At 71.4% G+C, this 56033-nt stretch carries 49 protein-coding genes, 1 tRNA gene and 1 riboswitch (1 of these 51 running past the window's edge); of the genes, 22 read left to right on the top strand and 28 right to left on the bottom strand.

Features of this window, described 5'->3' with window-relative positions:
- On the bottom strand, positions 1-104 hold the 5' portion of the coding sequence (locus ACT3UL_RS09675; protein WP_444578035.1) for a threonine/serine ThrE exporter family protein. It extends 1342 nt beyond the left edge of the window; the window shows 104 of its 1446 coding nt (coding positions 1-104); its start codon is at positions 102-104; its stop codon lies beyond the left edge, outside the window.
- A 155-nt stretch (positions 105-259) separates the two neighbouring features.
- The gene (locus tag ACT3UL_RS09670; protein ID WP_444578034.1) at positions 260-559 is read right to left on the bottom strand and encodes a DUF3017 domain-containing protein; all 300 of its coding nucleotides are present in this window, start codon (positions 557-559) and stop codon (positions 260-262) included.
- A 79-nt stretch (positions 560-638) separates the two neighbouring features.
- On the opposite strand from ACT3UL_RS09670, the gene ACT3UL_RS09665 reads away from it, so the two are divergent.
- A complete protein-coding gene (locus tag ACT3UL_RS09665) occupies positions 639-2153 on the top strand; it encodes an aspartate ammonia-lyase (protein WP_444578033.1) in 1515 nt (504 codons plus the stop codon).
- A 433-nt stretch (positions 2154-2586) separates the two neighbouring features.
- Here ACT3UL_RS09665 and ppk2 read toward each other — a convergent pair whose 3' ends face one another.
- The 3 genes from ppk2 to purN all read right to left on the bottom strand — a co-directional run bounded on the left by ppk2 (position 2587) and on the right by purN (position 6438).
- The gene (gene ppk2 / locus ACT3UL_RS09660) at positions 2587-3492 is read right to left on the bottom strand and encodes a polyphosphate kinase 2 (protein ID WP_444578032.1); all 906 of its coding nucleotides are present in this window, start codon (positions 3490-3492) and stop codon (positions 2587-2589) included.
- Between the two features lie 444 nt (positions 3493-3936).
- Positions 3937-5610 carry a bifunctional phosphoribosylaminoimidazolecarboxamide formyltransferase/IMP cyclohydrolase gene (purH, locus tag ACT3UL_RS09655; RefSeq protein WP_444578031.1) on the bottom strand — a complete coding sequence of 558 codons (1674 nt, stop codon included), beginning with the start codon at positions 5608-5610 and terminating at the stop codon, positions 3937-3939.
- A gap of 32 nt (positions 5611-5642) precedes the next feature.
- Positions 5643-5719, bottom strand: a riboswitch (ZMP/ZTP riboswitch).
- 122 nt (positions 5720-5841) lie between these two features.
- The gene (gene purN / locus ACT3UL_RS09650; RefSeq protein WP_444578030.1) at positions 5842-6438 is read right to left on the bottom strand and encodes a phosphoribosylglycinamide formyltransferase; all 597 of its coding nucleotides are present in this window, start codon (positions 6436-6438) and stop codon (positions 5842-5844) included.
- Positions 6439-6511: 73 nt separating this feature from the next.
- On the opposite strand from purN, the gene ACT3UL_RS09645 reads away from it, so the two are divergent.
- Entirely contained in the window at positions 6512-6943 is a 432-nt protein-coding gene (locus tag ACT3UL_RS09645; protein WP_444578029.1) for a hypothetical protein, read from the top strand.
- Between the two features lie 135 nt (positions 6944-7078).
- On the opposite strand, the gene ACT3UL_RS09640 is transcribed toward ACT3UL_RS09645, so the two are convergent.
- Positions 7079-8539 (bottom strand): cell division protein PerM, encoded by a 1461-nt coding sequence (locus ACT3UL_RS09640; protein ID WP_444578028.1) that lies wholly within the window; start codon positions 8537-8539, stop codon positions 7079-7081.
- Positions 8540-8710: 171 nt separating this feature from the next.
- On the opposite strand from ACT3UL_RS09640, the gene ACT3UL_RS09635 reads away from it, so the two are divergent.
- Complete coding sequence (locus ACT3UL_RS09635; RefSeq protein WP_444578027.1) at positions 8711-10111, top strand: isochorismate synthase; 1401 nt, start codon at positions 8711-8713, stop codon at positions 10109-10111.
- A gap of 51 nt (positions 10112-10162) precedes the next feature.
- On the opposite strand, the gene ACT3UL_RS09630 is transcribed toward ACT3UL_RS09635, so the two are convergent.
- The 3 genes from ACT3UL_RS09630 to ACT3UL_RS09620 form a co-directional block, all read right to left on the bottom strand.
- Positions 10163-11620, bottom strand: a complete 1458-nt coding sequence (locus ACT3UL_RS09630; protein ID WP_444578026.1) for a S1C family serine protease — start codon at positions 11618-11620, stop codon at positions 10163-10165.
- Positions 11608-13467 carry a 2-succinyl-5-enolpyruvyl-6-hydroxy-3-cyclohexene-1-carboxylic-acid synthase gene (gene menD / locus ACT3UL_RS09625; protein ID WP_444578025.1) on the bottom strand — a complete coding sequence of 620 codons (1860 nt, stop codon included), beginning with the start codon at positions 13465-13467 and terminating at the stop codon, positions 11608-11610. Before menD ends, ACT3UL_RS09630 begins: the two co-directional genes overlap by 13 nt.
- Before the next feature lie 73 nt (positions 13468-13540).
- The gene (locus tag ACT3UL_RS09620) at positions 13541-14518 is read right to left on the bottom strand and encodes an o-succinylbenzoate synthase (RefSeq protein WP_444578024.1); all 978 of its coding nucleotides are present in this window, start codon (positions 14516-14518) and stop codon (positions 13541-13543) included.
- 77 nt (positions 14519-14595) lie between these two features.
- Between ACT3UL_RS09620 and ACT3UL_RS09615 the strand changes: the two genes are divergently transcribed.
- From ACT3UL_RS09615 to ACT3UL_RS09600, 4 genes are all read left to right on the top strand, one after another.
- Positions 14596-15174, top strand: a complete 579-nt coding sequence (locus tag ACT3UL_RS09615) for a GNAT family N-acetyltransferase (RefSeq protein WP_444578023.1) — start codon at positions 14596-14598, stop codon at positions 15172-15174.
- Positions 15175-15226: 52 nt separating this feature from the next.
- Positions 15227-16222: a 1,4-dihydroxy-2-naphthoyl-CoA synthase gene (locus ACT3UL_RS09610; RefSeq protein WP_444578022.1), complete on the top strand. Its 996-nt coding sequence runs from the start codon at positions 15227-15229 to the stop codon at positions 16220-16222.
- A gap of 3 nt (positions 16223-16225) precedes the next feature.
- Positions 16226-17515: an AMP-binding enzyme gene (locus ACT3UL_RS09605; protein ID WP_444578021.1), complete on the top strand. Its 1290-nt coding sequence runs from the start codon at positions 16226-16228 to the stop codon at positions 17513-17515.
- Positions 17516-17644: 129 nt separating this feature from the next.
- Positions 17645-18541: a 1,4-dihydroxy-2-naphthoate polyprenyltransferase gene (locus ACT3UL_RS09600; protein ID WP_444578020.1), complete on the top strand. Its 897-nt coding sequence runs from the start codon at positions 17645-17647 to the stop codon at positions 18539-18541.
- 128 nt (positions 18542-18669) lie between these two features.
- On the opposite strand, the gene ACT3UL_RS09595 is transcribed toward ACT3UL_RS09600, so the two are convergent.
- On the bottom strand, positions 18670-19071 hold the full coding sequence (locus ACT3UL_RS09595; RefSeq protein ID WP_444578019.1) for a DUF4229 domain-containing protein: 402 nt from the start codon (positions 19069-19071) through the stop codon (positions 18670-18672).
- Positions 19072-19222: 151 nt separating this feature from the next.
- Between ACT3UL_RS09595 and ACT3UL_RS09590 the strand changes: the two genes are divergently transcribed.
- Positions 19223-19567 carry a PLD nuclease N-terminal domain-containing protein gene (locus tag ACT3UL_RS09590; protein WP_444578018.1) on the top strand — a complete coding sequence of 115 codons (345 nt, stop codon included), beginning with the start codon at positions 19223-19225 and terminating at the stop codon, positions 19565-19567.
- A 133-nt stretch (positions 19568-19700) separates the two neighbouring features.
- Here the strand turns inward: ACT3UL_RS09590 and ccsB are convergent, their stop codons facing one another.
- The 6 genes from ccsB to ACT3UL_RS09560 form a co-directional block, all read right to left on the bottom strand.
- Positions 19701-20789: a c-type cytochrome biogenesis protein CcsB gene (gene ccsB, locus ACT3UL_RS09585; RefSeq protein WP_444578017.1), complete on the bottom strand. Its 1089-nt coding sequence runs from the start codon at positions 20787-20789 to the stop codon at positions 19701-19703.
- The gene (resB, locus tag ACT3UL_RS09580) at positions 20786-22615 is read right to left on the bottom strand and encodes a cytochrome c biogenesis protein ResB (RefSeq protein WP_444578016.1); all 1830 of its coding nucleotides are present in this window, start codon (positions 22613-22615) and stop codon (positions 20786-20788) included. Before resB ends, ccsB begins: the two co-directional genes overlap by 4 nt.
- Positions 22615-23433 carry a cytochrome c biogenesis CcdA family protein gene (locus ACT3UL_RS09575; protein WP_444578015.1) on the bottom strand — a complete coding sequence of 273 codons (819 nt, stop codon included), beginning with the start codon at positions 23431-23433 and terminating at the stop codon, positions 22615-22617. The genes resB and ACT3UL_RS09575 overlap by 1 nt, the downstream gene beginning before the upstream one ends.
- A gap of 11 nt (positions 23434-23444) precedes the next feature.
- On the bottom strand, positions 23445-24041 hold the full coding sequence (locus ACT3UL_RS09570; RefSeq protein WP_444578014.1) for a TlpA family protein disulfide reductase: 597 nt from the start codon (positions 24039-24041) through the stop codon (positions 23445-23447).
- On the bottom strand, positions 24038-24685 hold the full coding sequence (locus ACT3UL_RS09565; RefSeq protein WP_444578013.1) for a histidine phosphatase family protein: 648 nt from the start codon (positions 24683-24685) through the stop codon (positions 24038-24040). The genes ACT3UL_RS09570 and ACT3UL_RS09565 overlap by 4 nt, the downstream gene beginning before the upstream one ends.
- Before the next feature lie 102 nt (positions 24686-24787).
- Positions 24788-25261, bottom strand: coding sequence for a MarR family winged helix-turn-helix transcriptional regulator (locus ACT3UL_RS09560; RefSeq protein ID WP_444578175.1), 474 nt, complete (start codon positions 25259-25261; stop codon positions 24788-24790).
- A gap of 309 nt (positions 25262-25570) precedes the next feature.
- Between ACT3UL_RS09560 and ACT3UL_RS09555 the strand changes: the two genes are divergently transcribed.
- Both ACT3UL_RS09555 and ACT3UL_RS09550 read left to right on the top strand, forming a co-directional pair.
- Positions 25571-26101 carry a YceI family protein gene (locus ACT3UL_RS09555; protein WP_444578012.1) on the top strand — a complete coding sequence of 177 codons (531 nt, stop codon included), beginning with the start codon at positions 25571-25573 and terminating at the stop codon, positions 26099-26101.
- A gap of 177 nt (positions 26102-26278) precedes the next feature.
- Complete coding sequence (locus tag ACT3UL_RS09550; protein ID WP_444578011.1) at positions 26279-26584, top strand: glutaredoxin family protein; 306 nt, start codon at positions 26279-26281, stop codon at positions 26582-26584.
- 67 nt (positions 26585-26651) lie between these two features.
- Here ACT3UL_RS09550 and ACT3UL_RS09545 read toward each other — a convergent pair whose 3' ends face one another.
- From ACT3UL_RS09545 to ACT3UL_RS09530, 4 genes are all read right to left on the bottom strand, one after another.
- The gene (locus ACT3UL_RS09545) at positions 26652-26750 is read right to left on the bottom strand and encodes a 30S ribosomal protein bS22 (RefSeq protein WP_074712200.1); all 99 of its coding nucleotides are present in this window, start codon (positions 26748-26750) and stop codon (positions 26652-26654) included.
- A 153-nt stretch (positions 26751-26903) separates the two neighbouring features.
- The gene (locus tag ACT3UL_RS09540; RefSeq protein ID WP_444578010.1) at positions 26904-28604 is read right to left on the bottom strand and encodes a dynamin family protein; all 1701 of its coding nucleotides are present in this window, start codon (positions 28602-28604) and stop codon (positions 26904-26906) included.
- On the bottom strand, positions 28601-30355 hold the full coding sequence (locus ACT3UL_RS09535; protein WP_444578009.1) for a dynamin family protein: 1755 nt from the start codon (positions 30353-30355) through the stop codon (positions 28601-28603). Before ACT3UL_RS09535 ends, ACT3UL_RS09540 begins: the two co-directional genes overlap by 4 nt.
- 107 nt (positions 30356-30462) lie before the next feature.
- On the bottom strand, positions 30463-31731 hold the full coding sequence (locus ACT3UL_RS09530; protein WP_444578008.1) for an acetoin utilization protein AcuC: 1269 nt from the start codon (positions 31729-31731) through the stop codon (positions 30463-30465).
- Between the two features lie 198 nt (positions 31732-31929).
- Here ACT3UL_RS09530 and ACT3UL_RS09525 point away from each other — a divergent pair, with 198 nt between their 5' ends.
- Both ACT3UL_RS09525 and ACT3UL_RS09520 read left to right on the top strand, forming a co-directional pair.
- Positions 31930-33297 (top strand): TrkH family potassium uptake protein, encoded by a 1368-nt coding sequence (locus tag ACT3UL_RS09525; protein WP_444578174.1) that lies wholly within the window; start codon positions 31930-31932, stop codon positions 33295-33297.
- Positions 33298-33388: 91 nt separating this feature from the next.
- Positions 33389-34054, top strand: coding sequence for a potassium channel family protein (locus ACT3UL_RS09520; protein WP_444578007.1), 666 nt, complete (start codon positions 33389-33391; stop codon positions 34052-34054).
- A 98-nt stretch (positions 34055-34152) separates the two neighbouring features.
- On the opposite strand, the gene proC is transcribed toward ACT3UL_RS09520, so the two are convergent.
- Together proC and ACT3UL_RS09510 are read right to left on the bottom strand one after the other, a co-directional pair.
- The gene (proC, locus tag ACT3UL_RS09515) at positions 34153-35043 is read right to left on the bottom strand and encodes a pyrroline-5-carboxylate reductase (RefSeq protein ID WP_444578006.1); all 891 of its coding nucleotides are present in this window, start codon (positions 35041-35043) and stop codon (positions 34153-34155) included.
- A 55-nt stretch (positions 35044-35098) separates the two neighbouring features.
- A complete protein-coding gene (locus ACT3UL_RS09510) occupies positions 35099-36127 on the bottom strand; it encodes a DUF368 domain-containing protein (protein WP_343925829.1) in 1029 nt (342 codons plus the stop codon).
- 49 nt (positions 36128-36176) lie between these two features.
- Between ACT3UL_RS09510 and ACT3UL_RS09505 the strand changes: the two genes are divergently transcribed.
- Positions 36177-36656 (top strand): AAA family ATPase, encoded by a 480-nt coding sequence (locus tag ACT3UL_RS09505; RefSeq protein ID WP_444578005.1) that lies wholly within the window; start codon positions 36177-36179, stop codon positions 36654-36656.
- Between the two features lie 35 nt (positions 36657-36691).
- Here ACT3UL_RS09505 and ACT3UL_RS09500 read toward each other — a convergent pair whose 3' ends face one another.
- From ACT3UL_RS09500 to ACT3UL_RS09490, 3 genes are all read right to left on the bottom strand, one after another.
- Positions 36692-37000, bottom strand: a complete 309-nt coding sequence (locus tag ACT3UL_RS09500) for a hypothetical protein (RefSeq protein ID WP_444578004.1) — start codon at positions 36998-37000, stop codon at positions 36692-36694.
- Positions 36997-41913, bottom strand: a complete 4917-nt coding sequence (locus tag ACT3UL_RS09495) for a hypothetical protein (RefSeq protein ID WP_444578003.1) — start codon at positions 41911-41913, stop codon at positions 36997-36999. The genes ACT3UL_RS09500 and ACT3UL_RS09495 overlap by 4 nt, the downstream gene beginning before the upstream one ends.
- A gap of 92 nt (positions 41914-42005) precedes the next feature.
- Positions 42006-42920: a DeoR/GlpR family DNA-binding transcription regulator gene (locus ACT3UL_RS09490; protein ID WP_444578002.1), complete on the bottom strand. Its 915-nt coding sequence runs from the start codon at positions 42918-42920 to the stop codon at positions 42006-42008.
- Between the two features lie 163 nt (positions 42921-43083).
- On the opposite strand from ACT3UL_RS09490, the gene ACT3UL_RS09485 reads away from it, so the two are divergent.
- Entirely contained in the window at positions 43084-43290 is a 207-nt protein-coding gene (locus ACT3UL_RS09485; RefSeq protein ID WP_444578001.1) for an antitoxin, read from the top strand.
- A 78-nt stretch (positions 43291-43368) separates the two neighbouring features.
- On the opposite strand, the gene ACT3UL_RS09480 is transcribed toward ACT3UL_RS09485, so the two are convergent.
- Positions 43369-44061, bottom strand: coding sequence for a copper resistance CopC family protein (locus ACT3UL_RS09480; protein ID WP_444578173.1), 693 nt, complete (start codon positions 44059-44061; stop codon positions 43369-43371).
- Positions 44062-44145: 84 nt separating this feature from the next.
- Positions 44146-45699, bottom strand: a complete 1554-nt coding sequence (locus tag ACT3UL_RS09475) for a nitrilase-related carbon-nitrogen hydrolase (RefSeq protein ID WP_444578000.1) — start codon at positions 45697-45699, stop codon at positions 44146-44148.
- Positions 45700-45773: 74 nt separating this feature from the next.
- Between ACT3UL_RS09475 and ACT3UL_RS09470 the strand changes: the two genes are divergently transcribed.
- Both ACT3UL_RS09470 and ACT3UL_RS09465 read left to right on the top strand, forming a co-directional pair.
- Positions 45774-45846 (top strand) — tRNA-Arg (locus tag ACT3UL_RS09470).
- Between the two features lie 115 nt (positions 45847-45961).
- Entirely contained in the window at positions 45962-48052 is a 2091-nt protein-coding gene (locus ACT3UL_RS09465) for a S9 family peptidase (protein WP_444577999.1), read from the top strand.
- 233 nt (positions 48053-48285) lie between these two features.
- Here the strand turns inward: ACT3UL_RS09465 and ACT3UL_RS09460 are convergent, their stop codons facing one another.
- Complete coding sequence (locus ACT3UL_RS09460; RefSeq protein WP_444577998.1) at positions 48286-49749, bottom strand: SulP family inorganic anion transporter; 1464 nt, start codon at positions 49747-49749, stop codon at positions 48286-48288.
- Positions 49750-49960: 211 nt separating this feature from the next.
- Here ACT3UL_RS09460 and ACT3UL_RS09455 point away from each other — a divergent pair, with 211 nt between their 5' ends.
- The 6 genes from ACT3UL_RS09455 to ACT3UL_RS09430 all read left to right on the top strand — a co-directional run bounded on the left by ACT3UL_RS09455 (position 49961) and on the right by ACT3UL_RS09430 (position 55979).
- Positions 49961-50227, top strand: a complete 267-nt coding sequence (locus ACT3UL_RS09455) for a hypothetical protein (protein WP_444577997.1) — start codon at positions 49961-49963, stop codon at positions 50225-50227.
- A 296-nt stretch (positions 50228-50523) separates the two neighbouring features.
- A complete protein-coding gene (locus tag ACT3UL_RS09450; RefSeq protein ID WP_443351266.1) occupies positions 50524-50715 on the top strand; it encodes a hypothetical protein in 192 nt (63 codons plus the stop codon).
- 452 nt (positions 50716-51167) lie between these two features.
- Complete coding sequence (locus ACT3UL_RS09445) at positions 51168-52529, top strand: calcium:proton antiporter (RefSeq protein WP_444577996.1); 1362 nt, start codon at positions 51168-51170, stop codon at positions 52527-52529.
- 24 nt (positions 52530-52553) lie between these two features.
- Positions 52554-53303, top strand: coding sequence for a dienelactone hydrolase family protein (locus tag ACT3UL_RS09440; protein ID WP_444577995.1), 750 nt, complete (start codon positions 52554-52556; stop codon positions 53301-53303).
- A 442-nt stretch (positions 53304-53745) separates the two neighbouring features.
- Entirely contained in the window at positions 53746-55074 is a 1329-nt protein-coding gene (locus ACT3UL_RS09435; protein ID WP_444577994.1) for a quaternary amine ABC transporter ATP-binding protein, read from the top strand.
- On the top strand, positions 55071-55979 hold the full coding sequence (locus ACT3UL_RS09430) for an ABC transporter permease (RefSeq protein ID WP_444577993.1): 909 nt from the start codon (positions 55071-55073) through the stop codon (positions 55977-55979). The genes ACT3UL_RS09435 and ACT3UL_RS09430 overlap by 4 nt, the downstream gene beginning before the upstream one ends.
- Positions 55980-56033: the final 54 nt, after the last annotated feature.

The following is a 56033-nucleotide window of genomic DNA, read 5'->3' as shown; positions in this document are numbered from 1 at the left end:
GTCGCCGTCACCTCGGAGGCGGCCGCCCCGTTCGTGAGCAGGCCTTCTCCGATCCTCATGGCGAGGTCGAACACGGCATGGAGCCGGATGGAATCGGTGGGCACGGGATGATCGTGCCACACGGGGGATCACGGAAAACAGCACGCGGCGACCTGGTACTCGTCACACTCCTCGGTGTACGGCCGAGGGGGCGGCCGGCGAGGTCGCACGAGGGATGCCCGGGAGGCGAGGAGGGGCGGCTCCGGGGTGCGCGGAGGTCTCAGAGGTTGGGCGAGACAGACAGCACACCGAGGCCTATCGCGAGCAGTGCGAGCACCCCGGCGTCGACGCCCCGCGAGCGGACCGCGAGGGCTCCGACGGCGCGGACCGGCAGCACGGCGCGGACCAGCGCGAGCAGGCCCAGCAGCACCGCGAACAGGAGCCCGGCCAGCGGCGCGCCGACCACGGTCCCCGTAATGATGATGCCCGCGACGGCGGGCAGCGTCAGGACCAGGACGACCTGACGTCGGCAGGCCGCACCCAGAGAGAAGGGCGATCGTTCAACAGGCACAGGGGCCATGCTACGGGTCGCTCCCGGCTACGCTTGCCGTGGTCGGCAACGACGTCGACCATCAGAGCGACCTGGAGGACTCCTTCACATGACCAGCCCCGGTTCGACGCCCGGCACCGCGACCCGTTCCGAGCATGATCTGCTCGGCGACCGCGACGTCCCCGCCGACGCCTATTACGGCATCCAGACCCTGCGAGCGCAGGAGAACTTCCACATCACGGACGTGCCGCTGAGTCACTTCCCGCGACTGATCGAGGCACTCGCCCAGGTCAAGCGGGCCACGGCCCGCGCGAATCACGGACTCGGTGCGCTCGACGACGAGCGGGCTGCGGCCATCGAGCAGGCCTGCACGGAGATCGTCGACGGCGAGCTCCACGAGCACTTCGTCGTGGACATGATCCAGGGTGGTGCCGGGACCAGCACCAACATGAACGCCAACGAGGTGATCGCCAACCGCGGGCTGGAGATCATGGGCCGGGAGAAGGGCGAGTACGAGCATCTCCACCCCAACAACCACGTCAACCTCGCCCAGTCCACGAACGACGTGTACCCCACCTCCTTGCGTCTGGGGATCCTGCTGACCTTCCCCGCGCTGGTGGAGTCGATGGACCACCTGATCACCACCCTCCGCGCCAAGGGTGCGGAGTACTCCCGGGTGCTGAAGATGGGCCGCACGCAGATGCAGGATGCGGTTCCGATGACCGTGGGCCAGGAGTTCAACGCCTGGGCCACCACCATCGAGGAGGACGTCGTGCGCCTCACCCGCACCGCGGCCGCGTTCCAGGAGATCAACCTCGGAGCGACTGCGATCGGCACGGGCATCACCACCGACCCCCGGTACGCGCAGCTCGCCACCCAGGAGCTCGCCGGCCTCACCGGGATCGATTTCGTGCTGTCCGCCGATCTGGTCGAGGCCACGAGCGACACCGGTGCCTTCGTGACCTTCTCGGGGATCCTGCGCCGCATCGCGGTGAAGATCTCGAAGATCTGCAACGACCTCCGTCTGCTCTCCTCCGGTCCCCGGGCCGGCTTCCACGAGATCAACCTGCCCGCGGTGCAGCCGGGCAGTTCGATCATGCCGGGCAAGGTGAACCCGGTGATCCCCGAGGTCGTCAACCAGGTCGCCTTCGAGGTGATCGGCAACGACCTCACGGTGGCCTTCGCCGCCGAGGGCGGGCAGCTGCAGCTGAACGCCTTCGAGCCGGTGATCGCCTTCAACATCCTCGAGTCCACCCGCATCATGACGCGGGCGATGAACACCCTGGCCGATCGCTGCATCGCCGGGATCACCCTGAACGAGGACACCCTCGAGGACAACCTGCGCCGCTCGATCGGCGTGGTCACGGCGCTGGTGCCGGTGATCGGCTACGCCGCTGCCACCGATGTCGCCTCGACGGCCCTGGAGACAGGCCGCCCGGTCGCCGATCTGGTGCTCGAGCGGGGCCTGCTGGACGAGAACCGGCTCAAGTCGCTGCTCTCCCCCGAGTCGATGACCAGCCCGCATCGCGCGACCCCGACCGGGACGATGCCGGATCTGTCGAACGAATGGCTGGACTCCGGAGAGATCACGCGGCTCCCCCTCGAGTCCGACAGCGAAGGCTGAGCGCAGCCCCCATGGCTGAGCGCGGCCGCGAGGTCCGGCCCCAACGCCACGACCTCGCGGCCGGCACCCGAGCTCGGGCGTCCCAGGGCGCTCGGACACGGCAACGACGGCTCGAGTCCCCAGAAACGTCCCACTGACGGGACGAATCAAGGGACTCGGCGGGAGCTCGGGTAACAACGGACTCGGCGGGAGCTCGGGTAACAACGGACCCGGCGGGAGCTCGGGTAACAACGGACCCAGCGGGAGCTCGGGTAACAACGGACCCAGCGGGAGCTCGGGTAACAACGGACCCAGCGGGAGCTCGGGTAACAACGGACCCAGCGGGAGCTCGGCGAACGAGCGACCCGGCGGGAGCTCGGCGAACGAGCGACTCGGCGGCGGATCCCCTCAGTGGTGCTGGGGTGTCCGCGGCCGGGCGCCCTTCAGCGTCAGCTCACTCGTCGGCCTCTTCCATCTTGCCGCGCATGACGAGCTTCGGATCGGGGACGCCGACCACCTCGTGGTCCTTGCCCTCGTATTCGAACTGGGACAGGAAGTAGCGCATCGCGTTCAGCCGCGCCCGCTTCTTGTCGTTGGAGCGGATGATCGTCCACGGCGCGTACTTCTTATCCGTGCGGCGGAACATCTCCTCCTTGGCCTGCGTGTACGCCTCCCAACGGTCGAGGGACTCGAGGTCCATCGGGGAGAGCTTCCAGCGTCGCACCGGGTCCAGCTGACGGATCGCGAAGCGCGTGCGCTGCTCCTTCTGGGACACCGAGAACCAGAACTTGGTGACGAAGATGCCGGAGTCCACGAGCATGCGCTCGAAGTAGGGCACCTGGTTCATGAAGGTCTCGTGCTCCTCCGGGGAGGCGAAGCCCATGACCCGCTCGACCCCGGCGCGGTTGTACCAGGAGCGGTCGAAGAGCACCATCTCGCCCTCGGTGGGCAGATGCTGGATATAGCGCTGGAAGTACCACTGGCCCCGCTCGCGATCGCTGGGCTTGTTCAGCGCGACGACCCGGGCGGTGCGCGGGTTCAGATGCTCCGTGAAGCGCTTGATGGTGCCGCCCTTGCCGGCCGCATCGCGTCCCTCGAAGATGATGATCGACTTCTGATCGTTGTCCTCGAGCCAGTACTGGTACTTCAGCAGCTCGACCTGGAGCTTGTACTTCTCGCGCTCGTACTCGTCACGTTCCATGCGCGTCTCGTACGGGTACCCCTCCTGCCAGGTGTAGACGGGGTTGCCCTGAGGGTCGATCAGATCCGGGTCCGGGGTATGCCCGTCCTTGACCGAGTAGCCCTCCTCGCGCAGATGCTCGATGTACTCGCGCAGGCTCTGGTTGTCGGGGATTCTCACGGCCACTCCTTCGGGCGTCACGCTGGTGTATGGCCCCAACTCTAGGGGTCCGGGGTGTCGAGCCGGTGAACGCCGGCTCGATTGTGTCGTGCTGTGGGTACCTCTCGGCCGACGGTACGGCGACCGCCCCGCGCCTGACGGGGCGACGGGGCGATCGACCGAGGTCTGTGCCCACCTGGCGCCGGGGATGCCCGCCGACCGGATGATCCGTCGGCAGGGTGCTCACCCGGCAGAGCGGCCCGCCGACGGGGAGCTCCTCCGGCTGAGCCACCCGACGACGGGACGATCCGACGGACGTGCGGCCCGGCGGCTGAGCTTCCCGGGCACCGTCGAACGGCGGTCCTGGTCGCCAGCGCGCTCAGTGCGCTCCGAGCGCTCCTCCGTGCGCTGGGCGCGCTGGGTGCGCTGGGTGCGCTGGGTGCGCTCAGTGCCGCGCGGTGCGGCTCAGTGCGCGAAGTGGCGGGTCCCGGTGAGGTAGAGGGTCGCACCGGCGGCGCGGCACGCCTCGATGACCTCGTCGTCGCGGATGGAGCCGCCTGGCTGCACGATCGCCCGCACCCCGGCGTCGAGCAGGATCTGTGCACCGTCGGCGAAGGGGAAGAAGGCGTCCGACGCGGCGACCGCGCCGCGAGCGCGCTCGGGGGCGGTCTCGCCCTCGGCGTGCTCGCCCAGCGAGTTCGCACGGGACACGGCCAGACGGCAGGAGTCCAGGCGGTTGACCTGACCCATCCCGAGGCCCACGGCGGCACCGTCCTTGGCGAGCAGGATCGCGTTGGACTTCACCGCACGCACGGAGCGCCAGGCGAAGGCGAGGTCCGCCAGGGTCGCTTCGTCGGCCGCGTCCCCCGAGGCCAGGGTCCAGTTCGCGGGGTCGTCGCCCTCGGCGTCGACGGCGTCGGTGTCCTGGACGAGCATGCCGCCCCAGATCTCGCGCATCTCGACCTCGCGGGAGTACTCGCCCTCCAGGAGCAGGATCCGCAGGTTCTTCTTGGTGCGCAGCAGCTCGAGCGCCTCGTCCTCGTAGGCCGGCGCCAGGATGACCTCGGTGAAGATCGGCTTGACCTGCTGGGCCATGGCGAGCGTGACGGGACGGTTGGTGGCGATGACGCCGCCGTACGCGGACAGCGGGTCGGTGCCGTGGGCACGCAGGTGGGCGACGGCGATGTCCTCGCCCTCGGCCGCCACGGCGATCCCGCAGGGGTTGTTGTGCTTGACCACCGCGACACAGGGGCGCTCGTGGTCGAAGGCGGCGCGCACGGCGGCGTCGGCGTCCACGTAGTTGTTGTAGCTCATCGCCTTGCCGCCCAGCTGCTCGGCGCCGGCGATGCCGGGCACCTCGGGATCGGTCACGGCCAGGCGGGCGCGCTGGTGGGGGTTCTCGCCGTAGCGGAGCGTGGCAGTGAAGCCGAGCTGGGCGGCGTCCTCGTCGTCGAGATCGAGGATGCTCCGGGGTGCATCCGCATTCTGGGCGTCGTCATCCTGTGCGATGTCGTCCGCCGCCTCGTCGTCCTCGACCTCGGGGAGCTGGTCGAGCATCCAGTCGCTGATCGCGTCGTCGTACTCGGCGGTGCGGGTGAAGGCGATGGTGGCGAGCTCCTGGCGCTCGGCGAGGGTGAAGCCGCCGGCCTCCGCGGCCTCGGCGGCCGTCGGGTAGACCTCGGGATCCACGACCACGGCGACGGAGGCGAAGTTCTTCGCGGCGCCGCGCACCATGGAGGGGCCACCGATGTCGATCTTCTCGATGATCTCGTCGAAGCTGCCGCCGGCCGCGACGGTCTCGCGGAACGGGTAGAGGTTCACCACGACCAGGTCGAAGGGCTCGATGCCGTGCTCGGCGAGCTGTGCACGGTGGGAGTCGAGGCGCTGATCGGCCAGCAGGCCGCCGTGCACGCGAGGGTGGAGGGTCTTGACGCGGCCGTCGAGCATCTCGGGGAAGCCGGTCACGGAGGCGACGTCGGTGACGTCGATGCCGGCGTCGCGGATGGTCGAGCCGGTGGAACCGGTCGAGACGATCTCGACGCCGTTCTCGGAGAGGGTGCGGGCGAGGTCGACGATCCCCGTCTTGTCGAAGACGGAGATGAGGGCGCGGCGGATCGGGCGGCGCTGAGTGGTGGTCACGAGGCGTGCTCCTGTTCGGATCGGGTCCTTGCGACGAGCACCCAGGCGGTCGATGCTCGTAGTGTCACTCCCCGGTGGTCGCCCACCTTCGCCAGTCGTGTGGGGCCATTCTAGCCAGCACCCCCTGACAGCGGGAGCCTGCTCCGCCCAGTGATCAGCGCGCGACCGCGGGGCGGCCCGCCGGCGAACAGGACAGCGCACGGAACCACGACCGTCCCACCGGTGAACGGCTCAGAGAGTGGCCGCAGGCCCGTCCTGCCGTCCAGCGGTCAGACCGCGGACCACCTCGACGAGCAGGGGCTGCTCCGCGGCCTTGATCCGCTCATGGAGGTCGTGCTCGGTGTCCTCGGCCCGGACCTCGACGGGTACCTGGGCGAGGATGCGCCCGGTGTCGACGCCCGCATCGACCTCGATGACGGTGGCGCCGCTGACCTTCACCCCGTGGGCGAGGGCGTCGCGCACTCCGTGGGCGCCGGGGAAGGAGGGCAGCAGGGCGGGGTGCGTGTTGACGATGCGCCCGCCGAAGGCGTCCAGCAGCGGCGGACCCACGAGCTTCATGAACCCGGCGAGCACGACCAGCTGAGGCTCCAGGCGGGTCACCGAGGCGGCGAGCGCCCGGTCCCAGGCGGCGCGGTCCGCATGGTCTGCGAGACGGATCACCTCGGTGGGGATACCGGCGGAGCGGGCATGCTCGAGGCCGGAGGCGTCACGGTCGGCGATCACCCCGACCACGACGAAGGGGCACGAGGGTTCCGCGCTCACACGCAGGAGTGCGGCGAGGTTCGAACCGGTACCGGAGATGAGGACGGCGATGGGGGTGCGGGTCACCGTGCCAGCGTAGTCGGAGCGCCGTGGGCGTCGAGCGGCACGACGTCCAGGCGGACCAGGCACACTAGGAACAATGAGCAGCGACCGTGACACCGAAGGGACCGAGGCGACCGCCTCTGGATCCGATGCAGCCTCCCGCCACCGGCGACTGGTGCGCGCCCTGCTCCTGACGATGCTCGCCTCCTGGCTGCTGCTCCTGACCCCGCTGCCGTTCTCCCTGGCCGCCGGGGTCGGCGCCCTCGTGGCCCTGGTGCTGCTGGTGCTGCTCGCGGTGCAGTCGTTCCGTCAGGGCCGTCCGGGCATCGCCGTGATATCGCTGGTCATCGGGGTGCCGGCCACGCTGATGATCACCGCCGGCTCCCTGCTGAGCCTGCTGTTCTACGGCCCGATGTCAGAGATCGAGGAATGCCGGGCCACGGCGCTCACCGAGCAGGCGCGCGTGGCGTGCGACGCAGAGGCCCAGGACTCGATGGCGACCTGGATCAGCGACCTGCTGGGCGGCTGACGCCCCCGTCGACCTGTCGTACCGGTCTGTCCCGTCGGTGCAGTCTGTCCCGTCGGAGCTGTCGGAGCTGTCGGAGCTGTCGGAGCTGTCGGAGCTGTCGGAGCTGTCGGAGCTGTCGGAGCTGTCTGCCCCGTCCTACCTGTCTGTCCCGTCGGAGCCGCGTGGCTCGGCGTCGACATCGACATCGGCGTCGGCGTCGGCGTCGGCGTCGGCGTCGGCGTCGTGATCGTCGCCATCGTCGTCGGACCCCGGCGCGCCTCCCGTGCCGGACCGGCCCGAGATCCCGGACCCTTTTGATCTCTCCGAGCTCTCCGAGATCCCCGACTTCTCCGAGTTCTCTGCGCTCTCGACCTTCGCCCGCAGTGCAGCGATCTGTCCGCGCACCCAGGGCACCGCCGGAGTGGCGAGCACCATGATCACCAGGCCGGTGCTGACCACGACCATCCCCAGCAGCGGGAGGATGAGGGATCCCATCTGCGGGCCGAGGTGCACCAGTCGCCCCTCCCCGATGCCTCCGGTCGCCAGTCCTGCGAGCAGCAGCACGCCCACCGTCACCGCCACGGGATAGGCGATCCAGGCAGTGATGCGGTCGCGCCGCTCGAGGTCCTCGACATCCCGGACCAGGCGCAGCGCGCCGACGACGACCGGCACCGCCGGCACCACCAGGAGCAGCCAGAACCACCCGGAGAAGTCTCCGGGACCGGGGAAAGCGCCCAGCAGCGGGAGCGCGGGCAGCACACCCGTCGCGGAGCCGTCGAGCGAGATCGACGCGGACGCCCCCACCCCGACCGTGCCGCCGAGGAGGATCACGAGCGCCCAGACCGCGAGCAGCGGCAGCAGCGCCAGCTGGACGAGCGTGAGGACGATCGCGCCGATGATCCCGGGGTCGAGCGCGTCGAACAGGGAGGACTGCTCGCGCACGGAGACGACCATCATCACGACGCTCAGGAGCATCCCCACCCCCAGCAGGCCGATCAGCGCGATGAGCGCAGAGCGGGCGACGTCGCCGAAGGGTGCGGGGAGCAGCTCGAGCACGCGCACTCCGGGGATCGTGGAGGTCGCCTCACGGCGCAGGGACCACAGGATCCCCAGCACCCCGCCGAGCACCGCCACCATCGCCCCGGACACGATCGCCGAGGTCACCACCGGGCTGGTGTCGGCGCTGCGGCCGATCCCGGCGAGCACCGCCATGCCGACCGCGTAGACCGCTGCGTAGGCGCCGAGCGCACCGCCGGCGTCGCGGAGCGCGCGCACCCGCAGCACGCCGTCGTCCCGGACGAGCTGCAGCGCCCGCCCCACGCGACGCATGCCGAGGGTGGAGATGAGCAGCAGCAGCCCCAGCAGACCGAACGGGGTGAGGGTGACGGCACCGTCGATGACCCCGGTGCTCAGCACGATGCCGCCGCCGTGGCCGAGGACCAGGACGTTGAGCGCGATGATGATCGCGTCCAGGGCGGTCGCGGTCGACCGCGTTCCGGCGACCTGGGCGGCCAGCGCGGGCACGACCACCAGAGCGACCGCGGTGCCCAGCGAGATCACCGCGGCGATCGTGCCGCGGACCAGAGGCGTCGCGATGCTGTCGCCGGTGCTGTTCACGAACTGCTCCTTGAGCGGGTCACTGCGGGGAAGCGGGCCCGAATTCTGGCCCGGCGCTCCCACGGATGGGGGCGCCGGTCCATGGTCGCACCTCAGCAGCGTCTGCTCGTGCATCCCGGGAGGGGACGCGGGTCACGGCGCGAGCCGCTCCGGTGTCGCATAATGACACGGATGTCCGACCCGATCCTGCCCCCTGAGACTGCCGAGCCCGCTGAGCTTGCCGAGCCCGCAGTGGCTGCCGAGACCCCGAGCTCCGCCGGGACTGCCGCTGCCGTGCCGTCGCTGATCGTGCGCACGCTGCGCCTCGAGGAGACCGTCGACCTGCTGGGCCATATCCCGCTCGACGTGAGCGGTGCCTGGCTGCGCCACGGCCAGGGCATGGTCGCGCTCGGGACCGCCTGGAGCGTGCAGACGTCGGGCCCCCATCGCTTCGCGGCGGCGAGCGCCGCCTTCCAGGCCATCGCCGCGGCCGCCCGGATCGACGACGAGGTGCGCACCCGCACCAGCGGCCTGATCGCATTGGGCAGCTTCTCCTACGCCGACACCTCGCAGCGTGCCTCCCGCCTGATGGTGCCCAGCGCCCTGCTCGGCGTCCATGACGGCGAGTCGTTCCTGACCGTCGTGGGGGTGGACGAGGAGCCGGTGATCCCGTCGTCCTGGCGCGATCTGTTCCCGTCCACGCCCGTCCCGCCCGTCCGGTCGGACGAGCTGGAGGTCGAGGCGGACCACACGCCCGACGAGTACCAGGCCCTGGTCCAGGAGGCCGTGATGGAAATCCGCGCGGGCCGCGCCGAGAAGGTGGTCCTCTCCGAGCGCACCACGGTCACCGCCGAGCACCCCATCGAGCCGGCGGTGCTGCTGGCGAATCTGGCCCGTGACTACCCGAGCACCTGGGTCTACCACCTCGACGACGTGATCGGGGCGAGCCCCGAGATGCTCGCCCAGACCGAGACCGGCCGGGTGTTCTCCCGGGTGCTGGCCGGCACACGACCGGTGGCCGACGACGGCGAGCTCGACGAGGTCGATCGACGCGCCTTCCGCTCCGACGCGAAGGAGCTCTCCGAGCATGCCTTCGCCGTGGAGTCCGTCGTCGAGCGCCTCGGGGGCCTGGCCGAGGACATCGACGTCTCCCGCGAACCCTTCGTGCTGCGCCTGCCGGGACTGGAGCATCTCGCCTCGGATGTGTCCGCACGCCTGCGCCCGGGGACCACGAGCGTGGACGTCGCCTCCCGCCTGCACCCGTCCGCTGCCGTCTCCGGGACACCTCGGGAGGCCGCCGACGAGATCATCGCGCGCCTCGAGCCCCATGACCGCGGCGGGTACGCCTCCCCCGTGGGCTGGATGGACGCCGCCGGGGACGGGCAGTGGGCGATCGCCCTGCGGATGGCGCATCTGAGTGCTGAGAAGGCCGTCACGCTGCAGGCCGGCGGCGGCCTGGTCTCCGCCTCCAATCCCGTCTCCGAGCATGCCGAGGTCCTCGCGAAGTGCCGTCCGATGCTGCGTGCCCTGCGGGGTGCGCCCGCCGCGAGCGAGATCGAGGAGACCCCTCCCGAGCCGACCCTCGGCACCTGACCCCGAGTCGGCGGAGACTGAGGCCGAGGGGACTCGGACGTCGGCCGGCGCTCAGGCGGGCTGGCTGCCCAGGGTGATGTCGATGCTCTGCACCGACTGGTCCCGGACCACGGTGAGCGTGTGGTCGGACCCGACAGGGAGCCCTCGCACCACGCCGGTCAGCGCGGCCGCGCTGCCGACGGGCGTGTCGTCGATCTTCGTGATCAGGTCGCCCTCTCGCAGCCCTGCGGCGGAGGCGGGACTGTCGGGCTCGATGCCGACCACGTCGGCGCCGTGATAGGCGACGTCTCCGACGGACTGTGCCCCGTCCCTGCTGGTCACCCCGAGGAATGAGTGGTCCGCTGTGCCGTCGGCCTGCAGCTGGTCCGCGATGAGGGTCGCGGTGTTCGACGGGATCGCGAAGCCGAGCCCGATGCTGCCGGCCTGTCCCGAGCCGCCCGGGATCCCCGCGATGGAGGAGTTGATCCCGATCACCTGCCCGGCGGCGTCCACGAGCGGACCGCCGGAGTTGCCGGGATTGATCGCGGCGTCGGTCTGGATCGCGGAGGTGTAGGTCGTGTCCGAGCCGGCGGGGTCCTCGCCGTTGGCGGTCACGGGCCGGTCCACCGCCGAGACGATCCCCGTGGTGACCGTGTTCTCGAGTCCCAGCGGCGTGCCCAGCGCCATCACCGGCTGACCCACGGCGATGGAGGACGAGTCGGCGAAGGTGGCCGGCTTCAGATCCTCCGGAGGGGAGTTCAGGCGCAGCACGGCGAGGTCCGTGGTCGGATCGGCACCGATGACCGTCCCTTCATAGCCGAGTCCGTCGCTGGTGGTGACCTGGACGGCCTTCGCGCCGTCGATGACGTGGTTGTTGGTGAGGATCGTGCCCTTGTCGTCGAGGACGACCCCGGTGCCCAGACTCGTCCCGGACCCGGTGTCCACCTGGATCGCGACGGCGCTGGGTGCGACCTGGTCGGCGACCGTCGCCCAGTCGGGATCATCGACGGTGGACACCGATGCGGGATGGGCGGAGGCCTCGGGAGCGGCCTGCGTCGTGCTCGTCGCCGCCGGTGCCGGCGCCAGGAACTGGTCATAGGCGACGACTCCGCCCAGGGTCAGACCGCTGGAGACCAGCATGCCCAGGGCGACCAGGCCCGTGACGCCGCCCCATCCTGGTCCGTGGCCTCGGGCCGCCGTGCCCGCGGCGACCGGAGCCGTCGTGCCCGCGGCGACCGGTGCCGTCGTGCTCGCGGCGGTGCTCGCGGCCGTGCTCGTCGAGGGGCTCTGGCCGTACGGGGACGGGTAGGCGGAGGGGCCGGAGAAGGCCGACGTCGGCGCCGACGACGAGGACGTCGGAGATGAGTAGGCCGCAGGCGAGTAGGCCGGGTACTCGTGCGTCGTCCCGTCCGAGGCGCTGCTCGCCCGCGCCTGCGAGGTTTCCTGCTCCCCCGCGGCGCCCCAGGGCCCGGTGGGCTGCTCGGGCCGGCCGTTCTGGGTCGGGTCGTACGCATCGTTCATGTCGTGCATGGGTCCACCTCCGCCTGCTGCTCCAGCGACAGTGCGCTGATCTCCTGGTGAACAATGAACACCCGCAATCCGGAGCCACGCTGTGCGAGAGCTGTGCCCAGCCTGGTGCCGGTGACGGTCCGGGCCTCTGCCCCCAGCGCCCTCGCAGCCGCTTCGAGGTCCGTGCCGTGCGGGGTGGTGAAGAAGCGCCGCAGCAGGTCAGGCGGCGCTTGGGCGTGCTCGAGGCCGGAGAAGATCCGGCCGCCGCCGTCGTCGACGATCACGATGTCGAGATCCGGGACCTGTTCCAGAGGGCCGATGACCAGCCCGGTGAGATCGTGCAGCGCAGTGAGGTCTCCCACCAGGAGACGCACCCGCCCTGCTGTGTGCTCGGGTTCCCGCCCTGCTGCCTGCTCTGCCGACTGTCCCGCTCCCGGGCCCGTCGCCTGGTGGGCGAGGGCGATCCCGCCGGCGAGGGACGTGGTGCCGTCGATCCCGGCGAGCCCTCTGTTCGCGATCACCCGGCCCGCCGTGGGCCCGGCATGCTGTTCGAGGTCCCGCACGAGGCTGGAGGAGCCGAGCACCAGGAGGTCGTCCTCCCCTGTCGCCTCCCAGACGGCGAGCGCGGCCTGCTGCTGCCAGGTAGACGGCAGCCCGGCCACGACCTGGGAGGCTGCCGCGCGCCAGGCGTCCACGTGCTGCCGACGACGCTCGAGCTCCGCCTCGTCGGCGACGTCCTCCCCCCGGGCGGCGGGCAGCACGAGCCGTGCCCGACGGGCCGCATCGGCGAAGTCCAGCTGCGGGTCCACCACGACCACGTCCACGTCCTGTGCTCCCAGCAGGTGCCCGATCACCGGTCGCGAGAGCGTCGGATGCCCCAGCACGATCGCGCGGTCCGGGCGCAGCGGATGCTGGGGATCGGCCATGATCTGCGCGAGGAGGGCCGGATAGCCGGGCACGAGGGAGGGGCCGGAATGCGCCCCGGAGCTCGGCTCGGCGAGCAACGGCAGGGCGTGACGCTCGGCGAGCTCACGGGCCGCCGCTCCCGCCCCGTCCCCCGCGACCACCACGGTGCGCGCGGAGATCGGGACGGGGTGGGGCTGCGGGGGCAGCGGGCGCGACCGCCGGGTGAGCACGATCTGCGGGCGCTCCGCTGCAGATCCTGCCTCCGTGGCCGGCGCGGCCTGCGAGGCCAGCGAGCTCGGCGTGCTCAGCGTGCTCGGCGAGGCCTGCATAGCCTGCCCGTCGGTATCCGGTCGCGGGACGAGCGGGTCCCGGAAGGAGAGGTTCACGTGCACGGGGCCGGGGTGCTCGCCGGTCGCCGCGGCGACGGCCCGAGCGAGGGTGGAGACCGCGGTGCGCAGCTCGGTGGCGGTGGCGGCCTCGGCGGTCGGGGCAGGGAGGTCCGCGTCCAGGCGCACCAGGGAACGGAACATCCCCGCCTGCCGTGTGGTCTGGTTCGCTCCGACGTCCCGTAGCTCGGCCGGACGGTCCGCGGTGAGCACGATCAGCGGGATCCGTGAATGGTGGGCCTCCATCACCGCGGCGTGCAGGTGGGCGGTCGCCGTGCCGGAGGTCGTCACCACCACTGCGGGGTGCTCGGGGTCGAACCGGGACAGACCCAGAGCGGTGAAGGCGGCGGCGCGCTCGTCGATCCGCACGTGCGCCCGGACCGCGCCCTCGAGCTGCGGGCCGGCGAGTGCGTAGACCAGCGGAGCGCTGCGGGAGCCCGGCGCGAGCACCGTATCGGTCACCCCGAGCTCGGCGAGCGCGCGCCAGATCGCGATCGCCTGGTCGACCGCCCCGGACCCTGTCGGAGCGGGGGCGGGGATCCCGCGGGCGGGGGCGGCGGTTGCGTTCTCAGGCATGCCGCCAGGGTAGTGCGCTCGACGGGGCCCGGCCCCCGCACCGGTCATGGCGACCCCGGAGTGCCGCGGCAGCTCACAGCGCGTCGAGGCAGGCGGTCAGGCGCTCCTCCCAGCGGGCGGCGAGCGGTGCGGGGGCGGCGTGGCGATCGGTGAGCTGCTCGAGCGGCTCGGGGCGCGCCACCGGCAGCGTGCCGGCTCGGGCATGCAGGGCATCGGGCACGAGGTCCCCGGTGAGCAGTGAGGCCGTCGCCAGTCCGCAGGCGTAGGGCAGGTCCGGGAGCGCGGCGGCGAGCGCGAGGCCGGCGCTGAGGCCCACGCTGGATTCGAGGGCGGAGGACACCACCACGGGCAGGCCGGCCTGGTCGGCGAGCTCCAGGCACCGCTGCACGCCGCCGAGGGGCTGCACCTTCATGACCAGGACGTCGGCCGCACCGGCCCGGGCCACGCGCAGCGGATCCTCGGCGCGGCGCACGGACTCGTCGGCCGCGATCGGGATGTCGACGGCGCGGCGCAGCGCCGCAAGGTCCTCGATCGAGGCGCAGGGCTGCTCGGCGTACTCGAGGCCGCCGGCGGCGCGGTCCAGGAGCGGCAGGGCCTCCTTCGCCTGGTCGAGGGTCCAGGCGGCATTGGCGTCGATGCGGATCCTGCCGGTCGGGCCCAGCGCGTCTCGCACCGCCTCGATCCGTTCGGTGTCCTCGGCGAGCGAGGAGGTGGGGTCGGCGACCTTGATCTTGGCCGTCCGGGCACCGCCGACGGTCGCGATGCGGTGGGCGAGCACCGCGGGAACCACCGGAATGGTGGCGTTGACCGGAATCTCCTCGCGTCGCGGCGCGGGGCGGTCCGCGGTCGCGTCGGCGAGCGCCGCCCGCAGCCAGGACGCGGACTCCGCGGCGTCGTAGTCCCAGAACGGGGAGAACTCCGCCCATCCGGCGGGGCCGTGCAGGAGCAGGCCGTCACGCTCGGTGATGCCGCGGAAACGTGTGGTCATGGGGATGGCCCACGCGAGCACGCGGTCGATGCCGCGCTCGCGCAGTGCGGAAGGGATGAGCATCCTTCGAGGCTAGCGGGCGCACCGGCCGAGGAGGAATTCGCGCGACGCCTCCGGCGGGCCTCGCTATCGTGACCGTGATGAGCGCCCCACCCCACCGACTCCGCCCCGTCCGGCCGGGCGATGCCCCCGCCGTGCTGGCCGCCTTCGCGTCCTCCCCGGACATGGTGCGCCAGGGCGACGTCACCTCGCTCCCGCAGGCTCAGGAGATGATCGGCTGGCTCGAGGGGCCCTCACGTCGCGGCATCGCGATCGTGCACGACGGAGCGACCGAAGCGGGCAGGGGTGGACCGGGCGGAGGCGAGCTGGTCGGGCTCGTCGGCGTGAGCATCGAGGAGCCACACAGTCTGGGATGGTTCTTCTACTGGCTGCACGCCAGCTTCCGCGGTCAGGGAGTGACCTCGCGGGCCGCGGCGGCTGTGGCGAACCGTGGGCTGCGCCCCGTGGCCGACGGCGGCTGGGGACTGGAGCGGCTCGAGCTCGGCCACCGGGTGAACAATCCGGCGTCCGGGGCCGTGGCCCGCGCCGCCGGCTTCGTACACGAGGGCACCGAACGCCAGAAGTTCCTCCTCGACGGCGAGCGCCACGACGTGCTCACCTACGGGCGCCTGCGCAGCGACCCGGTGCCGTCGACCTCCGAGCTGCCCTGGAGTCGCTGACCTCACCCCAGGGTGCCTCTCCCCCGGCGCGGCCGGGACTACCCTGAGCATCATGACGTCCGCTCCTGATCCGCTGCCCCACCAGGTCTCCGAGACCTTCGATCCTCGCCGCTGGCGTGAGGTCCCTGCCACCGAGCACGGCGGAGAGCCCTTCTCCGACATCACGTACCACCGTGCCGTCGAGCGCATCGAGTCCCCCGACGGCGAGCGGACCGGTCACGACCTGCCGACGGTCCGCATCGCCTTCGACCGCCCCGAGGTGCGCAACGCCTTCCGCCCGCACACGGTGGACGAGCTGTACCGGGCGCTGGACCATGCCCGCCTCGACACCGGCGTGGGCGTCATCCTGCTCACAGGCAACGGCCCCTCCCCCAAGGACGGCGGCCACTCGTTCTGCTCCGGCGGCGACCAGCGCATCCGGGGCCGCGCCGGCTACGAGTACTCGGAGCAGGAGGACCTCGGCGAGACCACCCAGGTGCGCACCGCCTCCAGCGGCCGCCTGCACATCCTCGAGGTGCAGCGCCTGATCCGCACGATGGGCAAGGTCGTGATCGCCGTGGTGAACGGCTGGGCGGCCGGCGGCGGCCACTCCCTGCACGTCGTCGCGGACCTGTCGATCGCCTCGCGCGAGCACGCACGGTTCAAGCAGACCGACGCGAACGTCGGCTCCTTCGACGGCGGCTACGGCTCCGCCTATCTCGCCAAGCAGGTGGGACAGAAGCGGGCCCGGGAGATCTTCTTCCTCGCCGAGGAGTACTCCGCCCAGGACGCCTACGACTGGGGCGCCGTGAACCGCGTCGTGGACCATGCGGACCTCGAGACCGAGGCGCTCGCGATGGCCGCGACGATCGCCACCAAGTCCCCGCAGGCGATCCGCATGCTGAAATTCGCCTTCAACCTGGCCGACGACGGGCTCATGGGCCAGCAGGTCTTCGCCGGGGAGGCGACGCGCCTGGCGTACATGACCGACGAGGCCGTCGAGGGGCGCGACGCCTTCCTCGGCAAGCGCGAGCCCGACTGGTCGCAGTACCCGCATCCGCAGGGCTGAGCCGTGAGCTCCTCCCTGCCTTGGCTGGTGCCGCCCGCCCACGACTCCTCCGCCGCCTCGCTCGAGGCGCACTCCCGAGCGATCGGCCAGCTGATGGCGGGCACCGGTCGGCTCTGGCTGGGCCCGTTCCCGGCACCGTCGACGCTGCCCGAGGGCTTCGAGGACACCGCCCTGGTGGTGCCCACCTCCGGGTCCACGGGCGTGGCGAAGGCGGTCGCGCTGTCCCGCTCGGCCCTGCTCGCCTCCCAGGACGCGACCGCCGCGCTGTTCGCGGCCGACGGGACCGCCCCGGACACCCGCGGCCACGGCTTCTGGCTGCCCCTGCTGCCGCCCACCCACATCGCCGGGGTGCAGGTCCTCGCCCGGGCCCATCGCACCTCCCAGGTGCTGGGGCTGCCCGTGCCGGCCCTCCCGGAGGTGCTGCCCGATCTGCGCGGGCACTTCGACGCCGCGGCGTTCGTGGCGCTCGCCGAGCCCGCGCTCGCGCAGGCCGAGGCCGCAGGGCTGCCGGCGTTCACCTCCCTGGTGCCCACCCAGCTCACCCGCATCATCACCGGGGCCACCGGTGCCGACGCCCGCGCCCGCGGGGTGCTCCGGCGCTTCGCCGCCGTGCTCGTGGGCGGCGCCGCGACCCGTCCCGAGGTGCTCACGAAGGCCCGCGCCCAGCGCATCGCGGTGCGCACCACCTACGGCTCCTCCGAGACCGCCGGCGGCTGCGTCTACGACCGAGCGGCGCTGCCCGGGGTGCAGCTGCGACTCGAGGCTCCCGACGCCGCCGGAGCCGGTCGTCTGGTGATCACGTCACCGACCCTCGCCCTGGGCTACCTCACGGCCGATGGCGGCACCGACACGACCCCCTTCGCCCCAGCCGCCGCTCCGGGCGCCGCACAGCGCTCCTTCGTCACCTCCGACCTCGCCGAGCTGGGCGAGGACGGTGCGCTGAGCGTGCTGGGCCGTGCCGACGACGTCATCAACACCGGCGGCCGCAAGGTGCTCCCGCAGGATGTCGAACGGGCCATCGACCGCTCCCTCATGCTGCAGGGCCTGGTCCGTGCGAGCGTGGTGGTGGGGGTCCAGGACCCCGACTGGGGCCAGCGCGTCGAAGCCCTGGTCACGCTCGAGCAGGGCACCGATCCGACCGAGGCAGCGGCCCTGGTCCGCTCGGCGCTGCGCACCAGCGAGGTCCCCGCGCACATGATCCCCAAGCGGGTCCATGTGGTCCGCGAGCTCCCGATGCTGGGGATCGGCAAGGTGGACCGGGCCGCCGCCCGCCGCCTCGCCGCCGAGGGCTGAGCCTCCACTCCGGTCCAGGGTGTGCGGTCCGCCACGAGACGGGAACGCCCCTGCACCGAAACGCCCCCGGACCACGGCGTATCCTCGACGGGGCCGTGATCCGTCGGCCACGACCCGTCGAGGAGCACCATGGCCAGCCTGTCGCAGTGGGTGCAGGGCGCCCGACCCCGCACCCTGCCCGCAGCTTTCGCCCCGGTCGCCGCCGGCACCGGTGTCGCGATCTGGCAGCTGGCCCAGCAGCCCGGCGGCGTGGACTGGGCGCTGGTCGTCCCTCGAGCACTGCTCGCCCTCGCCGTGGCCCTGTGCCTGCAGATCGGCGTGAACTACGCCAACGACTACTCCGACGGCATCCGCGGCACCGACGACGACCGGGTGGGGCCGTTCCGGCTCACCGGATCCCGCGCCGCCGCGCCGAGGACGGTCAAGGCCGCCGCGATCGGCGCCCTGGCGGCCGGGGCACTGTTCGGCATCGTCCTCATCGCCCTCGCCCAGATCTGGCTGATGCTCCTCGTCGGGGCGGCCGCCGTCGCCGCCGCCTGGTTCTACACCGGCGGCAAGAAGCCCTACGGCTACCTGGGTCTCGGCGAGCTGTTCGTGTTCGTGTTCTTCGGCCTGGTCGCCGTCAACCTCACCGCCTACGCGATCACGCCCCACCCGAACTGGGTCGCTCTGCTCGCCTCGATCGCGATCGGCCTGCTGGCCGTGGCGATCATGCTGACCAACAACCTGCGCGACATCCCCACCGACACGATCGCCGGCAAGCGCACCCTCGCGGTGCGGCTCGGCGATCGCCGGACCCGTGCCCTGTTCGCGGTGACCCAGCTGGCGCCGTTCGTGCTGATGGTGCCGGTGATGGTCGTGCAGTGGCCGGTGATCGTGGTGCTGCTCGCCCTGCCGCTGGCGATCACCCCGCTGCGCATCGTGCTGCGGGGCGCAGGTGGGCGCGAGCTGATCCCGGTCCTCGGCGCCTCCGGGCGGCTCGAGCTGGTGTTCTCGCTGCTGCTGCTCCTCGGCCTGTGCCTGTGAGGCCGCAGGCCCCGGGGAAGGTCGTCGCCGGGGCCTGACCGCCCGGATTCCCCGACCGGCACGATCAACGGCCGACGGTCTCAGCGACCGTCAGGATCGGAAACCCTCGGACTCAGCGGCCGCCAGGATCAGCGGCCGTCGGCCGACGTGCTCTCCGGGTCCTCCGCCGGAAGCTCCGGCAGCTCACCGGGACCGGAGTGCGACGCATCCGTCGCACGGGAAGTTCCGGTCACCTCGACGCCATGGGCGCCGTCCGCCGCGGCGGCCTCGGCATCCAGGAACGAATCCTCCGCCTCGGCATCCTCATCGACGTCATCGGCGTGACGCTCCCGGCGCTTGTCGTCGGCGGCCTTCCAGCGCATCGCGGCGGCATCGCGCACCCGGTTGAGGAAGAGGATCGAGATCAGCATCGCGATCAGCGCGGCGAGCACACCGGCGAGCATCACCCCGATGTCGAACAGGGTGAGCACCCACCAGATCCCGGCCCACAGGACCAGTCGGATGACGGCGAACAAGGCCATTTCTCGCATGCCCCCAGAGTAGTTCGCCCGCCTGTGTGCTCACCCGTTCTTCGGGGTGCGGCTGGTCTCCCCGGCCGTGCACCGCGCCCTCCCCGACGAACGTCGGGGCGTCGCCCGCTCTCTGCCGCTGGGGTTCAGGTGCGTTCACTACACTTCGAGCATGCTCAAAGGGTTCATCGCCGTTCTCTCCATCGCCCTCACCGTCTTCGCGCTCGCCGATTGTGTGCAGACGGAGGACGACAAGATCCGAGGCATCCCCAAGTGGGCCTGGATCGTGCTGATCGTGCTCCTGCCCTGGGTGGGACCGATCACCTGGCTGGTCGTCGGGAGGGACCGCACCATCGGCCCTGCCCCGAAGCGCCCACAGCGCCATGGACCCTCCGCCCCGGACGAGGACCCCGACTTCCTGCGCAAGCTCGACGAGGACATCCGCCGGGAGCGCCGGGAGCGCGGCCAGAACGACTCGGGCGACGAGCCGGCCGGCCCCGATACGCCGCGCAGCTGACCCTGCCTCCCTGACTCTGCATCCCTGACTTCGTACGACGCACGACGCACACGGCCCCGCGTGGACTCTCGTCCGCCCGGAGCCGTGTGCTGTCGGTGCTATGTGCTGTCGGTGCTGCGTGCTGTGGCGCTGCTCAGAGCCCCGAGTACGAGTGCAGGCCGTTGATGATGGTGTTGACGATCGTGTAGTTGAAGACCACGGCCAGGAAGCCCACCAGCGCGAGGCCGGCTGCGCGGCTGCCGCGGAATCCACCGGTGGCGCGCGCGTGGAGGTAGGCCGCATAGACCACCCAGATGATGAAGGTCCAGACCTCCTTGGGGTCCCATCCCCAGTAGCGGCCCCAGGCCTCGCGGCCCCAGATCGCCCCGAAGATCAGGGTGAACGTCCAGCCGACGAAGGCCACCGAGTGGATCCGGAAGCTCAGCGCCTCCAGCACCGTGGAGCTGGGCAGCCGGTCCAGCACGTGGCCGAAACGGCCCCAGTGCTCGGGGAACTGGTCATCGTCGGACACCCGCTCGACCAGCGCCCGTTCGTGGCGGGCCTGGAGGAGCTGCAGGGAGGCGACGACGGCACCGAGGATCGACAGGGCCGTCGACATGATCGCGACGGAGATGTGGATGTAGAGCCAGTGCGAGTTCTGCAGGCTCGGGGTCAGCTCTGAGGCCGGGACGATCCAGAGCGTCTGGGCGAGCAGCAGGACCAGCAGCACCGGACCGATGACGAAGGTGCCCAGGATCCGCAGCTCGGCACGCTTGATCGAGAAGATCAGGAAAGCCGCCATCACCACGGCCGTGCTCGTGGTCGCGAACTCGTACATGTTCGTCCAGGGCACCCGCTGGGTGGCCGCCGCGCGCGTCGCCACGCCGATGATGTGCAGCACCGTGGCCGCGAAGGCCAGGATGAACGCGAAGGTCTGCGCCGTCATCGAACTCGATGCCGAGGATCCGGCGCCGTGCGTCCCGGTGACCTCGCCGACGCTTGTCGGTGCGCCGCCACCGGCCGTTGCCAGGGAGTCGGTGGGTGCGGACCCGGCCGCGCCGGCGGTCACGGTCTGCTTCGCGTGGACGCCCTCGTGTGCCTCACGGGCGGCCAGGCGCTCGTCGCTCCGCTTCTGCGACGTGGAGGCGAGATCGGCCGAGAACCCGATCAGAGCCAGCACATACAGCACGATCGTTACCACGATGGCGAGATTCGAGATCTCCGCCAGCTGCTGGTCAATCACTGTGCACTTCCTTCATGGTGGTCATCGGTGGTGTCGTCAATCTGATCGACGGGCTGACCGTCGGTCCCGTCGGTCCCATCCTGCGCCCCGGAGAGCTTCGAGGCGAGTGCTCTGACGTCATCGGGAAGCGCCGGGTCGTCGCTGCGGGAGAGTCCGGCGACCTCGAGCACGACGGTGCCGTCGGGGCCGGAACGGTCCCCGACCCGCACCCACAGGCGCCGGCGGGGCACGAACAGCGACAGGATGAGGCCTCCCACGGCAGTCAGGGCGCTCACGAGCACCCAGCGCTCGAAGGGGTCATGGGCGACGTCGAAGGCGGCGTAGCGCTTGATGCCGTCGAAGCTGATGGTGGTGCCGTCGGGCAGCTCGAAGATCTGCCCGGGGGCGAGGCTGATCAGCACGGGCGTGCCGTCGTCCCCGGTGACGGGCGTCAGCGTGGAGACGTCGACCTCGTAGGCGTTCTGCGGGATGCCGGAGTCGAGGCCGAGATCGCCCTTGTGGACGGTGAGCGCGAGCTGCGGGTCCGCGAGATCGGGGTAGATCGAGTGCGGGCCCTTCTCGTCGATGACGCCGGTGGGCAGGAAGAAGCCGACGACGGCGAGCTGATCGGGCCGCGCATCGGGCGCCTTGATCACGAGCTGGGAGGTGTACCCGACATCGCCCATCGGCACCGTGATGACCGGTCCCTGGGCCACGACGTTGCCCGTCGGGTCCGTCACGGTGACGTCGGGCGCGTAGCCGTTGCCCAACAGGTACATGGAGGTGCCGTCGACATGCAGGGGCTTGTTGACCTGCAGCGTGCGCTTCTCCTGCTTCTTTCCCGGGGTGGTGACGTCCACGTCGGCCTCGAAGGACAGCGGCTGGCCCACCCTGCTCTCATCGGCGCCCTCGAGCACGTACTTCGCCCGGAACTCGTCCAGCGTGAACTGGAAGGGGGTGAGCTCGGAGGTGTCGAACCACGCCCCGGAGTCGAAGGAGTCGTACTGGGTCAGCGAGTTGGAGAACCCCTGCCCCTCGATCACCGTGATCTGGCCGCGGTAGCTGGTCAGCTGGCCGCCGGCGACGCAGACCAGAACGCCCACCAGCGCGATGTGGAACAGCAGGTTCCCGCTCTCGCGCAGCAGCCCGCGCTCGGCGCTGACGGATCGCGAGCCCGTCTCCTCGCGGACATCGGTGCGATAGCGCGAGCGGCGCAGGGACCTGCGTGCGGTCTCCAGCAGGGCGTCGGCGTCGGCCCCCGGGAGTTCGACGCGGGTGTAGCCGGTGAAGCGGGTCAGGCGCGACGGGGTGCGCGGGGGCTTCGCGCGCACCTGGCGCAGGTGCACGCCCACCCGCGGGATGATGCAGCCGATCAGGGAGATGAACAGCAGCAGGTAGATGGCCGAGAACCACGGCGAGGAGAACACGTTGAAGAATCCGAGCGTGTCCAGGAACTTCCCCCACCGGCCGTTCTCCTGGAGGAACTGATCGGTCAGGCCCGGGTTCACGCTGCGCTGCGGGTACAGCGACCCGGGAACGGCGGCGATCGCGAGCAGCATCAGCAGGATCAGCGCGGTCTGCATGCTGGTCAGCTGGCGCCACAGGAACAGGAGCATCCCCCGGAAGCCGAGGGCAGGGGCGTTCCGCCCTCGCGATGCGCGCCCGGGGCCGTCCTTGTCGCGCTTGCTGCTCCACGTGTCGACGCCTTCACCCGGCGCGGGGTCCGGTGCGCCTTCGGAGGTCTGTGCGCCCTCGGCGTGCGGCGCGCTGTCGGAGTTCGGTGTCCTGCTCAGGGTCTCGTCCGTCTCATCGGAGGGGTGCGTGGGGTCAGTCTCGTCGTGGGTCATCACACGACCGGTTCGTAGGTGGCGATGAGGCCCTGCAGCTGGCTCATCCACGTCGACCAGACGCCGGTCATGAGCAGCACCCCGATCGCGATGAGCAGGGCGCCCGAGAGCAGCCCGATCGTGCGGCGGTGCGCAGCGAGCTTCTTGGACAGCCCCAGGGCGCGGTCGAAGAGGAGGGCGAACAGCACGAACGGGATGCCCAGGCCGAGCGAGTAGGCGAGGGCCAGGATGCCTCCGCGCAGCGCGGCGCCGGAGCCGCCGCCGTCGAGGGACAGGGCCACGATCGCGGCGTAGGTGGGGCCGATGCAGGGCGTCCAGCTGAGCCCGAAGATGAGGCCCATCAGCGGTGCGCCCAGCAGGCCGGCATCGGGGCGCTTGCTGGTCACGGGACGATTGGCGCCCAGGCCCGGGAAGACGCCCATGAAGACGAGCCCCATCAGCAGCACGATCGCGCCGGCCACCCGGTTGATCCAGACGGCGTACTCCTGCAGGAGGTAGCCCATCGCACCGGCGAAGCCGCCGAGCACCATGAACACCACCGCGAAGCCGGCCACGAACAGCAGGCTGCCCGCGAGCATGCGGCCCATCCCGGGCCGCTTGGCGCTGGCGCGCACGCCCGATCTGGCGCCGACGCCGGCGGTCACGGCGCTCTGGCCGGCCAGCCCGGAGACGTATCCGAGGTAGCCGGGGACCACCGGGAGCACGCACGGGGACAGGAACGCCACGAGGCCGGCGGCGGCGGCGACGGCGACGGCGAGCAGGAGCGACCCGGACAGCGCGGTCGCCTGGAACGCGGCTCCCATGTCGGCGGTGATCATGTCGGCAGCACTCATTCGGCCAGCACCCGGTCGATCATGGCGCGCAGGGTGGAGGGGTCGGCACCGCCCGAGATGCGGGCGGCGACACGGCCCTCGCGGTCCAGCACGAGCGTGGAGGGCACGGCGTTCGGGGCGACCTGCCCGCGCAGCGCGTACATGATCTGCGCATCGGTGTCCGGCAGGGAGGGGTAGGTGATCCCGTAGTTCTCCTCGAACGTCTTCGCGGGGCCGGCGGAGTCGCGCACGTTGACACCGACGAACGAGACGCCCTGGTCGGCGTAGTCCTCGTGGATCGACTGCAGGTCCGGGGCCTCTTTGCGGCACGGCGGGCAGGAGGCGTACCAGACGTTGACCACGAGCAGATCGCCGCGCAGGTCGACGGAGGAGAACTCCTCGTCCTCGAAGGTGGCGCCGGTGATCTCGAGCGGGTCGGTGCGGTCCGCGGCCGGGATCTCGGTGGTCACGCCGTCCCCCGAGACGTATCCGGAGTCGTAGCGGGAGCTGGTGTCGGATCCGCACGCGGCCACCAGCAGCGTCACCGGCAGGGCTCCGCCCAGGCCGAGCAGGCGACGGCGGGAGAGCCGCGCCGGAGTGTTCCTCGCGTTCACGTCAGCCTGCCTCCGGTGGCATCGACCGCCCCGGCGTAGAGCTCCGCGGCGGGTTCGGCGTAGCCGACGTCGGCCAGGTGGGGGCCGACGAACCGCAGGCTGGTCACCGAGCACAGTCCGCACTGCCGGCGACGGGGGTCATGGAACAGGGGCTTGCCCTCGGCGCTGCGTCGTGTCACCCAGATCGGCAGCTGGTGGAGCACGAGCACGGCCTCGTGGCCGTCGGCCGCAGCGCGGGCGTCGTGGACAGCGGCGATGACCCGGGCCACCTGCTCCCGGTAAGGCTCTCCCCAGGAGGGGCGCAGGGGGTTGAGGAACCAGCGCCAGTTGCGCGGATCGCTGAGCTTCGCCTCGCCGTGACCCATCCGGTGACCCTCGAAGTGGTTCCCGGACTCGATGATCCGCGGGTCCGAGGTGACCTCGAGCCCGTGGGCGGCGGCGATGGGCGCTGCGGTCTGCTGCGCGCGCAGGAGGGGTGAGGAGCGCACCAGGGTGATGTCGGCGTCCGCCAGGTGGTCGGCGACACGGCCGGCCATCTGCTGGCCACGATCGCTCAGGCGGTAACCGGGCATGCGGCCGTACAGGATGCGATCGGGGTTGTGCACCTCGCCGTGGCGGACGAGGTGGACGGTGGTGGTGCTCACGAGTGCGCGGTCCTCCCTCAGGAGATCAGCAGGCTCGGCGGCGCCGAGGGGTTCTGCAGCCGATGGGGTCAGCCGCCACACGGTACCAACCCAACCTCCGGATCAGCTCTGAGGATCGGCCCCGACGTGAGGTGCCGGACTCCCGAGGCCGATCGGCGCATCCTCGGGCACCGCGCGACCCAGGATCCGACCCAGCTCGAGGAAGTCGTCATGGCCGACCACGTCCAGCAGCAGGTCGCGCACGGAGCGCACATGCGTGGGGGCCGCCTGCTCCAGCAGATCCCGACCGGCTACGGTCAGCTGCGCCTGCCGGCCACGACCGTCGTTCGAGCAGCGCACCCGCTCCACGAGACCGCGCTTCTCCATCCGGGAGATGGTGTGCGTGAGGCGCGACCGGGAGTGGACCACGCGGTCCGCGAGCTCGGACATGCGCAGGAACTGTTCCGATGCCTCGGACAGGCGCACGAGGATCTCGTACTCGCCCAGGGTCAGATCGATCTCCGGATCCGCCTGCAGCGCCTCGGAGAAGCGGTCGTTGAGCAACGTGGTGGCGTAGAGGAAGCTGCGCCACGCCATCTGCTCCGGCTGGCTCAGCCAGAGCCCCTCGGGCGTCGACACGGGATTCTCCGCGGCAGCTCCCGCTCCATCGGCAGCGCCCGCCCCATCGACAGCGCCGGCAGCGCCTGCCGCGTCGACAGCGCCGTGCGCGTCGGCTGCGTCGGCTGCGTCGGCGCCATCACTTGACTGTATGTCCTGCATCACGGTCTCCTTGTTCTCGGACGGAAGTCTCTTGCGTCGCTCCCGAGTATAGTTTACATTTCAAGCAAGAGCGTGGTGGTCGATCCTCGATCACCGTCACATCGGACGACCCCAAGGAGACATCACATGAACGACCTCACCCCCGGCACCTGGACCCTCGACGCGAGCCACACCTCAGCGAGCTTCATCGTGCGTCACGCCGGCATCTCGAAGGTCCGCGGCCAGTTCACCGACGTCGACGGCTCCCTCGAGGTCGGCGAGGGCGGCGAGAACCTCTCCTTCCGCACCACGCTGAAGACCGCCTCGGTCAGCACCTCCAACACCGACCGCGACAACCACCTGCGCAGCGGCGACTTCTTCGACGCGGAGAACTTCCCCGAGATCACCTTCGTCTCCACCGAGGTCAAGGGCGACACGCTCATCGGCGACCTGACCATCCGCGACACCACGAAGCAGGTCGAGCTCGACTTCGCCTACGAGGGCTCCGCGACGGACCCCTTCGGCGTGTACCGCGCGGGCTTCACCGGCCAGACCAAGATCTCCCGCAAGGACTTCGGCCTGACCTGGAACGCGGCCCTCGAGGCCGGCGGCGTGCTGGTCGCCGACGACGTCAAGATCTCCATCGAGGCGGAGTTCACGGCGCCCACCGCCGCCTGAGCTCACCCACCACTCCCCCGAGCGCCTGCACCGCGCCCCCGGGCACCGACGAGCCGTCCGCCGAGCGCGGGCGGCTCGTCGTCGTTCCTGCGTCTGCGTCCGTGCTGCGTGCACGATGCCCCACTTCCGGATCTCCGCGCCCCTGCAGGGGACCGACGTCCTACTAAGGTGCCTTCCATGACCAGCCAGCGCATCCCCACTCCCACCGACCCGGATGCCCGGATCCTGTACCTGACCCGCGAAGGCTGCCATCTGTGCGACGACGCCCTCCCGGTGGTCCGGGCCGAAGCCGATCGTGTCGGCTCCACGGTCGAGGTGCGGGACATCGACGAGGACGAGACGCTGCGCGCGGACTGGGACTACGACGTCCCCGTGATCATCGTCGACGGCGCCGTCCACGCCAAGTATCGCGTGGACGCCGAGCAGCTGCGGACCGCTCTGGCGAAGCGCCCCTGGTGGCGCCGCCTCACCGGCCGCGCCTGAGCGATCCCCTCCCGAACGTGCAACGGCCCCCACCTCGCGGTGGGGGCCGTTGCGCATCACACAGTGCTCACTTCTTGTTGCGGCGCTGGTGGCGGGTCTTGCGAAGCTGCTTGCGGTGCTTCTTCTTGGACATGCGCTTGCGTCGCTTCTTGACGACAGAACCCATAGGTTGCCTCTTGTTCTGCAGGCCAACGCCTGCGGGATGGTCCAACTGATCAGGAGTGCGCGGCCCGCGAGGACTGCTCAGAAGCAGCCCAACGATGCTCCGCGGGCCCGACGCCACGGTCGACCGATCATTCTACACAGGACTTCTGGATCCTCACCCGCGAGCGAATGCGATATCCCTCGCAACGGCGTCCGCACGGGAGAGCGTCTCCTCGACCTCGGCGACCACATGGGTCATCGCGACCTCCCGCACCCGGCTCCGCAGCACGCGTCGTGCCCGACGCCGGTACGAGGTCGCGGTGATCGCCGCGAGCGCCCCGCCCGCGAGGCCGATCAGGATCCCCGCGGCGATGCCGAGCACGAGCAGCGCCGTGGGCAGCGGGATCGGGATCCACAGGTCCTCGATCATCGGCATCGGCGGCGGCGGGATCTGGAAGAGCACCAGGACGACGTTCAGGGCCAGCCAGCCCAGCCCCACCACCCAGACGAGCATCGCGAGCCACTGGAACACATCGAGCACCGGCCACCACCAGGAGGTGCTCCGGGCCCGCAGATCGGCGCCGGCGACCGCCTGGTCGAGGGCGTCGGGCAGATCCTCCTCCCGGGACCGTGCGGCGTCGCGCACTGCGGATCGCCAGGCGTCCCCACCGCCGTCGGAGGCGGCATCGGCGAAGCGCCGGACCCCGCCGGCGGCGCGGGCCCGGGTGGCGGCGTCCGGTTCCGGGAGCGAGGTGCGCTCCGTCGTCTCCCCGTCGCGTGCTCGGCCGATGCCGAGACGTCGCAGCGGGTCGGGGCGCACGGTCCGCAGCCAGCGCAGCGGGGGCCATCCCACGCGGCCGGCGGCCCGGTGGCGGTAGGAGGCGGCCACGGCCTCGGCGACCGGTTCCACCCGGGCGGCCGCGGCGAGGTCCTCGACCAGGGCGTCGATCTCCTCGTCCTCCGCCGCGGCGGGGAGCCCTGCGGGGTCCGCCGCGTGCTCGAGCAGCTCCGCACCGCCGCGCACGTCGGCGCGCTGGCGATCCGCGGCGGCCTCGCGCGTGTGGGCGAGGGAGATGAGGTGCCAGCGCAGCTCCTCGATCCCGTCCCCGGTGGTCGCGGAGGTCGCGAAGATCGGTGCCTGGTCCAGCCCGTCCGCCCGCGCGATGGATCCGAGCGACTCCAGCACCCCCGCCCGTTCGTCCTCCCGGATCCGATCGATCTGGTTGAGCACCAGCAGCGTGACGGCGTCGTGGCCGGCGAAGGGCTGGACGAACTCCTGGTGGAGCACCGCGTCGGCATACTTCTGCGGATCGGTGACCCACACGATCACGTCGACCATGCCGGTCATGCGCTCGGCGATCTCGCGGTTCGCCGACTCCACGGAGTCGAGATCCGGCAGGTCGAGCAGCACGATGCCGGGCGGGGCCGCCGGCTCCGTGCGCCGGGCGCGGCGGCCGCTCGCCGCCGGGGCGGCCGCGCTCTCGAGGGCCGCACCGGTGCCGTCGAGAGCGTGGCGGTCCTCCACCTCGAGCCAGTCCAGCAGGGCGTCGCTGCCGGTCTCTCCGAGCACGGCGGCGACCGGCCGAGAGGTGGTGGGCCGACGAACCGCCGCCGGGGTGATGTCGAGCCCGACCAGTGCGTTGACCAAGGAGGACTTCCCCGAGCCGGTGGCGCCGAAGAGACCGATCACCGTGTGCTCGGCAGAGAGCGCGCGGCGCCGGTCGATCCGCGCGAGCAGGTCGCGGACCTCGTCCACGGCGTCGCTCGGGGCGACGCCGTCGAGGCCGGCGGTGGCGCGATCCAGCGCATCGATCCGCTCGGCCAGTGGGGCCGCACCCGCAGCGGAGCGCTTCGAACGGTTCAGCAGCGGGCTCATGAGTCCTCCCGGATCTCTCGGGCGAGCTGGTCCAGCGCCTCGGCGTCCTCGACGAGGTCCTGGGAGTCCGTGCCCCCGCCGAGGGCGTCGAGCAGGTCGAGGAACGGTCTGGAGCGTTCGGTGACCAGGGCGTCCAGACGGGCGGTGAGGCGTTCGCGGGCGACCCGTGCCATCCGGCGCACCGCCTCGTCGCCGAATATCGTCTCCAGCAGCTTCTGGCCGACGACCGCGGTCGCCGCGCCCGCTCCGACCTCGAGGCCGGTGGGGACGAAGGCGGTGGAGGCGAAGACGACGACCATGAGCGCCACCCCGACGGCGTTCACCCCCAGGGAGAGCAGGCGGGCCTTGGTCCGACGGTCCGCGCCCTCCCGGCGCACGAGGTCGAGCACGTCCCCCTGCCAGGCGCGGATGGCGGCGGCGACCTCCTCGCGGTAGCCGTCGGGGATCCGGGAGAGGTCCTCGCCCTCGACGAGCACGCGCCCGGCGGGAGCGGCCCGCCAGGCCGCTTCGGCCCGTTCGGCGCCGCGTGCGGTCTCGTCGATCACGACGTGCACGAGTCCGGTGCCCAGCGCCTGCTCGGCGGCGACCGAGGGGGCGGGCTTGCCGCTGAGCGCGAGACCCACCCGGTCGCGGACCCTCGTGAACAGGCCCTCGACGCTGCGGAAGAACTCGCCCGTGCCGACCACGTCCTGCCAGCGGGCGAGCACCTCGCCGCGCAGCAGGGAGCCGTCGCCGAGGGCGTCGTCGATCCGTTCGCGGGAACCGGAGAACGCGGAGACCGCCTCGTCCCGCAGGCGCTGACGCTCGGCCTCCTGGCTCTGCGCGTGCTCGGCGATGCTGCGGGTGGAACCGGCCAGGCCGGAGACGGCACCGGCGAGGGTGCGGCGGGCGATCCGACTGCGACCGTCGGCGTCCGCCGCGAGGTGGTCGAAATGCTCCTGGAGCTCGGAGATCGCGGCCGCCGGGAGCATCCCGGTCGCGTCGAGCTCCGTCTCGGCCACCAGGAACAACCTGGTGACCTCGATGCCGTTGCGCTCGAGCATGGCGCGCAGGTCGGCGGCGAGCTCCTCGGCGACACCCTCGCGATCGGGGATCCGGTTCATGACCACATCGACGGTGACGTCGCGCTCGGCGGCGGTGCGCAGCACCTCCCACGGCACGGCGTCGGCATAGCGGTTCGCGGTGGTCACGAACAGCCACAGGTCGGCGGCGCGCAGCAGCTGCCGGGCCAGTTCGCGGTTCCCCGTCGCCACCGAGTCGATGTCCGGGGCGTCGAGCAGGGCCAGACCTTGAGGGATGCGCTCCTCGGCGTGGAGCTCGAGGCTCGTCGCGGGGTCGATGTCCCCCGTGGTGTCCCCGGCGTGCGGCGCCTCGGCGTCGGGCGCGGCCCCGACGTGGACCCGGGCGAGCCCGGGCAGGATGCGGCTGCCGGCGAACCAGGCCTCGTCCGCGGGGTGGTGGAGCAGCACGGGCCGACGGGTCGTGGGCCGGATCGCGCCGGATCGGCTCACCACCTCTCCCACCAGGGCGTTGACCAGGGTGGACTTCCCAGCTCCGGTCGAGCCGCCGATGACCACGAGCAACGGGGCGTCGAGGGACTCGAGGCGCGGGACGACATGGTCCTCGAGCTGCGAGAGCGCCGCGCCCACCTCGTCACGGGCCTGCTGCGCACCGTCCACCGGGAGCGGCAGCTCCACCGCGCGCAGGTGCTCGGCGAAGGTGTCGAGCACCGCTGTCGACAGTGACGTCATGGTTCCCCCGAATGCTCTGGTGTTCTGCCGGACTTGTGCCGTACGGGCCACATTGTCTCAGGACCGGCCCGGGAGCGGCCCTGCATCCCCGTGCTCGCTCCCCGTTCTCAGTCGAGGAACGGGTCCAGGCCCCATTCGGGGAAGGCGACCCGGCGGGCGGCCTGGACAGCCCGGTCGAGGTCGTCCTCGGGATCGAACCCGTTCTCCCAGTCGCGCACGGCGAGCGGCCGGCCGTCGCCGTACGTGCGGATCGCGGGTTCGGGCGACAGCCCGTGCTCGGCGCGGGCGCGGGCCTCGGCCTCGCGGTAGGCCTTGGGCAGCGGGGTCTGCGGGTCGATCGCCTCGCCGGTGGCGACCGCGAGCAGCTGCGCCCAGGAGCGCGGCACCACGTCGATCACGGCGTAGCCACCCCCGCCGAGGGCCAGCCAGCGGCCGTCGCACACCTCGTCGGCCAGCTCGCGGAGCATGACCATCACCTCGCGGTGCGCCTCGAGGGAGACGGAGAAGTCGGCGAGCGGATCCACCCGATGCGTGTCCGCGCCGTGCTGGGTGACCAGCAGGGTCGGTTTCACGGCCCGCACCAGCGCGGGGACGACGGCGCGGAGTGCGCGCACCCAGCCGTCGGCCGTGGTGCGCGGCGGCAGCGGCACGTTGATCGCCGAGCCCTGTGCGCCCGCTCCCCCGGTGTCCTGCACGAAGCCGGTGCCCGGGAACAGCCGCTCGCCGGTCTCGTGCACGGACAGGGTGATCGCGCGGGGCTCGTCCCACAGCGCCAGCTCGACGCCGTCGCCGTGGTGGACATCCGTGTCGATGTACATGACGCGCTCCTCGCCCTGCGCGAGGGCGTGCCGGATCGCGACCGCGGCGTCGTTGTAGACGCAGAACCCCGAGGCGCTGGCCGGGCGGGCGTGGTGCATCCCGCCGGCGATGTTCACGGCCCGCCGCACCGTGCCCGCACGGATCGCGTCGACGGCGGCGAGGGAACCCCCGACGATGCGCGCGGAGGCCGTGTGCATGCCGGGGAACGGAGGGACGTCCTCGCCGCCGATCCCGAAGCGGATCAGGTGGTCCGGATGCCTGCCGTCCTGGGGCCCTGACGCCTGGCGCACCGCCTCGAGATAGTCCGCGTCGTGCACCGTGCCGAGCTGCTCGTCGGAGGCGACGAACGGGGCGATGGTGCGCACCCCGGGGCGGTCCAGGATCCCGGAGGCCCGTGCCAGCTCGCGGGTCAGGGTCAGGCGCACCGGAGACATCGGGTGGTACGGGCCGAAGTCGTACTCGCACAGGTCCTCGGACCAGACGATCCCGCACTCACCGGGGACGCCGGTCTCGTCGACCGCAGCGGCGGGAAGCAGGGTGGGAGAGTCGTCGGACATGGGTCGAAGCGTACCCAGAGCCACGCTGCACCGCTCGGGCCGCCACCCGGACGGTCGCCCGCGACCGTTCCTGGAACGCGCCCGAGGGCCCGGCAGTCGTAGACTTCCGCGGACGCGACCCGCTGGTCGCCACACGACGAAGGGGTGGGGATGATCGAACGCGAGGCGAAGGCCGGGGGGCGCCGAGCGCTGCCCCCCATGCGCCGCCCGGCGCCCCCGAGCTGGCGGCGGTACCTGGCATCGCTGACCAAGATCACCCCGGCCCGCCTCACACTCGGGGTGTTCAGCCTGATGATCGCCGTGTTCACGGCGCTGCTCTCGCTGCCGGCGGCGACCACCGCCGGCCAGCGCACCGATCTCGTCGATGCGCTGTTCACCGCCGTCTCGGCGATCTGCGTGACCGGCCTGGTGACGGTGGAGACCGCCACGCACTGGTCGACCTTCGGGCTGACGGTCATCATGATCGCGATGAAGATGGGCGGACTGGGCCTGCTCACCCTCGCCTCGCTGCTGAGCATGTCGGTGATGCACCGACTCGGGCTCGCCCAGCGCGTGATGACCGCCAACGAGACCCGGGCCGAGCGCCTCGCCGAGGTGGGCGGCGTGCTGCGGATCATCCTCATCACCTCGACCGCCTTCGAGGCGGCGACCTTCGTGGCCCTGACCCCGTACATGTTCTTCACCGAGCACAAGCTCGGGGAGTCGATCTTCCTGGGCCTGTTCTATGCGGTCAGCGCGTTCAACAACGCCGGCTTCGTGCCGGAGGTCCAGGGGATCGAGCAGTACCTCGGCGACCCGTTCTTCTCCATCCCGATCGCGCTCGCGGTGTTCGTGGGCTCGCTCGGCTTCCCCGTGATCCTCGTGGTGGTCAAGAAGCTGCGCACCCCGCGCCGCTGGAGCCTGCACGCCAAGCTCACCCTCACCACCACGGCGCTGCTGCTGGTGCTCGCCTGGATCGGGTACCTGGCCCTGGAGTGGACGAACGCCGCCACCCTCGGCGGCCAGCCCGTCCATACGAAGCTCCTGGCCGCCGGTTTCGCCGCCGTCATGCCCCGCTCGGGCGGCTTCGCCGCGCTCGACGTGGGGCTGCTGACCCCCGAGACGCGCCTGCTGACCGACGTGCTGATGTTCATCGGCGGCGGCTCGGGGTCCACCAGCGGCGGCATCCGCGTGACCACCTTCGCCCTGCTCATGCTCTCGATCTGGGCGGAGATCCGCGGCAATCCCGACGTCGAGGTCTTCGGCCGACGGATCCCGCACGAGACCATCCGTCAGGCGATCGGCGTGCTGGTCATGAGTGCGACCGTGGTGCTGCTTGCGGTGTTCCTCCTGCTGCGGATGACCAGCTTCACGCTGGACCAGCTGGTGTTCGAGGTGCTCTCCGCCTTCGGCACCGTGGGCCTGTCCACCGGGATCACCGCGCATCTGCCCACGGACGGGAAATGGGTGATCGCCGCGTGCATGTACAGCGGCCGCCTGGGGCCGATGACCCTCGGGGCGGCTCTCGCCCTGCGCCACCGCACGCGCATGATCCAGCTCCCGCGCGAACGCCCCATCGTCGGCTGATCCGCGCTCCCCCCCGGCTCGGCGCGACCGTAGACTGTGCGCGCCCGGCCTGCGGATCCCCGCGTGACCTGCCGGGGACGGAGGAGGAGACATGCCACGCGGTGCGCGCGACGACGGGGTGCTCGTCATCGGTCTGGGCCGGTTCGGGGCCTCGATCGCCCTGACGTTGGAGAAGCTGGGCACCCAGGTGCTCGCGATCGACACCAACGAGGAGCTGGTCCAGAAGTACTCCGGCCAGCTCACCCATGTGGTGCGGGCCGACGCGACCCAGCCCGAGGTGCTCGACCAGGTCGGCGCCGGCGACTTCTCCCTCGCCGTGGTGGGCGTGGGCACCTCCATCGAGGCCAGCGTGCTGATCGCCGCGAATCTCGTCGATTTCGGCAAGCCGGTGATCTGGGCGAAGGCCATCTCCGCCGCGCACGGGCGGATCCTGCAGCGCATCGGCTGCCATCACGTGGTCTATCCCGAGGCCGATGCCGGTAAGCGCGTCGCGCACCTGGTCAACGGCCGTTTGATGGACTTCATCGAGTTCGACGACGGCTTCGCGATCGTCAAGATGCGACCGCCGCGCGAGGTGCAGGGCAAGACGCTCGCCGAGTCCGACATCCGCGCGAAGTTCGGGGTCACCGTCGTGGGCGTGAAGTCACCGGGCAAGGACTTCACCTATGCCGTGCCGGAGACCATGGTCGCCGCGCACGATCTGGTGATCGTCTCGGGCCACACCCATCTGATCGAGAAGTTCTCCAACCGCCCCTGACGGCAACGGCGACGGCAACGGCTGATCGCGGAGGGCGACGTCAGCAGGCGACGACGACAGGCACGGGAGCGGCCGACGATGATCCGCCGGCCGGGCCCTCAGCCCTTGCTCATCTCCCGCGACGTCTCGGCGGCGGCGGCCATCGCGGCGGCGACGCCGGAGCGCACACCCTCCCGTTCGAGGGCCGCGAGGCCCTGCACCGTGGTGCCGCCCGGGCTGGAGACGCCGTTCTTCGCGACGGCCGCGTGCATCCCGCTCTCCAGCAGCATGGTCGCGGCGCCGCGCACGGTCTGCTGCACCAGGGAGTCGGCCAGATCCCGCTTCAGCCCCAGGCGCACGGCCTCATCGGTCATGGCCTCGATGATCGCGAACACGAACGCCGAGAGGGAGCCCGCGGCGCCGATGAAGGCGTGCACCTGCTCCTCGGTGATGTCGACGACGACTCCCGCGCGGGAGAACAGGGCGCGGACGAGCTCGTGCTGCTGATCGGTCACGGCGCTGCCGCGCATCAGGCCCACGGCCCCCTCCCCCACGGAGATCGGGGTGTTGGGCATCGCACGGAAAACGGCGGCACCGTCCGGCAGCGCCGCCTCGATCCGGTCCAGGGTGGTGCCGGCGGCGAGTGAGATCACGAGGGCGCCCTCGGGCAGCTGGTCGCCGATCTCGGCCGCCAGGTCGAGGATCTGGTAGGGCTTCACCCCGAGCACGACCACGTCGGCCCCCTCGAGCGCCTCGGCGCGTGTCGCGGAGCTCGCTCCGAGCTCCTGGGCCGCGCGGTCGCTGCTGGCCGCGGTGGAGTTCGTGATCTGCAGATCCTCGCTGCGCACCCCGGCCGCGAGGAAGCTGCGGACCACGGGCCCGCCCATGTTGCCGGCCCCGATGACGGCGACGCGCACTCCGGCGACGTCGGGGGCAGAGGGACGTGCAGCGTCCTGCGCTGTGTCCTGCGCGGTGGCGGTGGAGGGGGTCTGCGGCGTGGAGTCGTTCATGCCGCCCAGCGTACGGCCCACCCGGTCGGGACGAGAGATGGGGCCCGGAGGCCGATCAGGCGGTCGTGGCCGGCCGGGCGATCTTTCGGCCCTCGACGAGGACCAGCAGCTGGACGGCGAGCACCCCGAGAACGGCGATGCCCAGCAGCAGCGGCCAGTCGCTCGCAGGGGCGCTCAGCGCGCCGGAGCTCTCCTGCCAGGGCCAGAGACTGCGCAGCGCGCCCACCATGACCCCGGCGAGCACCACCATGGTGCCGCGGTGGTGGCGGGTCAGCAGGCGGCGCATGAGCTTCACGATCACGACGAGACCCACGCAGGCCCACAGTCCGAACCAGGCGATGTAGCCGAGGTCGCGCTCGTCGACGGCCTGCAGGGTGGGCTGGTAGAGCCCGAGGCTGAGGAGGATGAAGGACCCGGACATCCCCGGCAGCACGAGGGCGCAGATCGCGATCGCCGCGGCCGGGGCGATGATCCACGGGCTCGGCTCGAGGGCCGAGGTGGGCAGGGAGGTGATCGCCAGCCCGGCGGCCGCGCCGAGGGCGAAGCGCCACAGCTCGGGGACGCGCCAGGACCCGTCGGACAGACGGATCGGGACGAGCACCGAGCCGAGCACGAGACCGAGGAACAGGGCGCGCATGGTCTGCGGATGGGTCTCGACCAGGCGGGCGACGGGGCCGGCGACGGTGAGCACCGCGGTGCCCATCCCGATCACCAGCGGAATCACGAGGATCCAGGGGATCGCGCCGAGGTGCTCACGCAGCCCCGCCCGACGATCCGGGCCCAGCAGAAGTCGTGCCATCGCGCGGGTGAGGTGGTGACCGGCGTCGATCAGCTCGTCGTAGATGCCGGTGACCAGCGCGACGGTGCCTCCACTGACTCCGGGAACCGTCTCGACCACCCCGATGAGGGCGCCGCGCAGCAGGTTCCCCAGCGGGTTGCGGTGACGCGGCAGGGCAAGGGGCTCCGCCGGTTCCGCCGCGTGGGCCCCCGGCGTGCGGGTTTCCGTGACGCGGGGCTCCGATGCGGTCCCGGCGGGGTGATCCGGTGTGCGGTCGGGTGCGACGTTCGGGGAGGCATCCGTCATGGTGGACAGCCTACGAACCCACCGGCAGAACACCTCTAGGATCACGGCCATGAGTGGTCGCCTTCACCTGCTGTACGGACTGTCCGGCTCCGGGAAGTCCACGCTGGCCCGGCAGCTCCAGAAGCAGAGCCCGGCGGTGCGCTTCACCCTCGACGAATGGATGCTGCGCCTGCACCCGGAGCTCTCGATCGACGACCCTGCCTACGGTGACCGCGCAGAGGTGGTGCAGGAGCTGATCTGGTCCATCGCCGAGCAGACGCTGCGCTCGGAGGTGGATGCCGTGCTGGACTGGAACTCCTGGTCGCGTGCCCGTCGGGCCTGGGCCCGGGAGCGCGCGGGGACCGTGGGTGCGGAGGTCGTGCTGCATCGGCTGTCGACCTCCCTCGAGGAGTCGACCCGGCGCGCGCAGCTCCGGGAGGAGTCACAGGCCTCGTTCGCCCATCGCATCACCCTCGAGGGGAACCAGCACCTCACTGGGCTCCTCGAGGAGCCGACCGCCGACGAGGGCCTCACGATCCTCGAGCACTGAGCACTGCCTGGACGGCCCCCATTCCCGCGGGACATTCAGCGTCCGCGACCCCAGTGCGGAGGCACATCGCCGGCGATGCGGGCGTCGTTGGACTCGTCGGTGCCGGGTTCCGGGGCATCCTCCGCGACCCGGTTCGGCAGGACCGGCCGACGCTCCTTCGAGGTCGCCGGCCGCTCGGCCGGGCTCTCGTCGTCCCAGGGGAACGGTTTGCCGGTCACCGAGGAGATCACGACCCGCCTGCTGGACCCGGAACCGGAGGCGCGCCGGGAATCAGCGCCCCGCGGGGCCTCCGGCGTCTCCGCGCTCCCGGCGCCCCCTGCGCTCCCGGCGCCCTGCTCGGTCACTGCCGCTCCTGGTAACGGCGGATCGCGCTCGAGACCGAGACGTCCAGCAGCACGGAGCGCTGCTCGAAGCCGAGGAAGCTGCGCACCTCGGTGGCCAGGTGCTCCTCGAGGCGAGCACGGCCGTCGGAGCAGATGTACTCCACGATCGCGTCGAAGTCCTCGCTCGAGTAGAACGAGAGCTGGTGGCCGGCAGGGATCTGCGGGCGCGGCAGGCGGTGCCGCACGGTCCCGACGCCCTTCGGGGACTCGGAGAGCTCCTCGGACTGGACCAGGCGCAGTGCCCGCTCGACAGCCCGGCGGATCCGCTCGGCCTCGCCGTCGGGGTCGATGAACAGTGCCCAGGACCAGACTCGTTCGGTCGCCCAGCCGGCCGCCTCGAGCCGCTCGGCCCGCAGACGGTCACGCTCGCGCTGGCTGGCGGTGCCCACATAGCGGGCGCCGTCGGTGTCGACCGCGACCAGGAGCCTGCCCGGCATATCCGGGTGGCCGAGAGCGAGCTCGATGCGGTCGGAGGAGAGCCCGAAGTCGCTCTCCACGAGCAGCCCGAGCCGCCACAGCCGGTCGGCGAGATCGCGCACCAGGGCGTCGGTCTCCAGCTGGCGCGGGGCGACGGGCTCCGGGATCTCGTCGGCAGGAACGCTCTCGGCATCGGGCAGGTTCTCATCGCCTGCCGGGTTCTCAGCGTCCGACGGGCTCTCGCCCTCCCTCGCGCTCTCACCGTTCGCCACCTGGTGGGATCCGGATCCTGACCCAACGCGCTCGGGGGCCTCGACGGGCGTCTCCGCAGCAGGGTCTGCACTGTCCGGGGAGTCGGCGGACTTGCGGGCCATGGCCGCAGCGATGGCCGCGTCCAGGTCCTCGTCGGAAAGGTCCGACGTGGTGTCCTGCGTCGGTGCAGAGCCGTCGGCGGAAGCGAGGGAGCCGTCAGCGGAAGGGTTGGAGCCATCAGCAGGAGCGGCGGCTCCTGTCCGTGTGGCGTCGACCGTCGGGGCCGTGGCTGCGGGCGACTGTCTGGGCTGCTCGGGCTCGGGCGGGTCGATCGGGTCCTCGCGGCCGGTCAGCGCAGCGACGTGCGGGACGACGGCGACGTCGGCTCCCCCGCGCAGCACCCAGAACATGGCGCGGAGATCGCGTGCCCCTTCGCTGCGCAGACGGGCGTGGTCGAGGTCCTGCACGTCGATCGAGGACACCACGGTGGTGCGTCCGCGTGCCCGGGTGATCACGGTGGCGAGCGCCTTGCGGCCGCCGGCCTCGGAGAGCGGGCCGAAGCGGTGCAGGAGGCGTCCGTGTGGGGTCTTCCCGAAGCCGACGGAGACGATGATGTCGTCGCGCACCATCGAGGTGGCCTGCGCCGCCGGGAGCACGGTGAAGACCTCGCGGGCGGCGGGATCGAAGTAGTCCCGCAGCGCCGGGATCACGGAGACGGTGTTCATGATCCGCTCCATGAGCCGGCGTGCGTGCTCCTCCGTGAAGGTGAGCACGGCGAGAGAGCGCTCGGGCCGGGTACGGGCATGCTCGATGACGAGATCCGTCACGCGGCGCAGCTCCGCCTCGGTGCTCTCCACGTACTCCATGCCCTCGGTGACCGGGCCGCGGCCGTTCTCGACCACGATCAGCCGGTCCTGCTCGGGCACGACCGGGCTGGGCACTGCGGCGACCTCGCCCACCAGGGCCCGGCGCTGCGCGAAGCCGCGCAGTCCCTCGGTCGCGTGGTGCGCATCGCGCAGCAGCTCGATATGGGGCGCGATCCGCAGCATGTCGTCGAGCAGGCTCGGAGCGGCATCCCCGCCGTACTCGAGGGGGTCGCCGACCACGACGGTCTGCTCGGCGCGCACGATCGACGGCAGTGCGGCGGCGGTGGGCAGACGCCCGCCGTCGGCCACGATGAGCACGTCGAAGTGGCGTCCGCGCGGGAGCACCTGGGCGACCAGGTACGGGGAGGCGAGCCAGGTGGGGCGGGCCGCGAAGAGGATGTCCTCGTACTTCGCGGCGAGGTCCCGGATCGACACGGTCGAGGACCGGGCGAGCTCGGCGATCGCGGCGCGGGAGGTGTCCGGGTAGGACTTCATGGTCCGCACCCGGTTCTCGTCGGCCGCGGCATGCACGCGGGCCGATGCCCCCGCGAGGTCCTCGTGGTCCAGTCGGCGGAAGCGTTCGGCGACCTCCGACAGCGAGGTCCCGTCGTACTGGGAGATCGTGGGCTCGGCGCCGGCGATCAGCTCCAGGACGCTGCCCCACCAGCACAGCTCGAGCTCCGCGCCGACCTGCTCGGTCGGGACGCGGCGGGTGCGGAGGTCCTCCACGAGGTCCCCCAGCCCGTCGAAGCTGAGCCGACGCAGCAGCTCGGTGCGGCGCGGCAGGCTCTCCAGGTCGGCGCGGTCCGCGGCGAGGGCCTCGACCCGACGCTCGAGCTCGTCGAGGTCGGTCCGGGCCAGATCCGATCCCGTGGCAGTGCCGTCCAGCAGGACGGCCAGCTCGTCGAGGGTCTTCTGGGTGCGCTCGGCGATGCGGTGCGCCCGGTCCAGATCGGCCGGCAGCACCGGGGTCGACGGGGTGGCTGCGGGTGCTGAGCCGGATGCTGAGCCGGATGCTGAGCCGGCGGTGTCCGTCGAGGCAGCTGTCCTCGTGTCGGCAGCGGCCTCCGGCACGGCAGTGGTCCCCAGCTCAGCGGCGGCACCCGGCTCGGCCGCGGTCCCGGGCTCGACGGCCGTCCCGGGCTCGGCAGCGCCGTCGGACAGCGGGGAGATTCCGGCCGCGGCGGCGGGTGCGACGGGGGGCACCACGGGGGTCTCTGCCACCCGATGCCACTCGTCGGCGACACGGCGCGCTTCGCTGAGGTCCCGGTACAGATCCGGGGACAGCGCCGCCGGGCGCTGCAGGGAGGCGGCGTCCTTCCGCAGCCGACGACGCAGGCCGAAGCCCATCGTCACGCCGTGCTCGAGGCGCCAGGCCTTGTCGGCGGTGGCGGCGACGAGATCCGGCAGCGGGGCCCGGAACACGGCGGGCTGGAAGGTGCCCAGCAGCGCCCGCACCCGGTCGAGCAGACCGAGCCGCTCCGTGAGCTGCTGGAGCGTGGCGGGCGCCGCCAGCCCGAGGTCGTCACCGGTCTGGGTCGTGACCTCGCGAAGCTTCGGCAGGATCTCCTCGCGGAGGTGGTCCACGAGCTCCTCGGCGCGGGCGGCCTGGGTGTCGGAGCTGATGGGGGCTCCGTACCAGGCGGTCTCCTCGGGGCCGGTGGTGAGCACGCCCACCTCGGCGGCCTCTCGCAGGGCGTCCGAGTACCGGTCCCGGTCGTCGCCGATCATCTGGGCGGCGACATCCGCACGGAGCCGCACCTGGGTTCGGGGTGAGGGGCGCAGACGGGTCAGAGCGGCGAGCGCGGAGATCGCGTCGTGCGCGGAGGCGTTCCAGGGCTGCTGGAGGCGGTGCATCGCCTCGACGTGGCCCACGAGGATGTCCCGCATCTCCGCGAGCTCCGCCGGCGCGGCGTCCTCGGGGCCCAGCGCGTGGGACCCGGCGCGGCGCAGGCTGCGCAGCAGGGCCGCGGAGGCGTTGCGCTGCAGCGACGGGTCCGGGGAGAGGTCGAAGACGAGCTCCTCGAGGCCTCTGCGCTGCGCGGTCGCGACGAGCTGGGCCAGGTTCCGACGGCGCTGGGAGACGATCAGCACGCTTCGGCCGCGGGCGTTGAGCTCCTCGGCGAGGTCCACGACGAGATCGAGGCTGCCGTTGCCCGGGGGCGCCGCGACCGCGAGATCCTGACCGGCGAGCACCCGGGCGAGCACGGCGCGATGATCGGGATCGACGGCGGAGACCAGCTCGTGCTCGGGGACCTCGGGGACCTCCTGGTCCGCGTCATCGCTGCGCACGACGGCCTGGGCCTCGGCGTCCCCGGCGAGGGCCGCGACCAGGGGCGAGGACACCCAGTCGGGCCGGTCGGCCGCGAGGTCCTCGCCGACGGATCCGGCGGCGTCCATGAGGTTGCCGACCACCAGTGCGTGGGTGATGCGGAACCCGGGCAGGGGCTGCCCCAGGGAGCGGAAGGCGTCGAGCACAGGATTGGGGTCGAACCCGTGGGAGCCGTCGGTGGTGGCCAGCAGGGCGCGGGCGTCGACGGCGACACCGGCCTCGCGCAGGGAACGCAGCAGCACCGGATTCAGATCCGCGGTCGTATCGACCTCGAGGTCGACGTCCTCGCGGGCGTTGCCGCGCAGGCTCAGGGTGATCGGACGCACCAGCACGGGGGCATGGATCGGCTCGGAGCCGTCCTCGGGGAACCAGGTGGCCTCACCGATCCCGAGATGGCAGGTGGTCAGCCCGATCTCCTCGGCATGCCGCTCGGCGATCTCGCGGATGGTCCGGGCATGGGCTCTCGCGTCGGCCAGGGCGCCGACCTCGCGGACCAGGGACGACAGGCGCGTCGGACCATGGCCGGCGAGCAGCTGGGCGAGCCCGGAGGGATGGGAGTGCGTGAGCTCGAGGACGGTCGAGCCGGCCCGGATCTGGGTGAGGAAGGACGGCGCGGTGACCCCGCCGGTGATCTGCTGGGCCCAGCTGTCCAGGGCGTCGGCGACCAGGTCCTCGCGGCTGAGCGGGCGGTGCTCGCGAGGCTCGGAGGGGAGGTCGTCCTCGTCCTGCTCGGGGGCGATCCCGGCGCCGACCTCGTCGAGATGAGGTTCGACGACCAGGTCGTAGCGGCTCGTGCTCGGGGCGTCCGTCGCGCTCTCCGCAGCGGTTCCAGCGCCCTCGGCGCGGTCGCCGTGAAGGCGCCCGTCCGCCTCGTCCTCGGCCGCCTGCGCGGAGGTGCTCGCAGAGGCCCGACTCTCACGGGCCAGGTTCGACAGGGCGTCGTCGCGACGGCCCGCACCCTCGGCCGTGCTGGCAGGGCGCTTCTTGCCGCGCAGGAGATTCCACATAGTGCATCACGCTACCGGGAGGCGGGCATCTGCTCGCGCAGGCGTGCCGTGGCCGCCCGGGAGTCCTGGGCGTGCCTGCTCACACCTCCTCCTCACACCTCGTGCAGACGCACCGAGGTCTCCTCGAGATGCGCCCGCAGATCGTCCGGGACCGGGCCGGCGATGATGAGGTCGGTGAGGACCGAGACCGGGCAGATCCCGGCGAGGGCGCGGTGGCCGACCTTGTCCGCCGTCGCCAGCCCGACCACGCGGCGGGAATGCCCGATCATGATGCGCGTGACACCGGCCTCGGCATCGGAGTTGCAGGTGAGCCCGGCGTGGATATCGAGGCCGACGGTGCCCACGAACATCGTGTCCAGCCAGAGGTCGCGCATCGTCGCCGTGGCGAGAGGGCCGGTGAGCTCGAAGGAGTACGGCTCGGCGACGCCGCCGAGCACGACCGTGCGCACCGAGGGCCGCAGCACGGCCTCCGTCGCGATGTTCAGCGCGGCGCAGACCACGGTGAGCCCCGGGGTCCCGTCCCGGGAGTCGATGTCCGGCCGGGCCACGGCACGCCGTGCGGTGGAGGTGGTGGTGCGCCCCCCGTTGAAGCCGATGATCTGTCCGGGCTCGACCAGGCTCGCGGCGCGGCCCGCGACGCGTTCCCGCTGCGCCGAGCCCTCGTCGGTCGTGCGCGGCACCGTGGCCAGGGAATAGGCGACGTCGATCGCGATGATGCCGCCGTGGGTGCGACGGGCGAGCTGGGCACGCTCCATCTCCATGAAGTCACGACGCACCGTGGACTCGCTGATCCCGAGCTCCGCGGCGACCTCGGACACCGACAGCCGCTTGGTCGTCGACAGCAGCGTGAGCACGTGGTCCCAGCGCGCCGATCGGTCCTTGCGGTCCGCAGGCTGCCGGGCTCGAGGCGCTCCGGACTGCCCGTCCGGCCGCACGTCCGGCCGCACGTCCGGCCGCGCGTCTGGCCGCCCGGACTTCTGGTCAGAATTGGAAATACGCAGGTTCACGCACCCAGTATTGCGCATCTCGTCCCGACTCTTCGGGCTTCCGGTCACTAACCGTCAGAGGTGAAGGGAATCAGGTGGTCACGTTTGAGACACGACCTGCCGGGACGTAAGTTGGCGATGTCGCCCCGCACGGGGCGTGACCGCGAACGAAAGGACACTGATCATGGGTTTCGATGACGCGCTCAACAAGGCCAAGGACTTCGCCGGAGACAACCCGGACAAGGTGAACCAGGGCCTGGACGCCGCGAGCGACCAGGTCAAGGAGCGCACTCCGGACAACCTCGACAAGCATGTCGACACCGGCGCCGACGCCGCTCGCGACCGCTTCGGTCTCGGCGGCGACGACGAGGGTGAGAAGAAGGGCAACTGATCGCCCCTTCCCCCGCGTGACTGCGAAACGCCCCCGACGCTACGGCGTCGGGGGCGTTTCCTTGCTCGCGCCGTCCGCTCAGCTGCGCTTGCGGAGGACGAAGAACGCTGCGGCAGCGGCTGCGACCACCACGATCCCGACGACGCCCAGCAGCAGCGGCATCGCGGAGCCGCTCTCTTCGGTGGCCCCGGAGTCCTCACCGGACTCAGCACCCGTGGCACCCGAGGAGCCCCCTGCGTCCGACGAGCCGGCGGCCTCGTCTGCACCCCCGGCGTCGCTCGACCCGGTCGCTGCACCCTCTCCACCACCGTCGCTCGGCGCGGCAGAGTCCTGGTCAGCTGAGTCCTCTCCTGCAGGGTCCTGCTCGACGGTGATGTCCACGGAGCCTTCGATCGGATGCCCGTCGCTGGAGACGACCCGCCACTGCACCGTGTAGTCGCCGGCAGGCAGCGGATCCGCGAGCTCGGCGGTCACCTCGGGGCCGTCCACGGTCGGCTCCATATCGGCCACGGTCTCGCCGGCCTCGTCGACGATCCGCACCGCGGGGCTCACTTCGAGGATGTCCGCGGAATAGGTCAGGGTGATCGACTCGGGCGACGTCTCCAGCGTGTCGCCGTCGGCCGGATCCGAGGAGATCAGGGTGTCGTGGGCGTAGGCCGGGATCGAGAGCATCGCGAAGGCGGCGAGCATCGTCGCTGCGCACAGCGCGAGCAGGGAGGCGGGACGGACAGAAGCGGGCAGAGCGGAGGCACGAGGGCCGGTCGAGAGCATCACGCGAGCAGGCTACGCCAGCGACCGGGAGCGATCCCTGGACGGCGACCGGGCAGTGAGCGACGTCGCAGCGGGTGCTGGAACTCAGTCCCGGGGCAGGGGAACGCCGTGCTCGAGGACCGGCAGCGCAGCCCTCGCGTCCCGGACCTCCTCGAGGTCGAGGTCCACCACCAGCAGGCCCGGCTCCCGACCGAGCTCCTGGCGGATCTGCCCGAGCGGACCGATCACCGCGCTCTGCCCGATCCCCCGCGCCGCCTTGCCGGTGTACTGCGCCGGCGGGGCCTGGTCCGCGGCGAGCACCACGGTCGTGGAGTCCAGGGCGCGAGCCTGCAGCAGCAGACGCAGCTGCTCGCTCTTCCCGGGGCCGTCGGCCCAGGCCAGCGGGAGCAGGATCGCCTGCGCGCCTCGCCGGGCGAGCGCCGAGAACTGTTCCGGGAAACGCACGTCGTAACAGGTGGCGATCCCCAACCGGGCGCCACCGAGGTCGATCACGACCAGCTCCTCCCCCGGGGCGACGGTCTCGGACTCGCGGGATCCGTAGGCATCGAACAGGTGGATCTTGCGGTACTCGGCCCGCACGGCACCCGGCTCGCCGATTGCCCCGGCCGCGTCGGCGGCAAGGGGCTCGTCGGCGGGACAGTTCTCGTCGGCAGGACCGTTCTCGTCGGCAGGACCGTTCTCGTCGTCAGGGCCGCGGGCGATCACCGTGTTGTGCACGCGGTCGCCGTCTGCCGGGGTGAAGGAGCCGGCTACCACGACAAGATGATGCGCATCGGCGAGCTCCTGGATCAGCTGCTCGAAAGAGGCATGGTGGCCATCTGCCACGGCCCGCAGGTCAGTGCCGAACGGCGTCAGCGTGGCCTCGGGCAGCAGCACGAGCTGTGCTCCGGCCGCTGCGGCCTCTGCCACCGCGGCGCGAACGGTTCCCCGCGTGACCTCGGCATCCTCGGAGACCTCGATCTGGGCGAGGGCAATGCGGGGGCCGGCCGCGTCGCGCGCCGCATCCAGCGCCTCCGGGGTGTCGATATCGGAGGCCTCCGCCCCCGCGGCCTGTCGCGTGAGGAGCTCATCGGCCCCGAGCTGGTCGTAGAGGCGGCGCAGGCTGAGGTTCGCCCAGCCGCCCTCAGGCTGTTCGAGGACTCCCAGTGCAGCGCGCAGTCGTGCGAGCGGCCAGGCGGCGCAGAGGTACTGCACATGGCCGTCGGACCCGGCGAGGGCCGCGACCTTCTGCTCGGAGGCGCTGGTCGACACCAGCGCGGTGAGGGTCTCTGCGCGCAGCAGGGGCATGTCCCCGCCGAGCACAAGCACGGTCACGCCGCGGTCGGAGTCATCGCTCGGGCCCTCTCCGCCGGGGATCTCGGCGACACCGCGGGCCAGCGCGGCGAGGGGCCCGGAGCGGGGCGGGTCCTCGTGCACGAAGCGGGCGCCGTGGCTGCGAGCGAGATCGGGCCCGTCGTCCCCGGCGGGGCCGACGACGATCCGCCGGTCGACGTGCGCCGAGCGCAGTACCCGCTCCAGTGTCGTGGCTCCTGCGACCTGCACCCGGGTCTTGTCCGTGCCGTCGAGCCGGGAGGAGGCGCCGCCCGCCAGCACGATCGCGATGGTGGTGGCAGTGGTCTCGTGCAGCTGGCTCGACATGCTCCGATCCTGCCATGGGCGCTAGTATGAGCGCGCCCGTGCGACGTCGGATGACGGATCGGCCGGGCAGGATGGCCCCCGTAGCTCAGGGGATAGAGCACCGCTCTCCTAAAGCGGGTGTCGGACGTTCGAATCGTCTCGGGGGCACGAAGGACGTATCGGGTCAGGGCGCTGCGGCAGCGTCCTGACCTTTCTTCGTGGCCCCAGGAGTCCGCAGACGGTCCGCAGCGTTCTCTCCTGGCGACTCCGGTAGCGTGACGAGATGCCTTCCTCCACCTCGAGCACAGACGCTCCCACCCCCTCCATGGCCCGCTCCCCCGAGGACCCGGCGAACGCTCCGGCCTCGGAATCTGCGGGGTCCTCTGATTTCTCGAACTTCTCCGACATCGACGGCTTCCTGCGCATCCCGCGCCTGGCCTCGCTCGCTGCCGGATCCGATGGCCGGGTGGTCGCCGCGATCCAGGAGGCCGACGAGAACGGCGCGAAGCTCGTCTCCTCCCTGTGGGAGCTGGATCCGGAGGGTGGCCAGCCGGCCCGTCGGCTCACGTTCTCCGCCAGCGGCGAGAGCGCTCCGCGTTTCGCCCCGGACGGCTCGCTGCTGTTCAGCTCCGCCCGACCGGACCCGCAGGGCGAGGGCGACGAGGACACCTCCGCGATCTGGCGCCTGCCCCGCACCGGGGAGGCGCAGGTGGTCGCGTCGGCCCCCGCGGGCCTGACCCTGTTGGGCGTCGCCGAGAACGGCACGATGCTCGCTGCGACCAGCGTGCTTCCCGGGGGCGCCCTCGAGAACGACGCCGAGCGTCGGAAGGCCCGCAAGGACGCGAAGCAGACGACGATCTGGCACACCGGCATGCCGATCCGGCAGTGGGACCACGAGATCGGCGACCAGAGCCGACGCCTGGTGCTGGTCAGCACCGACGGCGACCTCACCGATCTCACCCCGGACGTCGGCACGGTGACGCTCTACGCCGCCTCCGCGGATCTCTCCCCCGACGGCTCCACGGTCGCGACCTCCTGGACCCAGCGGGTGCGCGGCGGGGAGACCCGCAGCTCGATCGTGCTCATCGACACCGCCACCTTGCGGCGAGTCGTGCTGCTGCAGGCCGACGACGGCTCCCAGTTCGGCGCTCCCCTGTTCTCCCGGGACGGCAGCCGCCTGGCCGTGATCCGCTCGACCGCGTCGAGCCCGACCGACACCAGCTACAGCCACCTGGAGATCCATCCGATCGGCGGCGGCGAGCCCGTCGCGGCGCAGCTCGGCGACCTGAGCATCGGCGACCTTGCCTGGGCCGAGGACGGGTCCCTGCTCGTGGCCGGCGACCTGCACTCCTCCGGAGCGGTCCTCGCGATCGACCCCACCAGCGGCGCCTCCCGCACGGTCGCGGCCGACGGAGTCTTCTCCGCGCTCGCCCCCGCGGCAGATGGCACGCTGTTCGCCCTGCGCAACGACGTCGGGACCCCGTCCCGCCCGGTACGGATCACCGCCGACGCCACGCCCCGCGAGCTGCCCGCCCCGGGCGCGGTCGGCGCCCTCCCCGGCACGCTGGAATGGGTCGAGACCGACGTCGACGGGATCACCGTGGGCGGCTGGCTGTGCGTTCCCGCGTCGGCGTCTGCCGCGGAGCCGGCCCCGGTGATGCTGTGGATCCACGGCGGTCCGCACGGCTCGTACAACGCGTGGAGCTGGCGCTGGTGCCCGTGGCTCGCCGTCGAGCGCGGGTACGCGGTGCTCATGCCGGATCCGGCGATGTCCACCGGCTACGGGGACGAGGGCCTGAACCGCGGCTGGCCGCGCCTGCCCGACGTCGTCTTCCGGGAGTGCGAGACGCTCTTTGACGCCGTGCTGCCGCGCCCGGAGCTCGACGACACCCGCACCGCGATGCTCGGGGCATCGTTCGGCGGGTTCATGGCGAACTGGATCGCCGGGCATACCGACCGCTTCGACGCGATCGTCACCCATGCCGGGCTGTGGGCGCTCGAGCAGCAGCACCGCACCACTGACGCGGCCGCCTCGAAGATGCGCGTGCACCGCCACGAGGACGAGGTGCCCGAGTGGTATCGCCAGTACTCCCCGCACCGCGCCGCCGCGTCCATCACCACACCGATGCTGGTCACGCACGGCAACCGCGACTACCGCGTCCCGGTCAGCGAGGCGCTGCGCCTGTGGTGGGACCTGGTCTCGGGCTGGGACGGCGAACCGGAGACGATGCCGCACCGCTTCCTGCAGCTGACCAGCGAGAACCACTGGGTGCTGACCCCGTCCAACGCCCTGGCCTGGAACCAGGCGATGCTCGCCTTCTGCGACCAGCACGTGCTCGGAGCGGACCCGATCCCGGAGGTGCTGCCGTGGTGAGGTCCCGCCGCATCGTCTCGGGATGCATGCCCCGGCGCTGACACCTGTCATCGCATCGCTCTTTGCCGGCACGGCGCCTTGGCCCCGGACCTCACGTCCGTGACGAGCACGAGGCCCTGGGCCACACAGGACGACGAAAATTCGTCGTCACCCGGCACAGCCAGCGCTCCGACAGCGACAGCACCAGCGGCCCGATGCCGCTGCACAGCGCGTCGGCCCCTTCGGGCCGCCTCTCAGTTCAGCGTGCCCGTGAGCCGTCCATGGAACCCGGTGGAGCGTTCATCGAGCCCGGTGAAGCGCACCTCGATGTCGTGCTCGGCGTACTTGGCCTGCACGGAGTCGAGCACGGCCACGGTCGAGGCGTCCCAGATCTGGGCGGCGGAGAAGTCCACGACCACTCGTGGGGGATCCTCGGCGTAGTGGAACTGCTCGACGAGGTCGTTGCTGCTGCCGAAGAACAGCGGCCCGCGCACGGTGTACGCCGCGCCCTGGTCCCCGACCAGGCGATCCACGGTGGTCACGTGCGCGACTCGCCTCGCGAAGAGCAGGATCGCCAGCACGGCGCCGGCGGCGACGCCGATCGCGAGGTTGTGGGTGAGGACCACGACCACGACGGTCACGAGCATCACGAAGGTCTCCGACAGCGGCATCCGCTTCAACGTGGCCGGCTTGATGCTGTGGACGTCGACGGTGGACAGGGCCACCACCATCATCACGGCGGCGAGCGCGGCCATCGGGATCTGCGCCATGAGGTCCGAGAGCACGGTCACCAGGATCAGCAGCAGCACGCCGGCGATGAAGGTGGAGAGGCGGGTGCGAGCCCGTCCGAGCTTCACGTTCACGACGGTCTGCCCGATCATGGCGCAGCCGGCGATGCCGCCCCAGAGACCGGCGAGGATGTTCGCAGTGCCCAGCGCCCAGGACTCGCGGCTCTTGGAGGACCTGGTGTCGGTGATGTCGTCCACGAGCTTCGCGGTCAGCAGGGTCTCCATGAGGCCCACGAAGGCGACGCTGAGCGCCGTGGGCCCGATGATGCCCAGGGTCTCGAGGTCCAGCGGCACCTGGAGCTGGGTGAGACCGGGCAGGCCGCCGGACATCTCGCCCTGGTCGCCGACATTCGGGACGGCGAGGTGGGCGATCATCGCGATGGCGGTGACCACCACGATCGCCACGAGCGGCGCCGGCACGGCCTTGGTCAGGCGCGGCAGCACGAGCACGATGACCAGGGTGAGCACGAACAGCGGGTAGACCGCAGTCGGCACATCCAGCACATGCTGCAACTGGGCCGTGAAGATGAGGATGCCGAGCGAGTTGACGAAGCCGATCATCACCGAGCGGGGGATGAAGCGCATGATCCGGGCGAGACCGGTGACGCCGAAGAGGATCTGGATGACGCCGGCGACGATCACCGTGGGCAGCAGGTACTCAACGCCGTGGGTGTGCACGAGCGGGGCCACCACGAGGGCGACGGCGCCGGCGGCCGCAGTGATCATGGCGGGCCGGCCGCCCAGGATCGACATCGAGACGGCGAGGACCACGGAGGCGATCAGGCTGACCTTCGGGTCGACGCCCGCGATCACCGAGAAGGAGATGACCTCGGGGATCAGGGCGAGAGTTGTCACCGCCCCGGCGAGCACCTCGGTGGTCAGGAGGTGAGGATGGCGCAGCGCCTGGAGGGTGGTCGGGGAAGCAGTCACACAGGGACTTTACCGGGGAACCGCGCTGGGTCTCCGGTGCGCGGGATACGTCTCGTTCCCGGCGATGAGACCTTTCTCGAGCTTCCACAGCGTCCGCTCCCGACGAGGGATCCCTCGGGGCGGCTCCCGGCTAGGCTTTCGAGGGACGCCCCACCCGCGCGGCCCGCGCAGGGCCACATCGAACCGCAGGGCCACATCGAACAGAGGCAGCATGACTCCGCAGAAGCACCGTTCCTTCGACGCCACCTGGATGCCGTTCGGCATGCTGATCGGCTTCATCGTGGGGATGGGCATCGCGCTGACGATGACGGACAACCTGGTGACAGCTGCGGCCTTCGGCTTCGCGGCGGGTATCGTCCTCGGGATCATCCTGGGCTTCCGTCCCCGCCACGGGTCGACGACGGATGAGGACGCGGAGGACGACCGCTACCGCGCCGAGCACGGGGATCCCACGCCTGGGCGCGACGACGACCACTGACCCGGGCTTCGATGGACTTGCCTGAACCGGGCTGAACTGGGCTGACTTGGCCTGAACTGGCCTGAACTCGCCCGAATGGCCTGAACCGGTCGTCTGCTAACCGGCTTTTCCCGCGTCTCGGACTCGCGGGATTGATCATCCGGAATTGCCCGCACGACGACCTTTCCTCCCCGAGGCACGTTATCCACAGGAAACTCAGGTGTCTTGCCGCCGTTTCCCTGGTTGTGGTGGCATGCTGTCCTCACCTGGTCAACGATGACCAGTGAAGACCGCCTGAAGTCCGCAGGAGGATTCCGATGAAGGTCACTGATACGCACGACACCGCCGCCGAGCATTTCGATTATCTCGACGCCGACGCACTGAGCGAGGTGGAGCGCGATGACGCGCCTCACGATCTCGAGGGAGAGGCTCACGATCTGATCGATCTGGTCCAGGTCACCGGCCCCGCCCCCACCGTCGCACCACGCGTCTCCGCACGCACCGCTTGATCGGCACGCACCGTCCGATCGGCACGGCTGGTCCGGGCCACCACACCCAGGTGGCCCTGACCAGTCGTGCCAGCCTGACCAGCGGACCGAGCTGAGGACACCTCTGACCCCGTCGAATCAGCACCGTGCACGGCGATGACATCGGACGGCGAGAGCTGGGACCTCCTGGTCACCCCGAGCGACGTCGGTGGCGACGGCTGGGGTCGGCAGGTCGGCAGGTCGACAGGTCGACAGGTCGACAGGTCGACTGGTCGGCATCGACACGATTCCCAGAAGCTGACGGCTTTCGCGCGTCGGCGATCAGGCGGTCAGATCGCTCACCAGGTGCTTCCGAGCACCGCAGTCGTCGCCTACCGTGAAAGGTGCGTCGTCCCGGAGACGGGCGACGCCGCGACCGGGACGACCCGATCGCAGGAGCTCCGACGAGGACGGCCTCGGAACAGGACGATCCCATGCCGTCGCTCGACCGCTCCCCCGCCCTCACCGGCCCCCGGCTCGCCCGCGCAGTCCTCACGCCGTCCGCGATCCTGCGTCTCGTCGTCGGCTGGTCGTCGGTCGCCGCGCTCGCCGCCCTCGTCCCGGTGCTCCCGTCCCCGCTGTCCTCGCTCGGCCTGCTGGCGATCCTGACCGCGATCGTGGCAGTCATCGTGCTCGCCGCCGGTGGAGTCGTGCAGCAGGCAGAGGCCCTGGCCGGCCGCCTCGGCGACCCCTACGGCACGCTCGTGCTGACCCTCTCCATCGTGGTGATCGAGGTGGTGCTGATCGCGGCTGTGATGCTCGGCGAGGGCGACCACGCCACCATCGCCCGGGACTCCGTGATGGCGGTGTCGATGATCATCCTGAATCTGGTCTTCGGTCTCTGCCTGGTCGTGGCTGGGGTCCGGTACGGCGGCCTGACCGCGAACCGGACCGGGACCTCGATGTACGTGGGCATGCTGGTGCTCCTGGCGACGAGCGCCTTCGCGCTGCCCGCCCTCATCGGGGACGAAGGCTCGCTGCGCCCGGTCCAGGCGGCTGTGGTGGCGGGCGCGGCCGTCGTGCTCTACGCAGTGTTCCTCCGACGCCAGACCGGCGTGCGTGCCCCCGACTTCCAGGAGGTGTCGACCGGCCCGCGCGCAGCGCAGACCAGTCGCCGCGCAGCACAGACCGGTCGCCACGCAGCACAGACCGGCTGCCGAGCGGCGCCGGAGGACGTCGTCCGCGACCCCGACGCTGTCTCTTCCACGTCGGCGTCTGCGGCTGGGCCGGCGTCGTCCTCCCCATTCACCCCATCCGTCTCATCCGTCTCATCCGCCCCTTCCACCTCATCCACCCCATCCACCCCATCCACCCCAGGGATCGGGCCGGCCCTTCGCACCCACCGCCTCGAGCTGCTGGCTCGTTCCGCGCTGCTCGTCGCCACGGTGCTGCCGATCGTGCTGCTCTCGCACCACATGGCGGGCCTGCTGGACGAGGGTCTCGCCCGGCTCGGCGCACCCGCGGCTCTCGGCGGGGTGCTGATCGCGATGATCGTGTTCACGCCGGAGTCGATCACGGCCGTGCGGGCGGCGCTCGGCGGAGAGATCCAGCGGGTCGTGAATCTGTGCCACGGCGCCCTGGTCTCGACCTTCGCCCTGACGATCCCGACGGTGCTGGTGATCTCCCTGCTCACCGGGCAGCGAGTGGTCCTCGCCGAGTCCCCCACGAACCTCGTGCTGCTCGGCGTGACCCTCGCGCTGTGCGCCCTCTCGGCGCAGGCGGCGAGGATGACCAGGTGGCACGGGATCGCCCACCTGCTGCTCGCCGCGATCTACGGGGTCGCGCTCTTCTCCTGAGCCTGCTCGCGGTACAGTCGCGACGTGAGTGCGACGACGCTTCTAATCCCCACCGACGCCGGCGACCTGCCCGGACTGCTCTGGTTGCCCGAGAACCTCGAGCAGCCGGTCCCCGGCCTCGTCGTGCTGCAGGAGATCTTCGGCCTGTCCGACTACATGCAGCAGCGCTGCGCGGATCTCGCAGCTCTCGGCTACGCGGTGCTCGCCCCGCAGCTGTTCGCCCGTCTCGACCCGCCGGTCGTGGGCCTGGAGGACGGGGAGGACGCCGAGTCCTGGCTCGCCGACGGCATGGACCTGGCCCAGCTGCTTCCCTGGGAGCGGGCCGAGGCAGACGCCCTCGCCTCCCTCAACGCCCTGCGCGCGCACGGCACCGTCGACGCGGAGCGGGTAGGGCTGCTCGGCTTCTGCTACGGCGGAGGGCTCGCGTTCACCACCGCGGCCGCCGCCGCTCGGGAGGACCGCTCCCCGTCGGTGCTGGTCAGCTATTACGGCTCCGCTCTGCCCACGGTGCTCGACCAGGCAGAGGACGTCACGGTCCCGAGCCTGCACCACTTCGGCACCGCCGACGCGTTCATCCCCCTCGATCAGGTCACCCAGATCCGCGAGGCCCTCACCGCCGGCGGCGCGCGGGATCAGGTCCGCTTCGAGCTCCACGACGGGGCCGGCCACGCCTTCGACAACCCGCATCCCGCCCTCCACCATGCCCGGGCCTCCGAATCCGCCTGGCAGCAGACCCTCGGCTTCCTGGCGGAGACGCTGCCGACCCGCGCCTGACCGGCCGAGCCCAGAGCTACCGCGTCCAGGGCCGCCGCATCCAAGGCCGCCGCATCCCGATCTGCCGCGTCCCGATCTGCCGAACGTCCCGATCCACGGCGCATCTGATCCACAGAACATCTGACTGTCTCGGCTCATCAGCGGTGACATGCCAGACAGCTTTCACCTGCGTGATCGAATAGTTATCTCCGGATTGTCGGACACTCCGGACACCAGGTTCCGGGCATCGCGCTCCCCGTAGTCGCCCCAGGCCATACCCCGTAATGGCGCACGGACTCGTCGCGCGGAGTTCACGGGGCTCGATGACCCGCGGCGGGACAAAAGCCCTGTTCCTGGGCACAAGCCGTTTGCCGATGCGCAACGGTCTTGTGAAGATGGCGTGTCGGGCCGGTGCCCAGGCGTCCGGGGGAACACGCATTCGGGAGCCGATCCGTCACGCCAGATGTCAACAGCCAGAGGAGCCCTCGTGCCACCAGTGATCACCGCGGAAGGCCTGTACAAGGTCTTCGGTCGACGCCCCGCCCGGGGCGTGGAAGCGCTCCGCTCCGGCAGGACCCGGGACCAGCTGCGCGAGGACGGACTCACCGCAGCGGTCATCGACGCCAGCTTCAGCGTCGACCCCGGTGAGATGTTCGTGGTGATGGGGCTGTCCGGATCGGGGAAGTCCACCCTCATCCGTATGGTCAACGGGCTCCTCCTGGCGACCGACGGCGAACTGCGCATCGGTGACCAGGTGCTCTCGGCGATGTCCCCCGCCAAGGTGCGCGAAGTGCGCCGCAAGCGCATCTCGATGGTCTTCCAGCACTTCGCCCTCCTCCCCCACCGCACCGTCGGCGAGAACGCCGCCTACGGCCTGGAGATCTCCGGCCTCAACCGCTCGGAGCGCGAGGCGAAGGCCAGCGAGGCCCTCCAGATGGTCGGCCTGAAGGGCTGGGAGGGCTACCGCCCCTCGGCGCTCTCCGGCGGCATGCAGCAGCGCGTGGGCCTGGCCCGAGCGCTCGCGGCCGGCACCGACATCCTGCTCATGGACGAGGCCTTCAGCGCCCTCGACCCCCTGATCCGACGCGACATGCAGGACCAGCTCATCGACCTGCAGCAGCGGCTGGAGAAGACCGTCCTGTTCATCACGCACGACCTCAACGAGGCCATGCGCATCGGCGACCGCATCGCGATGATGCGCGATGGACGCATCGTGCAGGTGGGCACCTCCGAGGAGATCCTCAACGAGCCGGCGAACGACTACGTCGCGAAGTTCATCCAGGACGTCGACCGCAGCCGGGTGCTGACCGCGTCGGCCATCATGGAGCATCCCCCCGAGGTGCTCGGTGCCGCGCAGGGTCCGCGCACCGCCCACAAGCTGCTGCGCGAGACGCAGAACCCCTGGCTCGTGGTCCTGAACCGTGACCACACGCCGGCGGGCGTGATCTGGGAGAACGACATCGCCGACGCCGTCCAGTCCGGTCGTGACGACCTCCCGCTGACCCCCGCGCACGGCGTGCACATCGTGCGGCACGACACCCCGATCGCTGAACTGTTCGCCCCGGCCGCGCAGCACCTCAACCCGCTGGTCGTCGTGGACGACGACGGGAGGTTCGAGGGCGTCATCCCACGGGTGACGCTCCTGACTGCGGCGGGCGCCGCAGCCGACGGATCACCGACTTCGCCGCCCTCTCCGGGCACTCCGGGCGCTCCGGCCAACGCCGCATTCGGACGCGGAGAGCAGACCGGCTTCCGGGACACCACCGACCACGAGGGGAACGAGAACCGATGAACCCCGATGACAGCCTCATCCCCCGTATTCCCGTCGGCGACTGGGCCGAGTCCGGCATCGACTGGCTCACGCAGAACGCCAGCGGACTGTTCGACCTCATCAGCACGATCTTCAACTTCCTGGTCGGCAACCTGACCTACGGGCTGACAGCGCTCGAGCCGCTCGTGATGATCGTGATCCTGTCCCTGATCGCCTGGATCGTTCGCTCGTGGAAGCTCGCCCTCGGCACGGCGCTGACGTTCCTTCTGGTCCTGTCCATGGAGCAGTGGGTGCACATGATGGAGACGATGGCGCTGGTCCTCGTCGCGACTGTGATCGCGGTGCTGATCGCCGTACCCGTCGGTATCCTCGCCGCCCGCAACCGGGTCGTCAGCAGCATCGTGCGTCCCATCATGGACTTCATGCAGACCATGCCGGCATTCGTGTACCTCATCCCGGCGGTCACCTTCTTCTCCATCGGCGTCGTGCCCGGCATGGTCGCGACGATCATCTTCGCGCTGCCCCCGGGCGTGCGCATGACCGAGCTGGGCATCCGCCAGGTCGACGGAGAGACCGTCGAAGCCGGTGAGGCGTTCGGCGCGAGTCCCTGGCAGATCCTCCGTGGCATCCAGCTCCCGCTGGCCGTCCCGACGATCATGGCCGGCGTCAACCAGGTCATCATGCTGTCCCTGTCCATGGGCGTCATCGCGGGCATGATCGGCGCTCCAGGCCTGGGCAAGGAGGTCGTCGCGGCGATCTCCGGTCTCGACCTCGCGCTCGGCGTCGAAGCCGGGCTCGGCGTCGTCATCCTCGCGGTGTACCTCGACCGCCTCACGGCCGCCCTCGGAGATCGCGGCTCGTACACCGGTTCACTGCTCGCTGCGATCCAACGGGCCCGGGCACGACGCCTCACCCCGACAACCTGACCCGTGCGCGCCCGCGACGGGGGGCCCCCCCCCCCCCCCGCCCGGGGGGCCCCC

It is taken from the genome of Brachybacterium sp. 107, assembly GCF_052379725.1.
Taxonomy (GTDB): domain Bacteria; phylum Actinomycetota; class Actinomycetes; order Actinomycetales; family Dermabacteraceae; genus Brachybacterium.
Note: the sequence above shows the minus strand (reverse complement) of the source record. Positions and strands in the feature narration are given on the sequence as shown.

What these genes read in the sequence shown, in the direction of transcription:
- ACT3UL_RS09670 (WP_444578034.1), bottom strand. Translation starts at nt 559, where the DNA reads ATGGCCCCTGTGCCTGTTGAACGATCGCCCTTCTCTCTGGGTGCGGCC.
- ACT3UL_RS09665 (WP_444578033.1), top strand. Translation starts at nt 639, where the DNA reads ATGACCAGCCCCGGTTCGACGCCCGGCACCGCGACCCGTTCCGAGCAT.
- ACT3UL_RS09645 (WP_444578029.1), top strand. Translation starts at nt 6,512, where the DNA reads ATGAGCAGCGACCGTGACACCGAAGGGACCGAGGCGACCGCCTCTGGA.
- ACT3UL_RS09635 (WP_444578027.1), top strand. Translation starts at nt 8,711, where the DNA reads ATGTCCGACCCGATCCTGCCCCCTGAGACTGCCGAGCCCGCTGAGCTT.
- ACT3UL_RS09630 (WP_444578026.1), bottom strand. Translation starts at nt 11,620, where the DNA reads ATGCACGACATGAACGATGCGTACGACCCGACCCAGAACGGCCGGCCC.
- menD (WP_444578025.1), bottom strand. Translation starts at nt 13,467, where the DNA reads ATGCCTGAGAACGCAACCGCCGCCCCCGCCCGCGGGATCCCCGCCCCC.
- ACT3UL_RS09620 (WP_444578024.1), bottom strand. Translation starts at nt 14,518, where the DNA reads ATGCTCATCCCTTCCGCACTGCGCGAGCGCGGCATCGACCGCGTGCTC.
- ACT3UL_RS09615 (WP_444578023.1), top strand. Translation starts at nt 14,596, where the DNA reads ATGAGCGCCCCACCCCACCGACTCCGCCCCGTCCGGCCGGGCGATGCC.
- ACT3UL_RS09610 (WP_444578022.1), top strand. Translation starts at nt 15,227, where the DNA reads ATGACGTCCGCTCCTGATCCGCTGCCCCACCAGGTCTCCGAGACCTTC.
- ACT3UL_RS09600 (WP_444578020.1), top strand. Translation starts at nt 17,645, where the DNA reads ATGGCCAGCCTGTCGCAGTGGGTGCAGGGCGCCCGACCCCGCACCCTG.
- ACT3UL_RS09595 (WP_444578019.1), bottom strand. Translation starts at nt 19,071, where the DNA reads ATGCGAGAAATGGCCTTGTTCGCCGTCATCCGACTGGTCCTGTGGGCC.
- ACT3UL_RS09590 (WP_444578018.1), top strand. Translation starts at nt 19,223, where the DNA reads ATGCTCAAAGGGTTCATCGCCGTTCTCTCCATCGCCCTCACCGTCTTC.
- resB (WP_444578016.1), bottom strand. Translation starts at nt 22,615, where the DNA reads ATGACCCACGACGAGACTGACCCCACGCACCCCTCCGATGAGACGGAC.
- ACT3UL_RS09575 (WP_444578015.1), bottom strand. Translation starts at nt 23,433, where the DNA reads ATGATCACCGCCGACATGGGAGCCGCGTTCCAGGCGACCGCGCTGTCC.
- ACT3UL_RS09560 (WP_444578175.1), bottom strand. Translation starts at nt 25,261, where the DNA reads ATGGCGTGGCGCAGCTTCCTCTACGCCACCACGTTGCTCAACGACCGC.
- ACT3UL_RS09555 (WP_444578012.1), top strand. Translation starts at nt 25,571, where the DNA reads ATGAACGACCTCACCCCCGGCACCTGGACCCTCGACGCGAGCCACACC.
- ACT3UL_RS09550 (WP_444578011.1), top strand. Translation starts at nt 26,279, where the DNA reads ATGACCAGCCAGCGCATCCCCACTCCCACCGACCCGGATGCCCGGATC.
- ACT3UL_RS09545 (WP_074712200.1), bottom strand. Translation starts at nt 26,750, where the DNA reads ATGGGTTCTGTCGTCAAGAAGCGACGCAAGCGCATGTCCAAGAAGAAG.
- ACT3UL_RS09540 (WP_444578010.1), bottom strand. Translation starts at nt 28,604, where the DNA reads ATGAGCCCGCTGCTGAACCGTTCGAAGCGCTCCGCTGCGGGTGCGGCC.
- ACT3UL_RS09535 (WP_444578009.1), bottom strand. Translation starts at nt 30,355, where the DNA reads ATGACGTCACTGTCGACAGCGGTGCTCGACACCTTCGCCGAGCACCTG.
- ACT3UL_RS09530 (WP_444578008.1), bottom strand. Translation starts at nt 31,731, where the DNA reads ATGTCCGACGACTCTCCCACCCTGCTTCCCGCCGCTGCGGTCGACGAG.
- ACT3UL_RS09525 (WP_444578174.1), top strand. Translation starts at nt 31,930, where the DNA reads ATGCGCCGCCCGGCGCCCCCGAGCTGGCGGCGGTACCTGGCATCGCTG.
- ACT3UL_RS09520 (WP_444578007.1), top strand. Translation starts at nt 33,389, where the DNA reads ATGCCACGCGGTGCGCGCGACGACGGGGTGCTCGTCATCGGTCTGGGC.
- proC (WP_444578006.1), bottom strand. Translation starts at nt 35,043, where the DNA reads ATGAACGACTCCACGCCGCAGACCCCCTCCACCGCCACCGCGCAGGAC.
- ACT3UL_RS09510 (WP_343925829.1), bottom strand. Translation starts at nt 36,127, where the DNA reads ATGACGGATGCCTCCCCGAACGTCGCACCCGACCGCACACCGGATCAC.
- ACT3UL_RS09505 (WP_444578005.1), top strand. Translation starts at nt 36,177, where the DNA reads ATGAGTGGTCGCCTTCACCTGCTGTACGGACTGTCCGGCTCCGGGAAG.
- ACT3UL_RS09495 (WP_444578003.1), bottom strand. Translation starts at nt 41,913, where the DNA reads ATGTGGAATCTCCTGCGCGGCAAGAAGCGCCCTGCCAGCACGGCCGAG.
- ACT3UL_RS09485 (WP_444578001.1), top strand. Translation starts at nt 43,084, where the DNA reads ATGGGTTTCGATGACGCGCTCAACAAGGCCAAGGACTTCGCCGGAGAC.
- ACT3UL_RS09480 (WP_444578173.1), bottom strand. Translation starts at nt 44,061, where the DNA reads ATGCTCTCGACCGGCCCTCGTGCCTCCGCTCTGCCCGCTTCTGTCCGT.
- ACT3UL_RS09475 (WP_444578000.1), bottom strand. Translation starts at nt 45,699, where the DNA reads ATGTCGAGCCAGCTGCACGAGACCACTGCCACCACCATCGCGATCGTG.
- ACT3UL_RS09465 (WP_444577999.1), top strand. Translation starts at nt 45,962, where the DNA reads ATGCCTTCCTCCACCTCGAGCACAGACGCTCCCACCCCCTCCATGGCC.
- ACT3UL_RS09455 (WP_444577997.1), top strand. Translation starts at nt 49,961, where the DNA reads ATGACTCCGCAGAAGCACCGTTCCTTCGACGCCACCTGGATGCCGTTC.
- ACT3UL_RS09450 (WP_443351266.1), top strand. Translation starts at nt 50,524, where the DNA reads ATGAAGGTCACTGATACGCACGACACCGCCGCCGAGCATTTCGATTAT.
- ACT3UL_RS09445 (WP_444577996.1), top strand. Translation starts at nt 51,168, where the DNA reads ATGCCGTCGCTCGACCGCTCCCCCGCCCTCACCGGCCCCCGGCTCGCC.
- ACT3UL_RS09435 (WP_444577994.1), top strand. Translation starts at nt 53,746, where the DNA reads ATGTCAACAGCCAGAGGAGCCCTCGTGCCACCAGTGATCACCGCGGAA.
- ACT3UL_RS09430 (WP_444577993.1), top strand. Translation starts at nt 55,071, where the DNA reads ATGAACCCCGATGACAGCCTCATCCCCCGTATTCCCGTCGGCGACTGG.